The sequence below is a fragment of the Brevundimonas sp. 2YAF1 genome (assembly GCF_052114745.1).
Classification (GTDB): domain Bacteria; phylum Pseudomonadota; class Alphaproteobacteria; order Caulobacterales; family Caulobacteraceae; genus Brevundimonas.
The window spans coordinates 165,752-222,614 of the sequence record NZ_JBFRFI010000004.1 but is presented as its reverse complement, the minus strand read 5'-3'; the positions used below and the strand labels follow the sequence as shown (position 1 = coordinate 222,614).

At 67.6% G+C, this 56,863-nt stretch carries 47 protein-coding genes (2 of these 47 cut by a window edge); 22 read left to right on the top strand and 25 right to left on the bottom strand.

The genetic code is table 11. The features are described from left to right. The 3 genes from AB4Y68_RS07920 to AB4Y68_RS07910 all read left to right on the top strand — a co-directional run. Window positions 1–1,567 carry the 3' portion of an ABC transporter permease/M1 family aminopeptidase gene (locus AB4Y68_RS07920; RefSeq protein WP_441454967.1) on the top strand. 2,009 nt of this gene lie to the left of the window's left edge, so only the last 1,567 of its 3,576 coding nucleotides appear in the window; its start codon lies beyond the left edge, outside the window; it ends in the stop codon at window positions 1,565–1,567. 139 nt (window positions 1,568–1,706) lie between these two features. Next, complete coding sequence (locus AB4Y68_RS07915; RefSeq protein ID WP_441454966.1) at window positions 1,707–2,081, top strand: BlaI/MecI/CopY family transcriptional regulator; 375 nt, start codon at window positions 1,707–1,709, stop codon at window positions 2,079–2,081. After that, complete coding sequence (locus tag AB4Y68_RS07910; RefSeq protein ID WP_441454965.1) at window positions 2,078–3,856, top strand: M56 family metallopeptidase; 1,779 nt, start codon at window positions 2,078–2,080, stop codon at window positions 3,854–3,856. Before AB4Y68_RS07915 ends, AB4Y68_RS07910 begins: the two co-directional genes overlap by 4 nt. Here the strand turns inward: AB4Y68_RS07910 and AB4Y68_RS07905 are convergent. After that, window positions 3,853–4,737: a LysR family transcriptional regulator gene (locus AB4Y68_RS07905; protein ID WP_441454964.1), complete on the bottom strand. Its 885-nt coding sequence runs from the start codon at window positions 4,735–4,737 to the stop codon at window positions 3,853–3,855. The genes AB4Y68_RS07910 and AB4Y68_RS07905 overlap by 4 nt on opposite strands. A 102-nt stretch (window positions 4,738–4,839) precedes the next feature. Between AB4Y68_RS07905 and AB4Y68_RS07900 the strand changes: the two genes are divergently transcribed. After that, window positions 4,840–6,342, top strand: coding sequence for a CoA-acylating methylmalonate-semialdehyde dehydrogenase (locus tag AB4Y68_RS07900; protein WP_441454963.1), 1,503 nt, complete (start codon window positions 4,840–4,842; stop codon window positions 6,340–6,342). Window positions 6,343–6,532: 190 nt separating this feature from the next. Here AB4Y68_RS07900 and AB4Y68_RS07895 read toward each other — a convergent pair whose 3' ends face one another. Next, a complete protein-coding gene (locus AB4Y68_RS07895; RefSeq protein WP_441454962.1) occupies window positions 6,533–7,942 on the bottom strand; it encodes a short-chain fatty acyl-CoA regulator family protein in 1,410 nt (469 codons plus the stop codon). Window positions 7,943–8,073: 131 nt separating this feature from the next. On the opposite strand from AB4Y68_RS07895, the gene AB4Y68_RS07890 reads away from it, so the two are divergent. Further along, on the top strand, window positions 8,074–9,609 hold the full coding sequence (locus AB4Y68_RS07890; protein WP_441454961.1) for an acyl-CoA carboxylase subunit beta: 1,536 nt from the start codon (window positions 8,074–8,076) through the stop codon (window positions 9,607–9,609). 295 nt (window positions 9,610–9,904) lie between these two features. Here the strand turns inward: AB4Y68_RS07890 and AB4Y68_RS07885 are convergent, their stop codons facing one another. Continuing rightward, window positions 9,905–10,318 (bottom strand): GIY-YIG nuclease family protein, encoded by a 414-nt coding sequence (locus AB4Y68_RS07885; RefSeq protein ID WP_441454960.1) that lies wholly within the window; start codon window positions 10,316–10,318, stop codon window positions 9,905–9,907. 95 nt (window positions 10,319–10,413) lie between these two features. On the opposite strand from AB4Y68_RS07885, the gene AB4Y68_RS07880 reads away from it, so the two are divergent. From AB4Y68_RS07880 to mce, 4 genes are all read left to right on the top strand, one after another. Continuing rightward, on the top strand, window positions 10,414–12,405 hold the full coding sequence (locus AB4Y68_RS07880) for an acetyl-CoA carboxylase biotin carboxylase subunit (RefSeq protein WP_441454959.1): 1,992 nt from the start codon (window positions 10,414–10,416) through the stop codon (window positions 12,403–12,405). Window positions 12,406–12,586: 181 nt separating this feature from the next. Further along, window positions 12,587–13,966 carry a methylmalonyl-CoA mutase family protein gene (locus tag AB4Y68_RS07875; protein WP_441454958.1) on the top strand — a complete coding sequence of 460 codons (1,380 nt, stop codon included), beginning with the start codon at window positions 12,587–12,589 and terminating at the stop codon, window positions 13,964–13,966. Further along, window positions 13,963–16,122: a methylmalonyl-CoA mutase gene (scpA, locus tag AB4Y68_RS07870; protein WP_441454957.1), complete on the top strand. Its 2,160-nt coding sequence runs from the start codon at window positions 13,963–13,965 to the stop codon at window positions 16,120–16,122. Before AB4Y68_RS07875 ends, scpA begins: the two co-directional genes overlap by 4 nt. Further along, window positions 16,122–16,544: a methylmalonyl-CoA epimerase gene (mce, locus tag AB4Y68_RS07865; protein WP_441454956.1), complete on the top strand. Its 423-nt coding sequence runs from the start codon at window positions 16,122–16,124 to the stop codon at window positions 16,542–16,544. The genes scpA and mce overlap by 1 nt, the downstream gene beginning before the upstream one ends. Before the next feature lie 181 nt (window positions 16,545–16,725). Here the strand turns inward: mce and AB4Y68_RS07860 are convergent, their stop codons facing one another. Both AB4Y68_RS07860 and AB4Y68_RS07855 read right to left on the bottom strand, forming a co-directional pair. Beyond that, a complete protein-coding gene (locus AB4Y68_RS07860) occupies window positions 16,726–19,506 on the bottom strand; it encodes a TonB-dependent receptor (protein WP_441454955.1) in 2,781 nt (926 codons plus the stop codon). 220 nt (window positions 19,507–19,726) lie between these two features. Then, on the bottom strand, window positions 19,727–21,769 hold the full coding sequence (locus tag AB4Y68_RS07855; RefSeq protein WP_441454954.1) for a TonB-dependent receptor: 2,043 nt from the start codon (window positions 21,767–21,769) through the stop codon (window positions 19,727–19,729). 136 nt (window positions 21,770–21,905) lie between these two features. On the opposite strand from AB4Y68_RS07855, the gene AB4Y68_RS07850 reads away from it, so the two are divergent. Then, window positions 21,906–23,096 carry a glycine C-acetyltransferase gene (locus AB4Y68_RS07850; protein WP_441455012.1) on the top strand — a complete coding sequence of 397 codons (1,191 nt, stop codon included), beginning with the start codon at window positions 21,906–21,908 and terminating at the stop codon, window positions 23,094–23,096. Window positions 23,097–23,120: 24 nt separating this feature from the next. Here AB4Y68_RS07850 and AB4Y68_RS07845 read toward each other — a convergent pair whose 3' ends face one another. Both AB4Y68_RS07845 and xrtH read right to left on the bottom strand, forming a co-directional pair. Then, the gene (locus AB4Y68_RS07845) at window positions 23,121–23,771 is read right to left on the bottom strand and encodes an exosortase H-associated membrane protein (RefSeq protein WP_441454953.1); all 651 of its coding nucleotides are present in this window, start codon (window positions 23,769–23,771) and stop codon (window positions 23,121–23,123) included. Next, window positions 23,771–24,310 carry an exosortase H gene (gene xrtH, locus AB4Y68_RS07840; RefSeq protein WP_441454952.1) on the bottom strand — a complete coding sequence of 180 codons (540 nt, stop codon included), beginning with the start codon at window positions 24,308–24,310 and terminating at the stop codon, window positions 23,771–23,773. Before xrtH ends, AB4Y68_RS07845 begins: the two co-directional genes overlap by 1 nt. Before the next feature lie 214 nt (window positions 24,311–24,524). Between xrtH and tdh the strand changes: the two genes are divergently transcribed. Further along, window positions 24,525–25,574, top strand: coding sequence for an L-threonine 3-dehydrogenase (gene tdh / locus AB4Y68_RS07835; protein WP_441454951.1), 1,050 nt, complete (start codon window positions 24,525–24,527; stop codon window positions 25,572–25,574). A gap of 60 nt (window positions 25,575–25,634) precedes the next feature. Here tdh and AB4Y68_RS07830 read toward each other — a convergent pair whose 3' ends face one another. Further along, window positions 25,635–26,039: a hypothetical protein gene (locus tag AB4Y68_RS07830; protein ID WP_441454950.1), complete on the bottom strand. Its 405-nt coding sequence runs from the start codon at window positions 26,037–26,039 to the stop codon at window positions 25,635–25,637. 78 nt (window positions 26,040–26,117) lie between these two features. Continuing rightward, entirely contained in the window at window positions 26,118–27,149 is a 1,032-nt protein-coding gene (locus AB4Y68_RS07825; protein WP_441454949.1) for a DNA topoisomerase IB, read from the bottom strand. Between the two features lie 86 nt (window positions 27,150–27,235). Between AB4Y68_RS07825 and rlmJ the strand changes: the two genes are divergently transcribed. Continuing rightward, window positions 27,236–28,057 carry a 23S rRNA (adenine(2030)-N(6))-methyltransferase RlmJ gene (gene rlmJ / locus AB4Y68_RS07820; protein ID WP_441454948.1) on the top strand — a complete coding sequence of 274 codons (822 nt, stop codon included), beginning with the start codon at window positions 27,236–27,238 and terminating at the stop codon, window positions 28,055–28,057. Here the strand turns inward: rlmJ and AB4Y68_RS07815 are convergent. Continuing rightward, window positions 28,054–28,371: an antibiotic biosynthesis monooxygenase family protein gene (locus tag AB4Y68_RS07815; RefSeq protein WP_441454947.1), complete on the bottom strand. Its 318-nt coding sequence runs from the start codon at window positions 28,369–28,371 to the stop codon at window positions 28,054–28,056. The genes rlmJ and AB4Y68_RS07815 overlap by 4 nt on opposite strands. Window positions 28,372–28,455: 84 nt before the next feature. On the opposite strand from AB4Y68_RS07815, the gene AB4Y68_RS07810 reads away from it, so the two are divergent. Further along, the gene (locus AB4Y68_RS07810; RefSeq protein WP_441454946.1) at window positions 28,456–29,187 is read left to right on the top strand and encodes a type 1 glutamine amidotransferase; all 732 of its coding nucleotides are present in this window, start codon (window positions 28,456–28,458) and stop codon (window positions 29,185–29,187) included. 88 nt (window positions 29,188–29,275) lie between these two features. Continuing rightward, entirely contained in the window at window positions 29,276–31,774 is a 2,499-nt protein-coding gene (locus AB4Y68_RS07805) for an ATP-binding protein (protein WP_441454945.1), read from the top strand. Here the strand turns inward: AB4Y68_RS07805 and hemF are convergent, their stop codons facing one another. Then, a complete protein-coding gene (gene hemF, locus AB4Y68_RS07800) occupies window positions 31,775–32,629 on the bottom strand; it encodes an oxygen-dependent coproporphyrinogen oxidase (protein WP_441455011.1) in 855 nt (284 codons plus the stop codon). Window positions 32,630–32,807: 178 nt separating this feature from the next. Between hemF and AB4Y68_RS07795 the strand changes: the two genes are divergently transcribed. Next, on the top strand, window positions 32,808–34,085 hold the full coding sequence (locus tag AB4Y68_RS07795; RefSeq protein WP_441454944.1) for a dipeptidase: 1,278 nt from the start codon (window positions 32,808–32,810) through the stop codon (window positions 34,083–34,085). 128 nt (window positions 34,086–34,213) lie between these two features. Here AB4Y68_RS07795 and AB4Y68_RS07790 read toward each other — a convergent pair whose 3' ends face one another. Next, entirely contained in the window at window positions 34,214–34,672 is a 459-nt protein-coding gene (locus tag AB4Y68_RS07790; protein ID WP_441454943.1) for a tRNA (cytidine(34)-2'-O)-methyltransferase, read from the bottom strand. Window positions 34,673–34,867: 195 nt separating this feature from the next. Here AB4Y68_RS07790 and petA point away from each other — a divergent pair, with 195 nt between their 5' ends. The 5 genes from petA (at window position 34,868) to AB4Y68_RS07765 (ending at window position 41,154) form a co-directional block, all read left to right on the top strand. After that, window positions 34,868–35,428 carry a ubiquinol-cytochrome c reductase iron-sulfur subunit gene (gene petA / locus AB4Y68_RS07785; protein ID WP_441454942.1) on the top strand — a complete coding sequence of 187 codons (561 nt, stop codon included), beginning with the start codon at window positions 34,868–34,870 and terminating at the stop codon, window positions 35,426–35,428. Window positions 35,429–35,445: 17 nt separating this feature from the next. After that, the gene (locus AB4Y68_RS07780; protein ID WP_441454941.1) at window positions 35,446–36,744 is read left to right on the top strand and encodes a cytochrome b; all 1,299 of its coding nucleotides are present in this window, start codon (window positions 35,446–35,448) and stop codon (window positions 36,742–36,744) included. A 5-nt stretch (window positions 36,745–36,749) separates the two neighbouring features. Beyond that, window positions 36,750–37,625: a cytochrome c1 gene (locus AB4Y68_RS07775; protein WP_441454940.1), complete on the top strand. Its 876-nt coding sequence runs from the start codon at window positions 36,750–36,752 to the stop codon at window positions 37,623–37,625. Window positions 37,626–37,769: 144 nt separating this feature from the next. Beyond that, the gene (locus tag AB4Y68_RS07770) at window positions 37,770–39,431 is read left to right on the top strand and encodes a M28 family metallopeptidase (RefSeq protein WP_441454939.1); all 1,662 of its coding nucleotides are present in this window, start codon (window positions 37,770–37,772) and stop codon (window positions 39,429–39,431) included. A gap of 112 nt (window positions 39,432–39,543) precedes the next feature. Next, window positions 39,544–41,154 (top strand): M28 family peptidase, encoded by a 1,611-nt coding sequence (locus tag AB4Y68_RS07765; RefSeq protein WP_441454938.1) that lies wholly within the window; start codon window positions 39,544–39,546, stop codon window positions 41,152–41,154. A 66-nt stretch (window positions 41,155–41,220) separates the two neighbouring features. Here AB4Y68_RS07765 and ychF read toward each other — a convergent pair whose 3' ends face one another. The 9 genes from ychF to AB4Y68_RS07720 form a co-directional block, all read right to left on the bottom strand. Then, window positions 41,221–42,318 carry a redox-regulated ATPase YchF gene (gene ychF / locus AB4Y68_RS07760; protein ID WP_441454937.1) on the bottom strand — a complete coding sequence of 366 codons (1,098 nt, stop codon included), beginning with the start codon at window positions 42,316–42,318 and terminating at the stop codon, window positions 41,221–41,223. A 213-nt stretch (window positions 42,319–42,531) separates the two neighbouring features. Next, on the bottom strand, window positions 42,532–43,005 hold the full coding sequence (locus AB4Y68_RS07755; protein ID WP_441454936.1) for a copper chaperone PCu(A)C: 474 nt from the start codon (window positions 43,003–43,005) through the stop codon (window positions 42,532–42,534). A gap of 8 nt (window positions 43,006–43,013) precedes the next feature. Further along, window positions 43,014–43,526 carry a YcnI family copper-binding membrane protein gene (locus AB4Y68_RS07750; RefSeq protein ID WP_441454935.1) on the bottom strand — a complete coding sequence of 171 codons (513 nt, stop codon included), beginning with the start codon at window positions 43,524–43,526 and terminating at the stop codon, window positions 43,014–43,016. Window positions 43,527–43,536: 10 nt separating this feature from the next. Further along, entirely contained in the window at window positions 43,537–45,606 is a 2,070-nt protein-coding gene (locus AB4Y68_RS07745; protein WP_441454934.1) for a TonB-dependent receptor family protein, read from the bottom strand. Window positions 45,607–45,684: 78 nt separating this feature from the next. After that, window positions 45,685–46,041, bottom strand: coding sequence for a hypothetical protein (locus AB4Y68_RS07740; protein WP_441454933.1), 357 nt, complete (start codon window positions 46,039–46,041; stop codon window positions 45,685–45,687). A 281-nt stretch (window positions 46,042–46,322) separates the two neighbouring features. Further along, window positions 46,323–46,940: an aminoacyl-tRNA hydrolase gene (pth, locus tag AB4Y68_RS07735; protein WP_441454932.1), complete on the bottom strand. Its 618-nt coding sequence runs from the start codon at window positions 46,938–46,940 to the stop codon at window positions 46,323–46,325. A 129-nt stretch (window positions 46,941–47,069) separates the two neighbouring features. Beyond that, window positions 47,070–47,669 carry a 50S ribosomal protein L25/general stress protein Ctc gene (locus AB4Y68_RS07730; RefSeq protein ID WP_441454931.1) on the bottom strand — a complete coding sequence of 200 codons (600 nt, stop codon included), beginning with the start codon at window positions 47,667–47,669 and terminating at the stop codon, window positions 47,070–47,072. 145 nt (window positions 47,670–47,814) lie between these two features. Beyond that, window positions 47,815–48,828 carry a hypothetical protein gene (locus tag AB4Y68_RS07725; protein ID WP_441454930.1) on the bottom strand — a complete coding sequence of 338 codons (1,014 nt, stop codon included), beginning with the start codon at window positions 48,826–48,828 and terminating at the stop codon, window positions 47,815–47,817. A gap of 93 nt (window positions 48,829–48,921) precedes the next feature. Beyond that, on the bottom strand, window positions 48,922–49,857 hold the full coding sequence (locus tag AB4Y68_RS07720) for a ribose-phosphate pyrophosphokinase (protein WP_441454929.1): 936 nt from the start codon (window positions 49,855–49,857) through the stop codon (window positions 48,922–48,924). Between the two features lie 241 nt (window positions 49,858–50,098). Between AB4Y68_RS07720 and AB4Y68_RS07715 the strand changes: the two genes are divergently transcribed. Both AB4Y68_RS07715 and recN read left to right on the top strand, forming a co-directional pair. Next, a complete protein-coding gene (locus AB4Y68_RS07715) occupies window positions 50,099–50,914 on the top strand; it encodes an outer membrane protein assembly factor BamD (RefSeq protein WP_441455010.1) in 816 nt (271 codons plus the stop codon). 99 nt (window positions 50,915–51,013) lie between these two features. Continuing rightward, complete coding sequence (recN, locus tag AB4Y68_RS07710) at window positions 51,014–52,711, top strand: DNA repair protein RecN (protein ID WP_441454928.1); 1,698 nt, start codon at window positions 51,014–51,016, stop codon at window positions 52,709–52,711. A gap of 991 nt (window positions 52,712–53,702) precedes the next feature. Here recN and AB4Y68_RS07705 read toward each other — a convergent pair. The 4 genes from AB4Y68_RS07705 to AB4Y68_RS07690 form a co-directional block, all read right to left on the bottom strand. Further along, window positions 53,703–54,623, bottom strand: a complete 921-nt coding sequence (locus tag AB4Y68_RS07705) for a cobalamin biosynthesis protein CbiG (RefSeq protein ID WP_441454927.1) — start codon at window positions 54,621–54,623, stop codon at window positions 53,703–53,705. Between the two features lie 73 nt (window positions 54,624–54,696). Next, on the bottom strand, window positions 54,697–55,212 hold the full coding sequence (locus tag AB4Y68_RS07700; protein ID WP_441454926.1) for a hypothetical protein: 516 nt from the start codon (window positions 55,210–55,212) through the stop codon (window positions 54,697–54,699). Between the two features lie 3 nt (window positions 55,213–55,215). Continuing rightward, window positions 55,216–56,001, bottom strand: a complete 786-nt coding sequence (xth, locus tag AB4Y68_RS07695) for an exodeoxyribonuclease III (protein ID WP_441454925.1) — start codon at window positions 55,999–56,001, stop codon at window positions 55,216–55,218. A gap of 104 nt (window positions 56,002–56,105) precedes the next feature. Further along, window positions 56,106–56,863, bottom strand: the 3' portion of a protein-coding gene (locus tag AB4Y68_RS07690) for a hypothetical protein (RefSeq protein WP_441454924.1). The gene runs 214 nt beyond the window's last position; only the last 758 of its 972 coding nucleotides appear in the window; its start codon lies beyond the right edge, outside the window; its stop codon occupies window positions 56,106–56,108.

The window sequence follows — 56,863 nt, the reverse complement described above, 5'->3', positions numbered from 1 at the left end:
GCTGGATGTTCAGGGCGCGACGCTGGCCAAGGAGTGGCCCGAGTTCGAGTACCGTATCTATCGTTTCGCCACGCCGATGCAGCCGGGCGAGAAGCGCACCATCGCCTTTGAAACGGTGCTGGAGCAGCGCGGCTTCAAGAACAGCGGCGACACCACGCGGGTCGTGGACAACGGCACCTTCGTCAACAACGGCGAGTTCGGCCTGACCATCGGCATGGGGCGCGACGGCCTGCTGTCCGACCGGGCCAAGCGTCGCAAGCACGGCCTGGCGCCTGAACTGCGCATGGCCAAGCTGGAGGATGAAAGCGCGCGCGGTCACAACTACATCGGCGCCGACTGGGTGAACGCCGACATCACCGTGACCACGGTCGCTGATCAGACCCCGATCGCGCCGGGCTACAAGGTGTCGGACGTGACGAAGGACGGCCGCCGCACGGCCCGCTTCGTCACCGATGCCCCGGTGCTGAACTTCTTCTCGGTGCAGTCGGCCGACTATCAGGTGGCCAAGGCGCAGCACGGACCAATCGAACTGGCCGTCTACTATCAGAAAGGCCACGAGCGGAACGTGGAGCGGATGTTGACCGGGATGAAGTCGGCGCTGGACTACTATGGCACGGCCTTCAGCCCGTATCAGTTCCGCCAGGCCCGGATCATCGAGTTCCCGGCCTATGGCAGCTTCGCCCAGGCCTTCGCCAACACCATGCCCTACTCGGAAGGCCTCGGCTTCATCGCCGACCTCTCGAACGAGGAGAAGATCGACTACGTCACCTATGTCACGGCCCACGAGGTCGGCCACCAGTGGTGGGCGCATCAGGTGGTCGGTTCGAACCAGCAGGGCTCGACCCTGCTGTCGGAATCCCTGGCGCAATACTCGGCGCTGATGGTGATGGAGAAGCTGTACGGACCCGACAAGATCCGTCGCTTCCTCAAGTACGAACTGGACCGCTACCTCCGTTCGCGCGGTATGGAGCGGCTGGAGGAGATGCCGCTGATGCGGGTCGAGAACCAGCAGTACATCCACTATCAGAAAGGCGGCCTGGTCCTGTACCTGCTGCGCGATCAGATCGGCGAAGAGGCGGTCAACCGCGCCCTGCGTCGGGTGCTGGCGCAGTACGCCTTCAAGTCCGCGCCCTATCCGCGCTCGCTGGATCTGGTCAACGCCATCCGCGCCGAGGCGCCGGCGGACAAGCAGGCCCTGATCACCGACCTGTTCGAAAAGATCACCCTGTATGACTTGAAGGCCAAGTCGGTTACGGCGACCAAGCGCGCCGACGGCAAGTGGGACGTCGCCCTCACGGTCGAGGCCCGCAAGCTCTACGCCGACGGCAAGGGCGAGGAGACCGAGGCCCCGCTGAACGAGACCTTCGACGTGGGTCTGTTTTCGGCCGAGCCGGGCAAGGGCGCGTTCGACCAGAAGTCGGTCATGCTGATGGAGCGTCGCCCCCTGCGCAGCGGAACCCAGGTCTTCCGTTTCGTCACGGACAAGAAGCCGGCGTTTGCGGGGATCGACCCCTACAACCGCTGGATCGACCGCAACTCGGACGACAACGTCAAGCCGGTCGGCTGACGCATGGACCCTCTCTTCTCGCCGTGCGGCGGGAGGAGAGGGACCCCTACGCCGAGTTAATCCGGCTGCCTCATTTTAGACTCGATCCGCTACGCTTGTAGCGCTACAAATGTAGCGTCAACCGATGCGGAGATTGGTCGTGATCGAGTCCTTGCCCCGTCGCGAACGCGAAGTGTTCGAGACCCTTTGTCGACTGGAATCCGGGACCGCAGCCGGGGTGCGCAACGCCCTGACGGACGCGCTCAGCGATTCCGCCATCCGCACCCTGTTGACCCGACTGGAGACCAAGGGGCTGGTCGAGCGGCAAGCAGGCGCCGACGGCTTCGTCTATCGCCCCGTTCCGCGCACCGAGGCCGTCGCGGCCGGCGCCCTGCAGCGGATGATCGACACCTTCTTCGCCGGCTCCGCCGCCAACGCCGCCACCGCCCTGCTGGGGCTGGGCCAACGCCTGACCGCCGATGAGGCCGCGGCGCTGGAACGCGCCATCGATGAAGCGGTGGAGCGTCAGCCATGAGCCTGGCGCTGTTTCTCTCCCTGCTGGTTAAGTCCAGCCTGATCGCCGCCAGCGGTCTGATCGTGGCGCGCTTCGTGGCGCGCCGCGCCTCCGATCGCGTGGACATTTTGCGCGCCACCGTCTGTCTCTTGCTGGCGCTGCCGGTGCTGGTCGCGGTCCTGCCCGCCCTGGAGCTGGCGCTGCTGCCCGCTGCGCCCGCCGTTGCGGCGACGCCGATGACGCCGCTCTGGGCGGGCGAGGTCGGGCCCGTCGCGGGCGTCGCCGTCTCGGCCAGCCTGCTGTGGCCGACGCTGGCGACGATCGCCGCCGGTTTCTGGCTGCTGGGCGCAGCGGCGGTCGTGGGCCGCTTGCTGCTCGGGTTGCGCACCCTGAGCCGCTGGACGGAGCAGGGACGGACCGTCAAATGCCCCGCATGGCGCGCGCCGCTGGACGCCCTGGCGCCTGCCGCGCGGCCCCGGCTTGTCAGCAGCGCCCGCGTGTCCGGTCCGCTGAGCTGGGGCGTCGCGCCGGGCGTCATCGTTCTGGACCCGGCCAGTATGGCGGAACCCCGGACCGCCTCCGCCGTGCTGGCGCACGAACTGGCCCACCTGCGGCGCAGAGACTGGGTCTTCCTGATCCTGTCGCGGCTGGCGCTGGCGCTGTTCTGGTTCAACCCTCTGGTCTGGCGGCTGTCCGCCGTCTTGGCCGAGGCCTCGGAAGAGGCCGCCGACGCCGAAGCCGTACGGACCGTGGATCGTCGGGACTACGCCCGGGTCCTGGTCCGACTGGCCGCGCATCCCGCCTCCCATCCCGCCTCTTGGCCCGCGACGGCCATGGCCGCCGACACCCACACGCTTGAAAAAAGGATCGCCTGCATCATGACGAACACGTCTGCTCGCCGCCGCCCGCTGGCGGTCGCCCTGACCGTCGCCGCGCTCGCCGTCGTCGCCACGCCTCTGGCGGCCCTGGAGATCAGCGAGAAGGGCGAGGTCGTCTATCTGGCGTCGCCGCCCGCGCCGCCCGCGCCGCCCGCACCTCCGGCTCCGCCTGCGCCACCGCCTGCACCGCCTGCGCCTCCGGCCCCGCCCGCGGCCCCGTCGGCGTTGCAGGTTCTGCCGCCGCCGCCGCCGCCCGCGCCCCCGGCTCCGCCCGCTCCGCCCGCGCCTCCGGCCAATGGCGTCGGCTATTTTTACCACTCCTCGAATGGCGTCTATATCGAGAATGGCACGCCCGAGCAGCGCGCGGCGGGGCAGGCCGCCCGGGAGAGCGCGCGGGCGGCTCGAGCACAGGGCGTGGAGGCGCGTCGTCAGGCCATGATCGCGCGCACCCGGGCCAGCCGGCACGCCGCTGACGCCGTTCAGGTCCGAGCGGAGGCCGAAGCCGCCCGCCGCCAGGGCGTCGAGGCTCGACAACAGGCCGAACAGGCGCGCGCTCAGGCTGTCATCGCCCGCCGACAGGGCGAGCAGGCCCGTGAACTGGCCCTCGTCGCGCGTCGCCAGGGTGAGCGCGCTCGCGAACAGGCCGAACGCACCCGCGTCGAGGCGCAGACCCAGGCTCACGTCCAGATGGGCCGCGGCGCCGAGCAGATGCATCGCGGCGCGGAAAACATGCGCCAGGAAGCCGTTCGCCTGCGCGATCCGGCCTATCGCGCCGAACAGATCGCCCGCAACCGCGAGCGCGGCAACGCTGTCACCGACGCAGAACTGGTCGCGTTGAGCCCGAAGCTGGTGGAACGGGCCGCTGAAATGGATCGCCGCGCAGATGAAATGGCGGCTCGCGCCAAGCGCTCGATCTAAACCGCGTAGGGCGACAGCCGGTCGGCGGCGTCGCGGCACAGGGTCTTGATCCAGCGCCGCGCCGCCTTCAGCCGCGCCGTGTCGTGGACGTCGCGGTGGGTGCTGAGCCAGAAGCGGCGTTCGATCAGGACATGGTCGGACAGGACCCGTGTCAGCCCCTCGGCCAGGAAGCAGGGCAGGACGCCGATCCCGCCGCCCGCGGCAATCATGTCCCGCTGGGCCCGGATCGAGGACGAGGCCAGGCGCGGGCGCAGATTGGGACGAATCTCGTCCAGATAATGCAACTCCGGCGCATAGATCAGGTCGTCGACATAGCCGACGATGTCGAAGCGCGGCAGGTCGTCGATGGTGTCGGGCCAGCCGCGTCGCGCCAGAAAATCGGGCGTGGCGTAGAGCGCCAGCTGGTAAGGCGTCAGCGGCTCGACGATCAGGCGCGGGCTGGCGGGCGCGCTGAGGGTGATGGCCATGTCCACCTCGCGCCGGCTGGGCGACAGGAAGCCGAAAGTGGCGGCCAGTTCGACGTTCAGGCCGGGATGCGCCGCCAGCAGGCCGGGCAGGGCGGGCGACAGGACCGCGCCGCCAAAGCCCTCCGAGACGCTGATCCGCACTGTGCCGGCGATCAGGTCGGGCCGCGTCACCCGCTCGGCCGCCTCCATGGCGCTTTCGGCGTCCAGCGCCGTCTCCAGCAGTTGCGCCCCCGCCGCCGTCAGCAGCAGGCCCGAGGCGGAGCGCGCCACCAGGGTCGACTTCAGCGCCGTCTCCAGCCGCGCCACGCGCCGCCCGACCGTGGCCGCGTCGATGCCCAGCCGCCGGGCCGCCACAGCCAGCGAGCCTGCGCGGGCGGCGGCGATGAAGATGCGAACGTCGTCCCAGTCGAACATTGCAGGAATGCACAGCATAGGAGGCAAGATTGCAATGGGTGGTGCGCCATCCGTCTGCTAGGCCATGCTGGAACGAACAATGACATCACAGGGAAACGCCCAATGCGCGACATTCGCCACTTCATCGACGGTGCGGCTTTCGAGGGCGCGTCCGGGCGCTTCGGCGACGTGTTCAACCCCAACACCGGCGAAGTTCAGGCCCGCGTCCAACTGGCGACCGTCAGCGAGATGGACCGCGCGGTGCAGGCCGCCCAGGCCGCCTTCGAAGGCTGGTCCAGCACCAACCCGCAGCGCCGCGCCCGCGTCATGTTCGAGTTCAAGCGCCTGGTCGAGGCGAACATGAACGAGCTGGCAGAGCTGCTGTCCTCGGAACACGGCAAGGTCATCGCCGACTCCAAGGGCGACATCCAGCGCGGTCTGGAAGTCATCGAGTTCGCCTGCGGCATCCCGCACGCGCTGAAGGGCGAATACACGCAAGGCGCCGGCCCCGGCATCGACGTCTATTCAATGCGTCAGCCGCTGGGCGTGGTGGCGGGCATCACCCCGTTCAACTTCCCCGGCATGATCCCGATGTGGATGTTCGGCATGGCGATCGCCGCCGGCAACACCTTCATCCTGAAGCCGTCGGAGCGTGATCCGTCCCTGCCGGTGCGTCTGGGTGAACTGATGATGGAGGCGGGCGCGCCCAAGGGCGTGCTGAACGTCGTCCACGGCGACAAGGTGGCGGTCGACGCCATCCTGGCCCACCCCGACGTCCACGCCGTCAGCTTCGTCGGCTCGTCCGACATCGCCCACTACGTCTATCAGATGGGCGCCCAGCACGGGAAACGCGTCCAGGCCATGGGCGGCGCCAAGAACCACGGCATCGTCCTGCCCGACGCCGACATGGATCAGGTGATCAAGGACCTGACCGGCGCGGCCTATGGCTCGGCGGGCGAGCGCTGCATGGCCCTGCCGGTCGTGGTGCCGGTTGGTCAGCGCACCGCCGACGAACTGCGCGAGCGTCTGGTGTCGGAAATCCCCAACCTGCGCGTCGGCGTCTCGACCGACGCCGAGGCCCACTATGGCCCGGTCGTCACCCAGACCCACAAGGACAAGGTCCTGGGCTGGATCAACAAGGGCGTCGAGGAAGGCGCCGAACTGGTCGTCGACGGCCGCGAGTTCAGCCTGCAGGGTCACGAGAAGGGCTTCTTCATCGGCCCGTCGCTGTTCGACCACGTCAAGCCCGAGATGGAATCCTACAAGGAAGAGATCTTCGGCCCGGTGCTGCAGATCATGCGCGCCGCCAGCTTCGAGGAGGCGCTGAGCCTGCCCAGCAAGCACCAGTACGGCAACGGCGTCGCCATCTTCACCCAGAACGGCCGCGCGGCCCGCGACTTCGCCGCCCGCGTCAACGTCGGCATGGTCGGCATCAACGTGCCGATCCCGGTGCCGGTGGCCTATCACTCGTTCGGCGGCTGGAAGCGTTCGGCCTTTGGCGACATTAACCAGCACGGCATGGAAGGTCTGCGCTTCTGGACCAAGACCAAGACCGTCACCGCCCGCTGGCCCGACAGCGCGCTGGAACACGCGGACTCGAGCTTCGTCATCCCGACGATGGGGTAAACCAAGACCCTCTCCCGGTGGGAGAGGGCTTGAGCCTCGGAGAGCCAAAGGCGATCCGCTAAGGCGAAAGGGTGAGGGTTCGACCTGTCCGTCGGCGTCAGCCGTGTCGCGACGGCTTACGCCGATGGCGGCCAGCGACCCTCATCCGGCCCTTCGGGCCACCTTCTCCCATCGGGAGAAGGAAGCTTAGTTAGCTCAGCGTATACGGGATCACCCCCCGCTCATGCTCCGGCACGTGCAGTGTCCGGTCGATGGGCGGGAAGGCGCGCTGGGCGCAGTCGGTGCGCTCGCAGATGCGGCAACTGACGCCCATCCGCGTTGGGGGGCCGTTCAGGTCCAGCCCCGCCGCATAGACCAGCTGGTCCGCGTGTTCGATCTCGCAGCCGAGGCCCAGGGCGTAGCGGCGGTCGGGTTCCAGGTAGGAGCCGCCGGGCTTGGACACGCTCTTGGCGATGCAGATGTAGCGCGAGCCATCGGGCATCTCCGACAGGTTGACCAGGATGCGGTCCGGGGCGCCGAAGGCCTCGTGCACGTTCCACAGGGGGCAGGCGCCGCCGAAGCGGGCGAACTGGAACCGGGTGGCGCTGTGCCGCTTGGTGATGTTCCCGGCCATGTCCACCCGCGCGAAATAGAAGGGCACGCCGCGCCAGCCGGGCCTCTGCAACGTCGAAAGCCGGTGGCAGACCTGCTCGAAGCTGACGTGGAAACGGTTCCGCAGTCGGTCCACGTCGTGACGCAGTTCGCGCGCCGCCTCGAGGAAGCGGCGGTAGGGCAGCAGCAGGGCGCCCGCCGCATAGTTGGCCAAACCGACCCGGCAGACGTCGCGCGCGGCGGGGATGTCGAAGGCCGCCCGGTCCAGTTCGTGCTCGATGAGGTCGTGGAAGCGCAGAAGCACCAACTGGTGCGCCATCAGGAAGCACCGCGTCGCGCCGGGCAGGCTGGCGTCGACATAGAGGATGCGCGCCGCCGGATCGAAGCGCCGCATCGCCCCGCGCCCTTCGCCGGTCGCCAGCCGCACGCCGCACAGGTCGTTCAGCGCCGCCTCCAGATCGCGCTCGGGATGGCCGCCGGAACCCAGCCCCAACTGCTCCGCCAGGGCCTCCGCCGCCTGATCCAGCACGTCGATGTAGTTGTCGCGATAGTGGAAGAAGTCGCGCACCGCCTCATAGGGCAGGGCGGGCGATCCTTGCGCCCGCTCGTCGCGGCCCAGGGTCTCGTTCAGGGTCTTCAGCCGCTCGTCGAGACGGCGATAGTCCTGATGCAGGGCCAGGAACTGTCGCGCCAGCCGGGGGGTGTTGGTCACGGCCTGCTTCAGTTCGATGGGCGAGGGGGCCTCGGCGTGACCGGCCACGTCGGTGACCGCCTCGCGCAGGTCGGCGATCAGGCGGGCGTCGCCGTCCAGGTCGAACAGGCTGGCGTCCACGTCGAAGGCGCGCGTCAGGGCGATCAGAACTCGCGCCGTCGCCGGGCGTTGGTTGGTCTCGATCTGCGAAAGATAGGAGGGCGACAGGGCCAGCCGCCCGGCGCAGGCTTCCAGCGTCCAGCCGCGCGCCTCGCGCAGCTTGCGCACCTTGGCCCCGAGATAGAGTTTTTCCGCCATCGCAACTTTGCAAAACGACCCATCGACCTTGGCAGGCTTACGCACTTACGCCCCTTTTGCAAAGTTGCGATTGCCTTTTTGCAACGGAGCGTCTTGGTGATCACGAACGATTGCAGGGAGTCGCCCAAGTTATGAGTCAGGCCATCCTCGAGGAGCTTGAGCGCCGCCGCGCCGCCGCCAAACTGGGCGGCGGTGAGAAGCGCATCGCCTCCCAACACGCCAAGGGCAAGCTGACCGCGCGCGAACGGATCGAAGTCCTGTTGGACGAAGGCAGCTTCGAAGAGACCGACATGTTCGTGGAGCACCGCAGCCACGACTTCGGCATGGCCGAGCAGCGCATCCCCGGCGACGGCGTGGTCACCGGACGCGGCACCATCGGCGGTCGTCTGGTCTATGTCTTCTCCAAGGATTTCACGGTCTTCGGCGGCTCTCTTAGCGGCGCGCATGCGGCTAAGATCGTCAAGATCCAGAAGATGGCCCTGACGGCGGGCGCACCCATCATCGGCCTGTTCGATGCGGGCGGCGCGCGCATTCAGGAGGGCGTGGAATCGCTCGCCGGCTATGCCGACATCTTCCTGCAGAACACGCTCGCCTCGGGCGTCATCCCGCAGATCTCGGTCATCATGGGTCCGTGCGCGGGCGGCGACGTCTATTCGCCCGCCATCACCGACTTCATCTTCATGGTGAAGGACACGTCCTATATGTACGTGACCGGCCCGGACGTGGTGAAGACCGTCACCAACGAGGTCGTCAGCCATGAGGACCTGGGCGGCGCCCGCGTTCACGCTGGCAAGTCGGGGGTCGCCGACGGCGCCTTCGAGAATGATCTGGAGGCCCTCAGCGAGGTTCGCCGCCTGATCGGCTTCCTGCCCCTGTCGAACCGCGAAAAGCCGCCGGTCCGCGACAGCTATGACGAGCCGGATCGCGACGAGGCCAGCCTCGACACCCTGGTTCCGACCAATCCGAACCAGCCCTACGACATGAAGGAGCTGATCCTGAAGATGGTCGACGAGGCCGACTTCTTTGAGATCGGCGCCGACTTCGCCAAGAACATCATCTGCGGCTTCGGCCGTCTGGACGGCCAGAGCGTCGGCATCGTCGCCAACCAGCCGCAGGTTCTGGCGGGCGTGCTGGATATCGACTCCAGCCGCAAGGCCGCCCGCTTCGTCCGCTTCTGCGACGCCTTCCACATCCCGCTGGTGACCCTGGTGGACGTGCCGGGCTTCATGCCGGGCACCAAGCAGGAATACGGCGCCCTGATCAAGCACGGCGCCAAGCTGCTGTTCGCCTATGCCGAGGCCACCGTGCCCAAGCTGACGGTCATCACGCGCAAGGCCTATGGCGGCGCCTATGACGTCATGAGCTCCAAACACCTGCGCGGCGACGTCAACTACGCCTGGCCCACCGCCGAGATCGCGGTCATGGGCGCCAAGGGCGCGGTCGAGATCATTTTCCGCAAGGAGGCCGGCGACCCCGAGGCCCTGGCGGCGCGCGAGGCCGAGTACAAGGCACGCTTCGCCAACCCCTTCGTGGCGGCCGGTCTGGGCTATATCGACGACGTCATCATGCCCCACGGCACGCGCCGCCGCCTGATCAAGGCCCTGCGCACGCTGAAGAACAAGACCCAGGAAAATCCCTGGAAGAAGCACGACAACATTCCGCTGTAGGTTGACCGTGCCTCTGCCCGTCCCTCCCCAACCGCCGTCATCCTCGGGCTTGTCCCGAGGATCCAGAGACTCCGTCGTTGGCGTTTCATGGGCGAGGTCGCGTGTCTGGATCCTAGGCACAAGGCCTAGGATGACGGAAGCAAGGGATGGGCGCTCAGTTTCCCTCACACACCCCGCGTCATCCTCGGGCTTGTCCCGAGGATCCAGAGACTCCGTCGTTGGCGGGTCACGAGCGACGTCGCGTGTCTGGATCCTCGCCACAAGGGCGAGGATGCCGGAAGTAAGGGATGGGCGTTCAGCCTTCGTCCGTTCGCCAGTTCTTCGGCAGCAGCCGCGGCTTGGGTGCGGCAGGTTCGGCAGGCGTCCAGTCGCGATAGCCCTCGATGTCCGGCGCCGTCTCGGCTCCCCCGGACATCAGGGCAGGAAACAGGTCGGACCAGTCGGGGTTCATCCGCTCGATCAGATTGGTCTTCCAGTCGCGGGGATAGCGTTTCAGCGACTTCTCCCGCTGGATAGCGTCGACGATGGTTCCATGGCGCTCGTACCAGACCAGACGCTTCAGCCCATATCGTCGGGTGAAGCCTTCGACGACGCCTCGCCGATGCTGATCCGTCCGCATGATCAGGTCGCTGGTTACGCCGATGTAGATCACCCCGTGCATACGGTTCGCCATCATATAGACGCCGATCAGGCCGTCTCGACTGACCATCCCGTTCCCCTCTCAACTTCGCCAGCAGGCACGGCCGCGTCGTGTTTCTGGATCCTAGGCACAAGGCCTAGGATGACGGCAGAGAAAGCATAATCATGTTCTCCAAAATCCTCATCGCCAACCGGGGCGAGATCGCGGTTCGCATCATCAAGACCTGCCGCAAGATGGGCATCAAGACGGTGCTGGTTTACTCGGACGCCGACGCCGGGTCGCTGGCCTGCGAGATGGCCGACGAGACCATCCACATCGGGCCGTCGCCCGCCGCCCAGTCCTATCTGATCCAGGACAAGATCGTCGATGCAGTGCGCCAGTCGGGCGCCGAAGCGGTCCACCCCGGCTTTGGCTTCCTGTCGGAAAACCCGGTCTTCGCGCGTCGTCTGGAAGCCGAGGGCATCACCTTCATCGGCCCGAACCCGCACGCCATCGAGGCCATGGGCGACAAGATCACGTCCAAGAAGTTCGCGGCTGAAGCGGGCGTCTCGACCGTGCCGGGCCACATGGGCCTGATTGAATCGACCGAAGAGGCGGTGAAGATCGCCAATGAGATCGGCTATCCGGTCATGATCAAGGCCAGCGCCGGCGGCGGCGGCAAGGGCATCCGCGTCGCCCATTCCGACGCCGACATGGCCGAGGGCTTCGCCGCCGTGAAGGCCGAGGCCCTGACCGCCTTCGGCGACGACCGGGTCTTCCTCGAGAAGTTCATCGTCAATCCGCGCCACATCGAGATTCAGGTGCTGGGCGACAAGCACGGCAACATCGTCTCGCTGTTCGACCGCGAATGCTCGATCCAGCGCCGCAACCAGAAGGTCATCGAAGAGGCGCCGTCGCCCCTGCTGGACGACGCCACCCGCAAGGCCATGGGCGATCAGGCCGTGGCTCTGGCCCGCGCCGTCAACTACGATTCCGCCGGCACCGTCGAGTTCGTGGCCGGGCAGGACCGCAGCTTCTACTTCCTTGAAATGAACACCCGCCTGCAGGTCGAGCATCCGGTGACGGAGCTGATCACCGGCGTCGATCTGGTCGAACAGATGATCCGTTCGGCGGCCGGCGAGACCATGGGCTTCAAACAGGAAGACCTGTCGATCAACGGCTGGGCCATCGAAAGTCGCATCTACGCCGAGGACCCCTATCGCGGCTTCCTGCCGTCGATCGGCCGTCTGGTGCGCTATGAGCAGCCCGAGGAAGGCGATCAGGGGGACTATACGGTCCGCAACGATTCCGGCGTCCGCGAGGGCGACGAGATCAGCATGTTCTACGACCCCATGATCGCCAAGATGTGCGCCTGGGGCGAGACGCGCGAGGCCGCCGTCACCGGGATGGCCCGCGCGCTGGAAGACACCCACCTGTCGGGCGTCGGCCACAACGTCCCCTTCCTGTCGGCGGTGATGGACCAGGAGCGCTTCAAGTCCGGCGAGCTGTCGACCAGCTACATCAAGGACGAGTTCCCCGACGGCTTCCGCGGGCTGGAACCCAGCGAGGCGCAGAAGGACATCTTCATCACCGTGGCCGCGGCGATGAACGAGGTCCTGGCCGAGCAGGCGGGCGATCCCTCGGAACGCACCGACTGGACCGTGCTGATCGGGCGCGAGGGCCACGAGGTGTCGCTGTCGTACGACGAGGCCGAGGACCTGGTCATCTCGCTGGACGAGCGCGACCTGACCCTGTCGGAAATCGACTGGCGTCCGGGCATGGCCCAGTTCCGCGCCGTGCTGGCCAATGCTGGAGAAGAGGGCGAGCCCTTCACCGCCGAGGTCAAGCGCGCGCCCGACGGCTTCGATATCCGCCACCGCGCAGCGAAAGCGCGCGTTCGCGTCCTGACGCCGCGCGCCGCGGAGATGTATCAGCGCCTGCCTGAAAAGGTCGCCGCCGACACCTCCAAGCTGGTGCTGTCGCCCATGCCGGGTCTGGTCGTCGACATCCCCGTGACCGTCGGTCAGGAGGTCAAGTCGGGCGAGACCGTCGCCATCATCGAAGCCATGAAAATGCAGAACATCCTCAAGGCCGAGCGCGACGGCGTGGTGAAGGCGGTCGGCGCCAAGGCCGGCGATCCGGTCGCCGCCGACGACGTGCTGGTGGAGTTTGCGTGATGGCTTTCATGCCTGATCGGTCATTCTCGCCTACTCACGATCCGTCATCCTCGCCCTTGTGGCGAGGATCCAGAAACACGTCGTCTGCCCGTGGCCCGCATCCGGCGTCGCGGGTCTGGATCCTGGGCACGGGGCCCAGGATGACGTTGAATGGGACGACGACGAAAGGGACAGCGCGGTCATGAGTTTTGTAACGCCGACGCCGCTGGAATGGCGCGAACAGGCCGAGAAGGCGCTGAAGGGGCGGGCGATCGAAAGCCTGCTCCACCTCGACGCCGACGGCCTGGTCATCCGGCCGCTCTATGCCGACGCGACCGGGGTGCAGGCGCTGCGCGCGCCGCGCACGACGGACGCCGAGGGGCGGGCGTGGGACCTGCGCACCCTGGTCGAGGGCGACGAGGCGGCGGCGGTCAACGCCGCCGTCCTGACCGACCTTGAAAACGGCGCCGCCTCGGTGGTGCTGAAGGGGGCGTTCACGACGGATGAGGCGACGCTGGCCGCCGCGCTGGACGGCGTGGCTCTGGAACTGGCGCCGGTGGCGTTGGACGCGGGCTTTGACGGCGTGAAGGCCGCCGAGGCTCTGGCGGCCGTGGCCAAGGGTTCGCCCCGCGCCCAGCTGCAATTCCACCTCGACCCCATCTCGGCCTATGCCGAGGCGGGTGAAGGCGAGATCGACGCCGCCGTGACCGAGGCCGCTGAGGCCGCCGCACGTCTGGCCGGGACCTATCCTGACGCGAAGTTGTTCCTGGCCTCGGGCCGCGTGGTGCACGAGGCTGGCGGTTCGGCAGGGCAGGAACTGGCCTTCGCCGCCGCCAGCGCCGTGGCCTATGTGAAGGCCGCCGTGCTTGCCGGCCTGACCATCGAGCAGGCGCTGAAGGGCGTGGTGCTGGGCGTCTCCGTCGACGCCGAGTATTTCGACGCCCTGGCCAAGGTGCGGGCGATGCGCCTGATCTGGGCCAGCGTGTCCAAGGCCTTCGGGCATGAGACCCCGGCCATCATTGAGGCCCGCTCGTCGCGGCGGATGCTGTCGGCGCGCGATCCCTGGCCCAATCTGCTGCGTCTGACCGCCGCCGGTTTCGCCGGCGCTGTCGGCGGCGCCGACGTGGTGGTGCTGGACGCCTTCACCCGCGCCGAGGGCCGTCCCGACGCCTTCGCCCGCCGTCAGGCCCGCAACACCCAGCTGGTGCTGATGGAAGAAGCCAATCTGGGCCGGGTGGACGATCCCGCCGCCGGGTCCTGGTTCCTGGACAGCCGCACCCGAGATCTGGCCGAGGCCGGCTGGACCGAGTTCCAGTCGATCGAAGCCGAAGGCGGCGTGGTCGAGGCCCTGAAGCATCACCTGATCCAGCCCCGCGTCGAACGCGCGCGCGGCCAGCTGGAAGCGGCGCTGAAGGACGGCGCCCGCCACATGGTCGGCGTCACCAAATACGTCGATCCCGATCCGCGCCCGGCGCCGGTCGAGACGGCTGATCCCGCCTATGTTCCCGTGCACGCCGCCGCCCTGACCCCGGTGCGGTTCGCCGCGCCCTTTGAAATGGCGTCCGAGGAGGCGAGCCAATGAGCTTCCCCGACTTCTCCAAGGTCGATCTCGACCTGACCACGACTGGCTCAGGGCCAACGCGCGATCCCTGGCTGACGCCCGAGGGCCTGACGGTCGAGACCTCCTATGGCCCCGAAGCCTTGGACGGTCTGGACGCCATCCACGGCCTGCCGGGCTTCGCGCCCTATATGCGCGGACCGTACCCGACCATGTACGCGGGCAATCCGTGGACGATCCGCCAGTACGCGGGCTTCTCGACCGCCGAGGAGTCCAACGCCTTCTATCGCCGCAACCTGGCGGCGGGTCAGAAGGGGCTGTCGATCGCCTTCGATCTGGCCACTCACCGGGGTTATGACAGCGACCACCCGCGGGTGAAGGGCGACGTCGGCATGGCCGGCGTGGCCATCGACAGCATTCTGGACATGCGGACCCTGTTCGACGGCATTCCGCTGGATCAGATGTCGGTGTCCATGACCATGAACGGCGCCGTTCTGCCGATCCTGGCCCTCTATGTCGTGGCGGCGGAAGAGCAGGGCGTGCCGCACGCCGCCCTGACCGGAACCATTCAGAACGACATTCTGAAGGAGTTCATGGTCCGCAACACCTACATCTATCCGCCCGCACCCTCGATGCGGATCATCTCGGACATCTTCGCCTGGACCGCGCAGGAGACGCCGAAGTTCAACTCCATCTCCATCTCCGGCTATCACATGCAGGAGGCCGGGGCCTCGGCCGACATCGAGTTGGCCTACACGCTGTCGGACGGTCTGGAATACATCAAGGCGGGCGTCGACGCCGGGATGGACGTGGACCGGTTCGCGCCGCGCCTGTCCTTCTTCTGGGCCATCGGCATGAACTACTTCATGGAGGTGGCCAAGATGCGGGCCGGCCGCCTGCTGTGGGCTGAAAAGGTCGCCGAGAAGTTCGGACCCAAGGACCAGCGGTCGCTGTCGCTGCGGGCTCACTGCCAGACTTCGGGGTGGAGCCTCGCGGCGCAGGACGTGTTCAACAACGTGTCGCGCACCATGGTCGAGGCCATGGCGGCGGCGGGCGGTCAGACGCAGAGCCTGCACACCAACGCCCTGGATGAAGCCCTGGCCCTGCCGACCGACTTCTCGGCCCGGATCGCGCGCAACACCCAGATCCTGCTGCAGATGGAGACGGGCCTTACCCGCACCGTCGACCCCTGGGGCGGCAGCTTCTACGTCGAGCGGCTGACCCATGAACTGGCCGAGCGCGCCCGTGCCCACATGGCCGAGGTCGAGGCCCTGGGCGGCATGGCCGCGGCCATCGAGGCCGGCATCCCCAAGCTGCGGATCGAGGAATCCGCCGCCCGGACCCAGGCCTGGATCGACACCGGCAAGCAGACTGTGGTCGGTGTGAACCGCTATCTGAACGCTGCGCCCGACAGCATTCCGATGCTGAAGGTCGACAACGCCGCCGTCCTGACCGCCCAGATCGACAAGCTGAAGCGCCTGCGCGCCGAGCGCGATCAGGCCGCCACCGACGCGGCGCTGGAGGCCCTGACCAATGGGGCGCGCGGCAAGGCCAACCTGCTGGAACTGGCGGTTCAGGCCGCCCGCGCCAAGGCCACCGTGGGCGAGATTTCCGACGCGCTGGAGGCCGCGTTTGGCCGCCACGTCGCCTCGGTGAAGACCGTCTCGGGCGTTTACGGCAAGGAAGCCGGGAATGATCCCAAGGTGGCCCGCGCCCGCGACATGGTCGCGACCTTTGTGGAAAATGACGGCGGCCCGCCGCGCATCCTGATCGCCAAACTGGGTCAGGACGGCCACGACCGGGGCCAGAAGGTCGTCGCCACCGGCTACGGCGACATCGGCTTCGATGTGACGGCGGGGGCTCTGTTCCAGACGCCCGCCGAGGCCGCGCGCGACGCGGTGCAGAAGAACGTCCATGCGGTCGGCGCCTCGTCGCTGGCGGCGGGGCACCTGACCCTGGTTCCCGAACTGCGCGCCGAACTGGCCAAGTTGGGCCGCGAGGATATCATGATCGTGGTCGGCGGCGTCATTCCGCCCGCCGACGTCCAGCCCCTGCTCGATATGGGCGCTGCGGCGGTCTATCCGCCTGGCTCGGTGATCGCCGAGACGGCGGCGGACCTGATTGAAAAGCTGAACCTGCGTCTGGGCTATGCCCAGCCTGCGCCGGCGGAGAAGAAGTAATGATCGGCAATCTAAACCACGTCGGCGTCGCCACGCCCTCGATCGCGGACTCGATCAAGCTGTATCGCGACATCCTGGGCGCGACCAAGATAGGCGAGCCGTTCGACCTGCCGACGCAGGGGGTGAGGGTCTGCTTCATCGACACGCCGACGGCCCAGATCGAACTGATCGAGCCCTATGACGCGACCAGCCCCATCACCGGCTTCCTGGCCAAGAACCCCAAGGGCGGCCAGCACCACGTCTGCTTCGAGGTGGCCGACATCCACGCTGCCGTCGTCGAGATGCGCGCCAAGGGCGTGACCATCCTGGGCACGGGCGAACCGCGCATCGGCGCCCACGGCACCCCGGTCGTCTTCCTGCATCCCAAGGAGATGGGCGGGGTCCTGATCGAACTGATGGAGGCGCCGAAAGGCGACCACTGACTTCTCATCAACCGCTCATCCCGGCGGACGCCGGGATCCAGTCATTTGGCTAAAGGCTGGCGGTCTCGAAACCGCGATACTCAAGGTCGCGCGTGAAGCTCTCACTGGGTCCCGGCGTCCGCCGGGATGAGCGGGGCAGGATAGCAAAAGGCCCGGTCGATGACCGGGCCTTTATTCTTGATCAGAACAGGATTTTCCGCAGGCTGATGCGGAAGGTCCGGCCCAGCGGGTCCAGATAGTCGCTCTGATAGCTCAGCGGCGTATTCCCTTGAGCGTCGCGGACCTCGAGGCGTGAATCGAACAGGTTTTCGACCCCGATGTTGACCCGCGCGCCCTTCAACCACGGATACTTGGCCACCCAGGTCGGCCGCGACGACAGGTCGGCGAAGACGTTCAGTCCGACCGTCGTCTGGTCCGAGAAGGTCAGGTCCTGCGCGCCCGCGCCGCCGCCGTCGATACGGGTGGAATCCCGCCAGTTGGCGTTCATGAAGGCGCCCATGCCGCTCTTGAACACGCCGGTCTGCATCTGGATTTCATTGCGCGGTTGGCCGCCGCGCGAGCCGGTGGCAGCGCCGTCCAGCAGGTCGAGGACCGGCAGGCCGTCGCGGATCGTGATCTCATCCTGCAGGCGATAGGTGTGATAGAGCGAGAAGTTGAAACGGCCCTGGCCCGCCTGCATGCCGCCGCCGCGCGGGCCGCCGCCGCCCATACGGAACGTGGTTGCGCCGCCGCCGCCGCCGCCGCCGCTGCTGCTTGTGATCATGATCGGAGCGCCGCCGCCCGGGCGCGGGCCGCCGCCGGGACCGCCGGGACCGCCGGAACGCGGGCCGCCTGCGCCGCCCATGCCCATGCCCATGCGCGCGGCCGCGGCCGGATCCGGCTTGCCGAAGGGGGTGGAGTAGTTGAAGCCCCAGCGGATTTCCTGACGCTCGGCGCCCTGGAAGTTCAGCGGGCGCGCGTCGATCGACAGCAGTTCGCCTACGGGGCACAGCAACTCGCCTGTGGGGCACTGGCCTCGGGGGGCACGCACGAACCGCTCGGGCAGGGCGGCTTCCAGTTCCGGCGTGATCGTCGGGAAGGAGGCGATGGAGCCGTCGACCTGGGTCCGCGTGTAGTTGGCGGTGATCCGCAGGTCCTTGTCCTTGATCGGCGTCAGGTTGACGCCGAACCGCAGGGTCTTCTTGGTCTCTTCCGACAGCCCGAGGTTGCCGCCCTCGATCCGGGTGATGTTCACCGACTGGCCGGTGGCGAAATCATAGACCGGCACGTTCGGCGTCGAGATGGTCGGGTCGTTCAACTGCGACATCGACGGCGCGTTCTGCTCGTTGGCGTAGCTGGCGGTGAAGCTGACCGGCTCCCACGGGGTCCAGTTCAGCCCCAGGGTGTAGGAGGTCAGGCCGCCGAAGTCCGACAGGTCCTCATAACCCAGGTTCAGATTGGCCGAGAGGTCGCCGAGAGCGCCCAGCACCTCGCGGCTGCGGCTGGCGATGGGCAGGTTGAAGTTGCCCGAAGCGCTGGCGCGGTTCCGCGACAGGGAGCGCTCGGAGAAGACGCCCGACCGCACGCTTTCGGAATCCAGCGACTGGGTGTTGAAGCCGACCTTGAGGGTCGAGTTCAGCCTGCCGGCCGGGCCGTCCCAGGCGTTGCCGTTGAACACGACCTCGGCGTTGGCCAGGCTGGAGACCGAGCGGGCGGTGTCGACGCCGCCCGTTGGCAGGGCCGGAAGATCGGCGAAGGGGTTGATGGTCCCGGCGCTGACGCCGGCCTGCAGCGTGGTCGCGTCCAGGCCGCGGCCGGTGCTGGTCTTGACCTCGGTGCGGTCGTAGCCGCCGGTCAGGGTCCACCGCCAGTCGCCCAGGAAGCCGTCGGCGACGAAGCCCGCCTTGCCGGCCAGGGTGTCGGTCGTGCGCGACAGGGCGTCGGGTGCGTTGACGTAGCGGTTCAGGATCACATCGTTCCCGAACGGCGAATAGGGGCTGGTCGTCGGCAAGGTCAGTCTGACCCCCGGCAGGCCGAGGAAGCTGAAGCTGGTGGTGTCCTCCAGGCTGCCGCTGACCGTCAGGGCCGTCGTGCCGTTGAGGTCGTGCATCACCGAGCCGCGCACCGTGCCCTGCTCGCGCTTGGGCAGGAGGGTGCGGTAGGCGTTCAGATCGCCGGTGCGGGCGCCGTTGGTGAAGTCGGCCAGGCTGGCCGAGCCGTCCGCCGCAGCGGGCGTCACCCCGGCGATCTTGACGGGCGCGCCGAAACGCGCCGACAAGGCGGGATCGATCTCGCCGCCGCCGGGCGCGGTGACATTGCCCAGCAGGTCATAGGGCGCGCCGTCGGTGGAGCGGATGATGTCGCGTTCGGTCTCGAACAGCGGCGTTTCGTTTCGGTATTCCAGATCCATCGTCCAGCGCTGCTTGCCGGCGATGCGCAGGAAGTTGTTCTCCAGTTGGCTGACCGTGCGGCCGCCCTGATCGGGGCGCCGGGTGCTGGCCTGGCTGGTGACCGAACGGAACTGGGCCTTGAGGACGAAATTCACCACCCGCTGGTCGGCGGTGTAGCCGTAGGCGAGGGCGGCGTCCTCGGGCAGAACCTCGGTGCGCTCGATGGCTTCGGGCGGGAGGCCCTGGATTTCCTGGAAGCCCGAGATGCGGCGGCCGTTGACCAGCAGCACGGGCATGCCGCTGCCGCCGCGCGAACTGCGCGTCTGGGGCGCCAGCGCCTGCAGCAGTTCGGCGATGCTGCTCGCGCCGTAGGCCTTGATCTGTTCTTCGTCGAGAACCAGCTCGGGCTCGAAATCGCCGATGGCCGCGCCGCGCTTGGCGCTGGTGGCGGTGATTTCGCCGAGGTCGTAGACGTCTCGCTCGTTCGCCGATTTGGAACGCGTTTGCGCCTGTTGGCTCGGGGCGGCCTCAACCAGCGCGGCGACGGCGGGGTCCATGGAGGCGAGGGCGAGCAACATCACGACGGGCGACATGCGGAATCCTGACAGAATCGGGGGCGTGACGCCGCCCCCCGTTGGCGTCTGTCGGCTCGCTTAGAGACTCATGTGCGCCGAACAATGGCCGTTCGCGGCCTTCAAGATTAAAGGCCTGTAATGACGCGGAAAAGTCACAGCAGAGCTGACAGGCCTGTTCAAACGCACGAAGGGGCGGAGTCCGTCGGACCCCGCCCCTCTATTTTCGATCGGCGTGTCTCTAGAAGCGGGTGCGGACGCCCAGCTCCAGGTTACGGCCCCGCTGGGGCGCGACTTCGGCCAGGAAGGAGGCGTGGTTGAACGCCAGTTCGTCCAGAAGATTGGTCCCGCGCAAGAAGACCTGCGACTTCATTCCGCCCAGTTCGACGTCATAGGCCACGGTGGCGTTGACCATGTTGAAGCCGGGCGTCTCGTGCTCAAAGGCGGCGATGTCGTTCTGCTTGAAGGTGCGGCTGTATTCCACGTCGCCCGACCACGGGCCCGAGAAGGCTTCGGCCCGCACGCCCAGACGCGCCGCCGGGATGCGGGGCAGGTTGCCGCCGTCGCCCTTCAACTGGCCGCGCACATAGTCGCCGAAGACGGTGGCCGACAGCCACGGCGTCAGTTGCTGACGGACCTCGCCCTCCAGACCGGTGAAGGTCGCGTCGGACTGGCTGTAGCGGATCAGGCGGAAGTCCTCGACCTGGTCCAGCGTGCGGGCGAAGATGTAGTCGTCATAGATGTAGTGATAGGCGCTGACCGAGCCGGTGGTGGCGCCGGCGCTCTTGCGAAGCGTCAGCTCCAGCGCATTGGCCGTCTCGACCTTCAGGTCCGATGAGCCGATCTCGAAGGTGTTGGTCGCCAGGTGGACGCCGTCGGCATAAAGCTCCTGCGCCGAGGGGGCGCGCTGAGAGCGCGACAGCGACACGGCGCCGGTCCAGCCGGGCGTGAAGTGCCAGACCGCCGAACCCGAGATCGAGAAGGGCGAGTGGTCCGCGTCGGGCAGGGCCAGGGCCGAGGCCTTCTGCCATTCCTGACGCGCGGCGCCCTCGAAATGCCAGTCGCCCAGTTCGTATTCCTCCATCACGAACAGGCCGGTGTTCTTCGTCGTGCTGGGGGCCAGGAAGCTTTCCTCGCCGACGGCGGCGAAGTCGCTCTTGCTCAGTTGCAGACCGACCACGCCCTTGAGCCCGGCGACCGGCTTGTGCTGGACCTCGACTCGGCCGTCGTAGCCCTGATTGGTGAAGGTGGTCGAGACGACGCCCTGATCGCGTTCGTCGTGCCGATAGTCGGTGTAGCCGGCGCGCAGACGCACGTTCTCGACGCCGGGCAGGGGATCGCTCAGTTCGCCGCGCACATCGACGCGGCGGCTTTTCAGCCGGACCTCGGGGACGTCGTGGCCGGCGTCGCCGCCGCCATGGTCGTGACCATCGTCGGCGTCGCAGTGCAGTTCGTCGCCGTGCGGGTGGCAGCCTTCGAACTGGTGCTCATGCCCGGCCAGGCCGTAGCGGCTGGTCTGTTCGGTGTAGGCCGCGCCCAGATAGCCGCGCGACCCGATGTACGAGGCGCCGAGCGTCGCCGTGGAGGTCTCGTTGTAGGAGCCGTCCAGGCGCGGTTCGGCCTGGTCGGGAACCTTGTAGTCGTCGGTCTTGCGGGCGGCGGCCTCGACGCGGACGGCGAAATGTCCGGCGCCGACGGTCAGGCCGACCACGCCGGCTTCTTCATTGTCCACCGACCCCAGCCGGAATTCGGCGACGCCCTCGCCGCCGTCGGCCGGAACGCGGGTGGGGATCTTCTTGTCCAGCAGATTGACCGCGCCGCCGATGGCGCCGCCGCCATAGAGAAGCGCCGAGGGGCCGCGCAGGATTTCGATGCCTTCCAGCAGCAGGGGTTCGCCGGAGATGGCGTGGTCGGGCGAGACTTCCGAGGCGTCCATCAGGCCGGCGCCTTCGCTCAGCACCTTGACGCGCGGGGCGGCCTGACCGCGCACCACCGGGCGGCTGGCGCCGCCGCCGAAGGTGTCGGAGTTGACGCCGGGGATGCCGCTCAGCGTGTCGCCCAGGGTCGACTGGCGACGGTGGACCAGTTCGTCGCCGCTCAGCAGGGCGACGTGCGAGCCGACGTCGTCGCCGGCGCGGCCCAGCGGCAGGGCGTGGACCACGACTTCAGGCACCACGGTGACGGCTTCCTGCGGATCGGCGGGGGCGCCCGGATCGGCGGCCCAGGCGGCGTTCGACAGCGCGGCGGCGCCTGCGGCGGTGAGCAGGAGAGTCTGAAGTCGCATGGTACGCATCCCCGTTACAGCGAAGATGACGTGATATGTTATAGTATATCATTGCGCAAGCGTCCGGGTGCTGGGGCGAACCTGGGGCTTCAAAACAGCGCGGATTCGGCGTAGCGGAGCGCACATGACCCAGAATATGAATTCGGTCTTCTATGACCGCGTCTCCGCCGAACTGGCCGACATCGACGCCCAGGGCCTGACCAAGCCCGAGCGCGTCATCGCCTCGCGTCAGGGGCCGGTGATCTCGGTCAACGGCCGCGACGTCCTGAACTTCTGCGCCAACAACTACCTCGGCCTCGCCGGCGACGAGCGCGTGACGCAGGCCGGGATCAAGGCGATGGAGAAGTGGGGCGCCGGAACGGCCTCGGTCCGCTTCATCTGCGGCACGCTGGAGATCCATAAAGAGCTGGAACGCGCCATCGCCGACTATCTCGGCTTTGAGGACACGATCCTGTTCGCCGCCGCCTTCGACGCCAACGGCGGCATCTTTGAACCCCTGTTCGGGGCCGAGGACGCCATCGTCTCCGACAGCCTGAACCACGCCTCGATCATCGACGGCGTGCGCTTGTGCAAGGCCAAGCGCTATCGCTTCAATACCTCCGACATGGCCGACCTGGAGGCCCAGCTGAAGCAGGCCCGGGCCGACGGCGCGCGCGAGATCATCATCGCCACCGACGGCGCCTTCTCGATGGACGGCTACATCGCCAAGCTGAAGGACATCCGGGCCCTGGCCGACCAGTACGGCGCCCTGATCATGGTCGACGACTGCCACGCCACGGGCTTCCTCGGCGACAAGGGGCGCGGCTCCTACGCCCATCACGGCGTCGAGGTCGACTTCGTCACCGGCACCTTCGGCAAGGCTCTGGGCGGCGCCATGGGCGGCTTCATCTGCGCCAAGGCTAACGTCGTGGCCCTGCTGAAGCAGCGGGCGCGCCCCTACCTCTTCTCCAACGCCCTGGCCCCCGCCGTCTGCGGCTCGTCGCTGGAGGCCATCCGCATCGCCGCGGGCGAGGAGGGCGACGCCCTGCGTACGCAGCTGTTCGCCAACGCCGCGCGCTTCCGCTCGGCCATGACCGAGGCGGGCTTCACCCTGCAGCCGGGCGAGCACCCGATCATCCCCGTCATGCTGGGCGACGCCAAGCTGGCGCAGGATATGGCGGCGCGGATGCTGGAGCTGGGCGTCTATGTCATCGGCTTCAGCTTCCCCGTGGTGCCGCGCGGTCAGGCCCGCATCCGCACCCAGATGTCGGCGGCGCACACCTTTGAACAGATCGACGCCGCCGTGGCGGCCTTCACGCAGGCGGGCAAGGAGTTGGGGGTCATCTGACCCCCGGTCTGCTTTCGGGCAGCCTCACGACTTTAGGCTGTCGTCGGCCATGACGACGGATCGGCCCGCCGGATTGAGCGCGGCCCACAGCAGCACCGTGGCGATCAGCGGCGCCACCGACATGCCGATGTAGCGGCCGATGATGGCGATCTGGGCCACGATGGCGGGCAAGGGCGGCTGATCCAACGGCGGCGCCCCCCCGGCGCTCGGCGGGGCCAGGGCGGGGTTCAACTGCGCCGCCAGATCGCCCCAGATCAGAGCCGTCAGCGATAGGGTGAACAGCAGCGTCAGAACCAGGGTCGTGACGACTGCCGCCTTGAGCGGGTGCGGCGTGCGCGGCGGCGCGGTCAGGAAGGCGACCGCCAGCGGGAAGCCGAGCAGCAACCGCCGGATCGCCGTCTGCGCCACGTCATAGTTTACGGGAACGCCGCCGCTGGTCAGGCGGGTGCCGACGGTCCAGCCGCCATCGGCGGCCAGGCTGATCTCGCCGGTCAGTCCCAGCAGGCGGAACACCAGACCCGCCACCGGTCGCAGTCCCGCCGCCGCCAGATCGGCGCCCCACAGCCACCACGGCGGCAGCAGCAGGATGAACATCCCCAGCGACCACAAGCCGAAGCGACGCCGCGCGGCCTCTTCCGGCGTGGGGGCGCCCAGGGTTTCGAACCAGGCGGCCATCAGGCGGCTTCCTTGGCGGTCTTGGGAGCCTTGCCGGGCTGACGGCTCTGCCAACGGGTCCAGAAGAAGAAGACCAGCAGGCCCTCCAACCCAATCATCGCGTCCCAGACATAGTGGTGGAAGAACTCGAACAGGGATTCCGACCCGCGCGACAGATAAAGCAGACTGAGAATCCGCAGCAGGTTGACCAACTGAAGCGCAGCCACCCCGGCGGCGGCCCCGATCAGTCCGTCGCGCAGGCGGCCTGGAAAGGCCAGGATGGCGGCGATCAACAGGGCGCAGACTTCGACCGCATTACAGCCGGCCAGCACCTGCACCGCGCCATGCCCGTCGGAAAAGCGCAGGATGTCGCCCTGCGCCAGCACCCGGCTGTCGAACGGCTGCAGCACCAGGGCGCAGGCATTGACCAACAACTGGGTGAAGGGCTGGACGAACAGCCGCTCGGCCCATGGCGTGGCCAGGACGCTGAACAGGGTCACGGCCAGCAGGGCGAACAGGCCCAGATACTGGACGGCAGGGGATTTGAAAAAGCGCGGCATGACTTGGCGAAGCGTCCACTAGGGGTTCGGCGGGCGTGCGGGCCAGCATCCGGATCACCGTCGCTAGCCGATTCACGGTCGCGCGCACAGGTCTGATCGTTACGGCGTTATGGGGCGGGTTGGCCGCTCCGCAGGGCGAAGTTTTCGCCTGGGCCGCTTGCGGTCCTCGTCAAGGCGGCCTAGCGGCTGCGTCTGACCAACAGGAGCACGATCCATGACCGCAACCATGAAGGCCCTGGCCAAGATGAAACCGGCCGAGGGGCTGGAACTGATCGACGCGCCCATCCCCGTCGCGGGCGACGAGGACGTGCTGATCAAGGTGCACCGCACCGCCGTCTGCGGCACCGACATCCATATCTGGAACTGGGACGAGTGGTCCCAGAAGAACGTCCCGGTCCCCATGATCACCGGCCACGAGTTCGCCGGCGAGATTGTCGCCATCGGCAAGGATGTGGATCGTCGCCTCAAGATCGGTCAGCGCGTCTCGGCCGAGGGCCACGTCATCGACCTGAACTCTGAAGCGGCCCGCGCCGGTCACTTCCATCTCGACCCCGCCACGCGCGGCATTGGCGTGAACCGTCAGGGCGCCTTTGCCGAATACGTCGTGGCCCCGGCCTTCAACGTCATCGAGCTGCCCGACGACGTGCCCTATGAGATCGGCTCGATCCTCGATCCGTTCGGCAACGCCGTGCACACGGCGCAGCAGTTCGACCTGCTGGGCGAGGACGTCCTGGTCACCGGCGCCGGTCCCATCGGCATCATGGCCGCCGCCGTGGCGCGCCACGCGGGGGCCCGCACCGTGGTCCTGACCGACATCAACGACTACCGACTGGAACTGGCGCAGAAGGTCGCGCCGGGCGTGCGGACGGTGAACACCACCCGCGAAGACCTGCACGACGTCATGAAGGAACTGGGCCTCAAGGTCGGCTTCGACGTGGCGCTGGAGATGTCGGGTTCGCCCATCGCCTTCAAGCAGTGCGTCGACACCCTGATCATGGGCGGCGGGCTGGCCCTGTTGGGCATTCCGGCCAGACCGACCGAGACGGACTGGGGCACGATCATCCTGAAGGCCCTGACCATCAAGGGGGTCTATGGCCGCGAGATGTTCACCACCTGGCGCAAGATGCTGGGCCTGCTGAAGGCCGGTCTGGACCTGACGCCGCTGATCACCCACCAGATGCCGTTCGAGAACTACCGCGAAGGCTTCGAGGCCATGAAATCCGGCAAGTCCGGCAAGGTGGTGCTGAACTGGGACAAGGCGTAACCGCCTGACGCCCGATGATATCGGCCCCCTGTTCGACGAGGACAGGGGGCCTTTTTCGTATCAGGCCGCAGCCGTTCGGTCGCCGGTGGCGCGGAAGACGATCACGGCGAACAGGAACATCGACGCCAACGTCAGGGTGGTGCCGACCATCAGGCCGATATTGGCGGCGGCCTGCATCCCGGCTGATCCCAGCAGCTTGGCGGCCAGGGCGGGCATGAAGACCAGCAAGCCGATCACGGCCACCCAGAAATGGACCGTCGGCAGCCGCCCCAGCGCCGCCCCCGGCTGAACCCGGTAGAACAGGCCGTAGAGGGCCATCGACACCCAGCCGAGCAGGTTGATGTGAGCGTGAACCGGCGCGGCGACGAACTGTTCCGTCACGCCCATATAATAGCCCAGACACATGCCGATCAGGGCGAAGACGACGGCCAGCCGTAGGAAGCGGTTGGAAAGGCGATAGTCCATCGGCGTCCTCCTCGTTCTTCTTATGGTCTGGGTTTCGGCGTTAGGCGAATAACGACGGTTCTTCAATCGAAACAACCGCTATTTTTCGCTCGCCGTCTGCAGCAGGCTGATCAAGGCGGCGTCAAAGTCTGCGGCGTCGGGATCGGGCAGGACATCGGCCAGATCGCCTCTCCGAAACCGCTCAAACACCAGGGGGTGCACATAGGCGCTGCGGCACACGGTCGGCGTATTGCCCAGCAGACCCGAGACCGTCTTCACGCAGATGGTGATCTTCTTCTTCGCGTCCCCGGGCGAGGACGGGGGCTGAATCTCGCGCAGGGTCCGCGCGGCCGACGCCGTGCCGGCCCAGGTGCGAAAATCCTTGGCCGAGAATTCCGCGCCCATGGCTGCGCGGATATAGGCGTTCACGTCGTCCGAGGTGACGGGGTAGAGGCGGCCCTGATCGTCGCGGTATTTGAACAGATGCTGGCCCGGAAGATCGCGCAGCGCTCGAACCACGCTGGACAGCCGCCGGTCGCGGACGCTGACGTGGTGCTCGACGCCGCTCTTGCCCCTGAAGGCGAAGATCAGGGCCGCGCCGTCCACTTCCAGATGACGCTTGTGCAGGGTGGTCAGGCCGTAGTGGCGGTTGGCGCGCGCATACCGTGCGTTGCCGACCCGGATCAGGGTTATCTCCAGCAGGCGCACGGCGGTCGCCAGCACCTTGGCCTTGCAGGGCCCCTCAAGGGATAGGTCCGCTTCGATCTGACGCCGCAACCCGGGCAGGGCGAGGGCGAAGGTCGGCAGGCGATCGAACTTGTCGCTGGCGGCGTGGGCCGTCCATTCGGCGTGATAACGGTATTGTTTGCGCCCCCGGGCGTCGCGTCCCGTCGCCTGGACGTGGCCGTTGGCGCGCGGACAGATCCAGACGTCTTCCCAGGCCGGTGGAATGGCGAGGGCGCGGATGCGATCCAGCACCTTCGGATCCTGGATCGTCACCCCGTGCGGGTCGCGATAGGTGAAACCCTGACCGGCGCGGCGGCGCTCGATCCCAGGACTGTCGTCGGCGCACCAGCTCAGACCCTCAGGAATATCCGTGGCGCTGGGGCCGTTGGCGGAGCCGTCGGGCATGGTGGATTCCTCACCGCTGCCAGCCAACGGGCTGGATGCCAGAGCGTTCCTCTTGACCTCGCGCCTTTGGCGGAGGACGAGCAGGCATGAATTATCGCCACAGCTTTCACGCCGGAAACTTCGCCGACCTGGTCAAACACGCCCTGGTCCTGTGGCTGCTGAAGGAACGCCAGCAGAGGGGACCCGTCACGGTCATCGACACCCACGCGGGCGCGGGCCTCTATGACCTGTCCGGCGACGGCGCGCGGTCCAGGGAGGCCGAGGCGGGCGTGGCGCGGCTGATGACCGCCGAGGACCGGCCGCCGTTGATCGAGGCGCTGGCGGCCGAAGTCGCCGCCTTGAACCCCGACGGCGGGGCGCGCTTCTATCCGGGGTCGCCGCTGCTGATGGCCCGCGCGCTGCGCGACGGCGACCGTTATGTCGGCTTCGAGTTCCATCCGCCGGTTCAGGAAATGCTGGCCGAGGCCCTGGCCGACTGGCCCGCCGCCGAGGGGCATGAAGGCGACGGCTATGCGGAGGCGCTGAAGGCGGCGCGGAGCGCCAAGGGGCCGCTGGTCCTGATCGACCCCCCGTTTGAACGACCCGACGACTATCTGCGCTCGGCCGAGACCGCTGCCGCCATCCTGCGCCATGACCGCACGGCGACCGTGGCTATCTGGACCCCGCTGAAGGATATGGAGACCTTCGACGGCTTCATTCGTCGCCTGGAAGAGGCCAAGGTCGGCCGGGTGCTGGTCGCCGAGGCGCGTCTGCGGCCGCTGAACAACCCGATGAAGATGAACGGCTGCACCATGACGGTGGTCAACCCGCCCTCGGGGGCCGAGGCGGCGGCTGCGGAAATCTGCGGCTGGGCGGCTCAGGCTCTGGGCGATGCGGGCGCGCGGGCCGAGGTCTGGACCGCCGGCTAGGCCCCGACGACCTCGCCCGGCTCATAGAGGTGGGGCTCGAAGGTGGCGATGGCCAGGATCGGCCCCATGGCGGCCATCACGTCGGGATGACGGGTCATCGCCTTCCAGTGGCCGGGGCTGGCCCAGACGGCGTGGTTGGCAATCACGCGGCCGTTCAGCCCCCGATGCAGGGTGGCGGTGACGAAGCCCGGCAGGGCGCGCTGCACCTGCGCCAAGGCCGTCAGGTGCGCCATCAGGTCTTCCTGACGGCGGGCGTCGCATTTGAAGATATTGATCAGGACGACCGGAGAATCGTCGTTTGCGTCGGCGGACATGAGGGGCGGCCTCGTTGCAATCGCCCGACTTCTACCTCAATCCAGAGGGAGACGCTTTCTTCTCCTCGCTGGAAAACGCCGAACATGACCCGTATCGCCATTCTCGAGACCGGCCATCCGCCCGAGCATCTGCGCGACACCTTCGACGACTATCCCGCGCGCTTTCGGGCCCTGCTGGGCGAGAACGTGCCGACGGAGCGGTTCGACGTGCAGGCGGGGCATCTGCCGGACGATCCTTCGGCCTTCACCGGCGCCATCGTCACGGGTTCGGCGGCGGGGGTTTATGACGACCTGCCGTGGATCTCGCCCCTGGTGGACTGGCTGAGGGCGGCGCGGGGGCGGACGCGGCTGCTGGGCATCTGCTTCGGCCATCAGGTCCTGGCCCACGCCTTCGGCGGCAAGGTCGAGAAGTCGCACAAGGGCTGGGGCGTCGGCCTGCACCGCTATGACGTGGTCAGCCGCGAGCCCTGGATGCACCCCCGCGTGGCGTCCATCGCCATCCCGGTGTCGCATCAGGATCAGGTGGTCGAGACGCCGAGCGACGCCCGCGTGATCGCCTCCAGCCCCTTCACGCCCTATGCGGGTCTGGCCTGGGGCGAGGACGCCGTCAGCTTCCAGTGCCACCCGGAGTTCCAGCCCGCCTACGCCGCCGCCCTGGTCGAGGGTCGCCGGGGGCATCGCATCCCGCACGATCTGGCGGATGAAGCGCTCTTGAGCCTCGAAGGGCCGAACGACCGGGCGGTGCTGACGGCCTGGATCCGCGCCTATCTGCTGCTGACGCCGCCGCCGCTGGAGGGCGAGGGCAGCGGCATCTGATCAAGGCCAACGTCCGATTTCATCGGACGGCGCTAAACCTTGTTCAACCTATGACGTGCAAGGCTGGGGCGGTCAGTCTGGAAACGTCATGTCTTCACTCAAAGTCGCGTGCACCGCGGCCGTCGCATTGTTGTTCAGCGGAACGGCGACGGTCGACGCCGCGCCGCAGGTGCGCTCGGTCGTGGATCTGGCGCAGGCGCTGGAACAGCGCGCGGCCAGGACGAATTTCGCCGAGTTGGAAGCGTTCGGCCAGGATGCGCTCAAACGCCATGACCGCGAGGGGCTGAACCGTCTCTATCATGTGACTTGGACCCTCCTGAATCAGGGCGAATTCGAGCGCGCGGCGGTCTGGAACCGACGGCTCGAGCAGAAGGCGAAGGCGCAGCGCGATGACCGCTATGTCCAGATCGCCCACCTGAACACGCTGACGGCGCGCTATGATCAGGGTGATCTGACGGTCGACGTCGAACTGCATCGTATCGCCGAGACGACCGATGACTGGTTCGTGAAGGCCCACGCGGCTCGCCTCGCCGCCCTGACCTTGGTGGATCAAGACCGCGTCGGGGAGGGGCTCAGGCTGCTGACCCTGGCGGAAGCCGATATCCCCGACAACGACCCCTTCTCCCAAACGGCGCACGCGGGCCTGTGGGAAGTGACCGGCATGGGGCTGATGAAGCTGAACGACGTGGTCGGCGCGGCCATGGCCTTCCGGCGCTTCGAGATCGACTATTCCAATCCCGACTATCCAAGGCCGGATTTCGACAGCCTCTACAACCTGACCAAGATGGCGGTGCAGGTGGGTGATCTGAAGAGCGCGCAACGCTATTACGCCGCTCACCATCGCCTGGCGCAGCGGGCCGGGCTGGAAAGCCTGTCGGTCTATGACGCCAGCCTTTGCGCCGCCGTGGCCGACGCTCGTCAGGAACCGCGCGAGGTTCTGGCCTGCCTTGAGCCCTATGGCGAACGACTGGGCGTCGCCGCCTTTCTGGCGCGGGACGTGCTGCCGCTGCGGGCGGTCGCCCGGGCGCGCACAGGCCAACTGGATGCCGCCCGTCGGGATCTCGAAACGCTGCGGCGGTTGGATATCGAGAGCGGGGTCGATTCCCAGGTCGCCCTGGTTCAGGCCGAACTGCTGTTCGCCAGCGGGCGAGCGTCCGAGGCCTACGAGATGCTGCGTACCTATGAGCGCGACCGCGAGGTCCAGGCCGCGCAGCGCTTCAGTTCGGGCATCCGCCAGGTCACGGGCGACATGCAGGAACAACTCGCTGAGCGCCGACGTCAGCTAGAGACCGCCCGCGCCAACACCGAACTGCAGCAGACGGTGATCCACTGGCAGAACTGGATCGTCGGCATCGGCGTCCTCTTCATGCTGTCGGCGCTGGCCACTCTGACCTGGCAATGGCGGCAGGCGAAACAGCTTCGCAGCGCCCGTCGCCGCGCCGAGGACGCCAACCGCGCCAAGGGCGAGTTCCTGGCCAACATGAGCCACGAGATTCGCACCCCGCTGAACGGGGTGGTGGCGATGGCCGACGCCCTGGGCCAGCGCGATCTGGCGCCCGAAGAACGCGAGATGGCCGACGTCATCCGCTCGTCCGGCGTGACGCTTGAGCGATTGCTGTCGGACATTCTGGACACCGCCCGGATCGAGTCCGGCCAGGTGACGATCGAGCAGGCCCCGTTCCATCTGGGGCGCACGGTCCATGATGTGATCGCTCTATGGCGCGTGCCGGCCGGGGAGAAGGGGGTGGCTCTGGTCGCCGATGTCCACCCTTCACTTCACGCCGAGGTCGTGGGCGACGCCGTGCGCGTCCGCCAGATTCTGACCAATCTGGTCAGCAACGCCCTGAAGTTCACGACCGAGGGCGAAGTGGCCCTGAAGGTCGAGCCCGGCGAAGAAGGCCGTGTCCGCTTCACGATCCGGGATAGCGGCGTGGGCTTCGACGCCGAGCAGAAGGCCCGCATCTTTGGCCGCTTCCAGCAGGCGGACGGCTCGATCACCCGCCGGTTCGGCGGCACGGGGCTGGGGCTGGCGATTTCGCGCGAACTGGCGACTCTGATGGGCGGCGCGCTGGAATGCGAGAGCACGCCGGGGCAGGGCGCCGCCTTCTGGTTCGAAATCCCCCTGCCGCCGGCCGTCGGCGCGGAGGGCGCTGCAAAAGAAGCCGCGCCCGCAGCCGATGTCAGGGCCCGCCCGCTGCGCGTGCTTCTGGCCGACGATCATCCCGCCAACCGCAAGGTGATCGAGGTCATGCTGTCGGCGACGGCGATGGATCTGGTGGCGGTCGAGGACGGCCGTGCGGCGCTGGATGTTTTCACCCGCGGCGATTTCGACCTGGTGCTGATGGACATGCAGATGCCGGTGATGGACGGTCTGACCGCCACTGCCGCTATCCGCGCCTTCGAGGCGCAGAACGCCCGTACGCCGACGCCGATCCTGATGCTGACCGCCAACGCCATGGCCGAACATGTCGAGGCGGGGCGGGCGGCGGGCGCGGACGGCCATCTGACCAAGCCGCTGACCCTGGCCGCCCTGTTCGACGGGATCGCCCGCGTGATGGCGCTCAGCGAGCGCGCAAAGGTCGCCTGATCAGGGCCACTTCACCACGGGCGGCATGGAGCTGAGGATCGACTCGACGTTGCCGCCGGTCTTCAGCCCGAACATGGTGCCGCGGTCGTAGAGCAGGTTGAACTCGACGTAGCGGCCGCGGCGGATCAGTTGTTCCTCGCGCTCCTCGGGCGTCCAGGCCTCGGTCATGCGGCCCGCGACGATCTTCGAATAGATGTCGAGGAAGGCCTTGCCGACGTCCTGGGTGAAGGCGAAGTCGCGGTCCCAGTCGCCGCTGTCGTGGTGGTCGTAGAAGATGCCGCCCGTGCCGCGCGGCTCGTTGCGGTGCGGCAGGAAGAAGTACTCGTCGCACCACTGCTTGTACTTGGCGTGCCAGGCCGGGTCGTAGGAGTCGCAGACCCCCTGCATGGCGGCGTGGAAGGCCTCTGTGTCCGGGTGGTCCTGACGCCGATCCGCGTCCAGCACGGGGGTCAGGTCGCCGCCGCCGCCGAACCAGGTCTTGGTGGTCGAGATCAGGCGCGTGTTCATGTGCACGGCCGGGACGCGCGGGCTGACCGGGTGGCAGATCAGGCTGATGCCGGTGGCGAAGAAGCGCGGGTCTTCCTCGGCGCCGGGCACGTTCTTCGCATAGTCGGCGGGGAAGGTCCCGTGGACGGTCGAGCAGTGGACGCCGACCTTTTCGAACAGGCGGCCGTGCATCATGCCCATGACGCCGCCGCCGCCTTCCTTGCGGTCCCACGGCGTGCGCACGAAGCGGCCCGGTTCGCCGGGGAAGAGATCGGCGGGGGCGGCGTCTTCCAGGGCCTCGAAACCGGCGTGAATCTGATCGCGCAGGGTCTCGAACCAGACGCGGGCGCGCTCGCGATGTTCGACCATCAGGGTGGGGGTCTCTTGGATCATCAGGGCTTCAACCATGACGGGCGGCCTTTGTGAACAGTCCGGGGTGAGCGCTTCATGCCCGCCGGGACGAAAGACGGCCTTGATCCAGATCAGACCCGGTTCCCATGCCGCGTCGCCTGTGCCAGCGTGGCCGCAACAGTTTTGAGGGGACCCCATGATCCGCACCGCCTTGCTCGCCGCCGTTTCGCTCGCCGTCCTGGCCGGACCCGCCCTGGCCCAGTCGCAAGGCAGCAATGATGCCGCAGGGCAGGAGCGGGTGCTTCAGATCCTGCGCCGCACGCCGCTGATCGACGGCCACAACGACCTGCCCTGGGCCCTGCGTCAGGGGTTTGGGAACGACCCCTATCGCGTTGATCTGACGACCAATCTGGAGGCGACGACCCGTCTGCACACCGACATTCCGCGTCTGCGCGCCGGCGGCGTGGGGGCTCAGTTCTGGTCCGTCTATGTCCCCGCCAGCCTGGAACCGGTCGAGGCGGCCAAGGCCACGTTCGAACAGATCGACACGGTCAAGCGCATCGCCGCCGCCTATCCCTCGGTGTTCGAGATCGCGACCACCGCCGACGACATCGCCCGCATCCACAAGGCCGGAAAGATCGCCAGCCTGATCGGCATGGAGGGCGGCTATTCGATCGACGATTCGCTGGGCCTGCTGCGCGAGTTCTACGATTCGGGGGCGCGCTACATGACGCTGACCCATTCCAAGACCACGACCTGGGCCGACAGCGCCACGGACGCGCCGAAGTGGGGCGGGCTGTCGCCCTTCGGCGAGCAGGTGGTCAAGGAGATGAACCGTCTGGGCATGATGGTGGACCTGAGCCACGTGTCCGAGGAGACGATGCTGGACGCCATTCGCGTGTCGACGGCCCCGGTGATCTTCTCGCACTCGTCGGCGCGGGCCGTGACGGCCCATCCGCGCAACGTGCCTGACGCGGTCCTGCGTATGATGCCGGCCAACGGCGGCATCGTCATGGTGACCTTCGTGCCGGGCTTCATCAGCGAGGCGGTGCGCGCTTCCGGCGCCGCGCGTTCGGCCGAGATGTCGCGGCTCACCGCCCTGAACCCCGGGGATCCCGATGCGGTGAAGGCGGGCATGGACGCCTGGACCGCCGCCAACCCGGCGCCCCAGGCCTCGATCGACGACGTCGTGGCCCACATCCAGCACGTCCGCGATGTGGCGGGGATCGATCATGTCGGCCTGGGCGGCGATTTCGACGGCGTCGACAGCCTGCCGGTCGGGGTCGAGGGGGTGGACGCCTATCCGCGTATCCTGGCCGAACTGATGCGTCGCGGCTGGTCGGAGGCCGACATCCGCAAGATCGCGGGCGAAAACCTGCTGCGCACGATGCACGGGGTCGAACGGGCGGCGACAGCTCAACGCGGCGAGCGGCCCAACCTGGCGCAACTGCCGAACGACGGCGCTCCGGAGTAAAAGACTACAGTTCCGCCTTCTTCCGTTCACCCCGGCGGACGCCGGGGCCCAGTGAGAGCTTCGCGCGCTGCGTTTGTGGCCAAAGTACTGGACCCCGGCGTCCGCCGGGATGAGCGGAGTGGGGGGCGTTACGCCCGAACGGGCAACCCGCCCGTCTGACGCAGCCCTTCCCATAGGGCGATCCCCGCGCTGACCGACAGGTTCAGCGAGCGGGTTTCCGCACGGATGGGGATGAAGACTCGAGCGTCGGCGGCTTCGTGGACATAGTCGGGGGCGCCGGCGCTTTCCTTGCCGAAAAGAAGGATGTCGTCGGGCCGGAATTCGAAGTCGGTCAGGGGCGTGGCCCCCCTGGTCGTGAACAGGACCAGCCGACCGGGGCCGCGATCACGCAGGAAGGCGTCCCAGTCATCGTGGCGGGTCATATGGCTGAGCGGACCATAGTCCAGCGCCGCGCGCTTCATGGCGCGGTCGTCGAAACGGAAGCCGACGGGCTCGATCACGTGCAATTCCACGCCGAAACAAGCGCTCTGACGGATACAGGCGCCCACATTCTGCGGGATGTCAGGTTGAAAAAGGGCGAGACGCATTCTAAGGCCCTCATACGCGCGGGGCGGGGTCTTGTCGCGGTCTTTGTTGCGATTGTTTCGCAAGTTGCGTCAGCACCTTGCGCGGATGGACCGCAAGTCGAGGACCGCAGGGCATAACGACCGTTCCGCAGGACGATCATGCCGACGGCCATCCCACTCCCGGGACGGGCGATCGGGACTGCAGAGGTGAGACGCGTGGCCGAATCGGTCGTGACTGCTGAAGGGCCTGATGGCCAACACGGGGGCGGTGACGCCACCCGCCGCGACTTCATCCACATCGCCGCCGGCGCCGCCGCGGTCGGTGCGGGCGTGATGGTGGCCTGGCCGCTGATCAACCAGATGAACCCCGCCGCCGATACCCTGGCCCTGGCGTCGATCGAATTCGATCTGACCAAGGTTCAGGAAGGCCAGCAGGTCGTCATCAAGTGGCAGGGCAAGCCGGTCTTCGTGCGCTACCGCACGCCGGCCGAGCTGAAGCGCGTCATCGCCGACGATCATTCTCCGGATCTGAAGGATCCGCAGACGGACGCCGAGCGGACCAAGCCGGGCCACGAGCAATATCTCGTCGTCATCGGCTCGTGCACCCACCTGGGCTGCGTTCCGACGTTCGGTTCGGGCGATTACGGCGGCTGGTTCTGCCCCTGCCACGGCTCGCACTACGACGCCTCGGGCCGTATCCGTAAGGGACCGGCGCCGAAGAACCTGGTGGTGCCGGCCTACGACTATATGTCCGACACCCGCGTCAAAATCGGCTGAGGACGGACCGAGGACCCATGAGCGATCACGAATCCACATACGTCCCCAAGACCGCGATTGAGCGGTGGATGGACACCCGCCTGCCGATCATCCGCTTCGGCATGGACTACGCAAACCTGCCGACCCCCCGGAACCTGAACTACTGGTGGACCTTCGGCGGCATTCTGGCCCTGTGCCTGATGACTCAGATCATCACCGGCATCGTGCTGGCCATGCACTACACGCCGAACACGGCCCTGGCCTTCGAGTCGGTCGAGCGCATCATGCGCGACGTCAACGGCGGTTGGCTGATCCGCTATGTGCACGCCAACGGCGCGTCGATGTTCTTCATCGCCGTCTATCTGCACATGCTGCGGGGCCTCTACTACGGCTCCTACAAGGCGCCGCGCGAGATGATCTGGATCATCGGCTGCGTGATCTTCTTCCTGATGATCGCCACCGCCTTCCTGGGCTACGTCCTGCCCTGGGGCCAGATGTCCTTCTGGGGCGCTGAGGTCATCACCAACCTGATCGGCGCCATTCCGGTCATCGGCGAGCCGATCCTGATCTGGCTGCGCGGCGGTCCGGCGATCGACAACGCCACGCTGAACCGCTTCTTCTCGCTGCACTACCTGCTGCCGTTCGTCATCGCCGGCTGCGTGGTGCTGCACCTCTGGGCCCTGCACGCCGCCGGTCAGAACAACCCGGTCGGCATCCTGATCCCGAAGGACCGCGAGAAGAAGGACATGCTGCCCTTCCACCCGTACTTCACGGTCAAGGACGGCTTCGCGATCATCCTGTTCCTGATCATGTTCGCGGTCTTCGTCTTCTATCAGCCGGACGCCCTGGGCCACGCCGACAACTATATCCCGGCTAACCCGCTGCAGACCCCGGCCCACATCGTTCCCGAATGGTACATGCTGCCGTTCTACGCGATCCTGCGCGCCATCCCCGACAAGTTCGGCGGCGTGGTGGCCATGTTCGGCGCCATCGGCGTGCTGTTCGTCCTGCCCTGGCTGGACACGTCCAAGGTGCGCTCGATGCGCTACCGTCCGACGATGCGCACCTGCTTCATCATCTTCCTGTTCGTGTGCTTCGGCCTCGGCTGGTGCGGTGGTCAGCTGCCGGACGCGCAAGTGATCCCGGGCATGCCCAGCTTCACTCTGTTTGACGGCCAGCTGAACTCGTACCTGTGGCTGACGCGTCTGCTGACGGCCTACTACTTCATCTTCTTCCTGGTGCTGATGCCGGTCCTCGGCCTGCGCGAGAAGCCGTTGCCGGTTCCGGCGACGATCTCGGAGCCGGTTCTGGCCGCGAACGCCGAGCAGAAGGGCTGAGCGCGATGATTTCCAACGAGAAGAAAACCGTGTCCTTCCGCAAGATCCTGGTTTCCCTGACGGCCGCTGTCGGTCTGGTCGCCATCGCCGCTCCGGCGATGGCCTCGGGCGGGGCCAAGCATCCGCGCGACGGCGGCTTCAGCTTCGAAGGGCCGTTCGGCACCTACGATCAGGGCCAGCTGCAGCGCGGCTACAAGGTCTATCGCGAGGTCTGCTCGTCCTGCCACAGCATGAACCTGATGCATTTCCGCAATCTGGGTGACAAGCACGGACCGTTCTGGAACCCGGAATATCCGAACCCGAACGACAACCCGGTCGTGAAGGCCCTGGCCAAGGAACTGCAGGTCGCGGACATCGACAGCGAAACGGGCGAGGCGCTGATGCGCAACGCCACCACCGCTGACAAATTCCCGGCGCCCTATCCGAACGCCACGGCGGCTGCGGCGGCCAACGGCGGGGCGGCTCCGCCCGACCTGTCGGTCATGGCCAAGGCCCGTCACGACGGCGCCAACTACATCTACTCGCTGCTGTCGGGCTATGGGACCCCGCCGGCCGGCCTGGAGATGGCGTCGAACCAGCACTACAACCCCTATATGGCGGGCGACCTGACCCCGTTCTGGAAAGGCAAGGGACACGTTCCCCCGGGCGGCTTCATCGCCATGCCCGCGCCGCTCCAGAACGGCCAGGTCACCTATGACGACGGCACCAAGGCCACCGTCGACCAGATGGCCAAGGACGTCGCCGCCTTCATCGCCTGGACGTCCGAGCCCAAGGCGACCGAGCGCAAGCAGATGGGCTTTGGCGTGATCATCTTCCTGCTGCTGTTCGCAGGGATCACCTACGCCAGCTACCGCCGCATCTGGAAGGGCGTCGCCCACTAAGGGTAATGCCCCATCGAGACGAGATGACCCGCCGGAGCGATCCGGCGGGTTTTTTCGTGCCTGGACGCGGGGGCGCCCGCATCGACACTGGCGATTTCGGCCTCTACGGTCCCGGCCTCTGTATCGTCGAGGGGTTTTGCCGCCATGCGTTTGATGTCGTCCGCCGCCGTCCTGATTTTCGCCGCTTCGCTTGCGGCCTGCGCCACCCCCGGTGAGAACGCGAATGCGCCGTTCGCTCCCCGGTTCGAGGCGGCGCGCATCTCGAACGACATCAAGGTCCTGGCCGACGACAGCTTCGAGGGCCGCGGAATCGCCACCCCGGCTGAAACCAAGGTCATCGATTACCTGAGCCGTCAGTATGCGGCGGCGGGCTTCGCACCGGGCGGCGAGAACGGCGGCTGGACCCAGTCGGTGGCGCTGAACCGTTTCACCGTCTCCAACGTCAGCGGCCAGATCAAGGTCGGCGGCTGGTCGCAAAGCCTGACCCAGGGCCAGCAGGCCACGATCACTACGCGGCTGCCCGGCAACGGCGTCGACCTGCGCGGCAAGCCGCTGGTCTTCGTCGGCTACGGCATCAACGCGCCCGAGCGCCAGTGGAACGACTTCAAGACCGACGTGCGCGGCAAGGTCATCGTCGTCCTGGTCAACGACGCCGATTTCGAGGACCCGTCGCTGAACACCTTCGGCGGCCAGGCCATGACCTACTACGGGCGCTGGACCTACAAGTACGAGGAAGCCGCCCGCCAAGGCGCGGCGGGCGTGCTGATCGTCCACGAAACCAAGCCCGCCTCCTATGGCTGGACCACGGTGGCCAACTCCTGGGCCGTGCCGCAGTTCGACATCGTGCGTCAGAACCCCTCGGCCGAGCGCGTGCCGATGGAGGCCTGGATCCAGCGCGACGTGGCCGTCGACCTGTTCCGCCATGCCGGGCTCGATTTCGAGCAGGAGAAGATCAAGGCCCGCAGCCGCGACTTCCAGCCGGTCGAGCTGGCCGGCGCCACTATCGACGCCAAGTTCGACGTCAAGACCGATCGCATCACGACCCACAACGTCGTGGCCAAGCTGGAAGGCACGACCTACCCGGACGAGACCATCCTCTACACCGGCCACTGGGACCACATCGGCATGGGCGAGCCGGACGCCAACGGCGACCGCATCTTCAACGGCGCCGTGGACAACGCCTCGGGCACGGCGGGCCTGCTGGAACTGGCGCGTCAGTGGGCGGCCGGACCGCCCCCCGAGCGCACCATCGTGATGATCAGCTTCACCGGCGAGGAAAGCGGCCTGCTGGGGTCGGAATACTACGCCGCCAATCCGCTGTATCCGCTGGAGACGACGGTGGCTGGCTTCAATCTGGACGCCACCAACGTCCTGGGGCGGATGAGCAAGCTGGGCGTCACGGGTTACGGCCAGTCCGATCTGGACGAGCGGGTCATCGCCCTGGCGGCGGCGCAGGGCCGAGGCTTCCAGGGCGACGCCAACGCCGGCGCGGGCATCTATTTCCGCTCGGACCACTTCCCGCTGGCCAAGCGCGGCGTGCCGATGGGCTATCTGTCCTCGACGGGCGACTATGTCGATGAGCCGATCGCGCCGCGTCTGGCTGCGGCCGCCGAATATCGCGCCAATCGCTATCATCAGGCCGCCGACGCGTGGGAGCCAAACTGGGACTATCGCGGCATGATCCAGGATCTGGAGGTCGTCTTCCAGGCCGGTGAGGCCCTGGCCAACAGCCGCGACTGGCCGCAGTGGAAGCCCGGTTCGGAGTTTGGCCCGGCCCGCACGGTCAGCGACGCGCGTCGCAAATAGGCGGGGTCTGTTCGGCCTTCGCGGAACATGACAAAAATGTAAGGGGCGGTCTCGCGAGAGGCCGCCCTATTACTTTGCGCGAAACGCCCCGGGGGAGGGCGAGGGAGTCACCATGCATTGTCGGTTCATCAGCGGCGTCGCCGCCACAGCCCTTCTGCTTGCCGCCGGCGCGGCGGCGGCCCAGGACTTTTCGGCCCAGCGCCTGTCGGACGAAATCCGCACCATCAGCGCCGACGACTTCCAGGGCCGCTATCCCGGCACGGACGGCGAGAAGAAGACGCTGGACTGGCTGCAAGCCCAATACGAAGCCATGGGCATGGCGCCCGGCGGCCCCAACGGCCAGTGGCTGCAGGACATCGACCTGAAGCGCTACACCCCCGTCCCTGACGCCGCCAAGGCCAGTTGGACCGGCGCGGACGGTCAGGTCCATGCCCTGACGCCGGGAACCGACATCACCCTGCGGGCGGTCAGCAATGACGGCAAGGCGGCCATCGCCAACGCGGGTCTGGTCTTCGCCGGCTTCGGCATCCATGCGCCCGAGCGCGGCTGGGACGACTACGGCGGCCTCGACGTGGCGGGCAAGGTGGTCATCGTCATGGGCGGAGAGCCCGACGGCGACCTGTTCAACGGCCCCTATGCGACCAACTACCAGTCCGCCGCCTACAAGGCGGATGAGGCCAAGCGCCGGGGCGCGCTGGGCGTCATCACCGTGTCAAAGGCGACCGCGAACGACGCTGCGTGGACCCGTATGGCGCAGGCCAACGGCCGCACCCGCACCCTGACGCCGGGCGCCGCGGACCTGGAGTTTTCGGGCGCGATCAACGCCGACACGGCCAAGGCCCTGGGTCTGGACATGGCTGAACTGGCGGCGCGGCTCGGCACGGGCGATTTTCGCGCCTTCGCTTTGCCGGGTCTGACCTTGTCGGTCGAGACGGCCGAGACCATCGACACCCTGCGCACCCACAATCTGCTGGCCAAGATCCCGGGCGCCAAGCGTCCGAACGAGACCATCGTCTATTCGGCCCACTGGGACCACGTCGGCGTCAACGAGCACGCGGCGGGCGACGACAAGATCTTCAACGGCGCCTGGGACAACGCCTCGGGCACCATCGGCGTGCTGGAGATGGCGCGTCAGCTGAAGGCGGCGCCCGCGCCCGACCGCACCATCGTCTTCGCCCACATGGCGGCCGAGGAAATGGGTCTGATGGGCGCCTACGCCTATGCCGCCGATCCGGTCTATCCGCTGGAAACGACGGTGGCCGACATCAACATCGACATGCTGCCGCTGTCGGGACCGACCCGCGACGTGCCGATCTTCGGCAGGGGTCAGAACAGTCTTGAGGACGACCTGCAGGCCCTGGCCGCGAAGGAAGGCCGCTATGTCTCCGACGACGGCCAGCCGGAGCAGGGCTTCTACTACCGCTCCGACCACTTCCCCTTCGCCCGTTCGGGCGTGCCGGCCCTGATGCCGTGGCACGGCGTGGACTGGGTCGACGGCGGCAAGGAGGCCGGTCTGGCGGCGTGGAAGGCCAAGTTCGCCGCCGACTACCACAAGCCCAGCGACGAATGGTCCGCCGACTGGGATCTGCGCTCGGCGGTCGAGAACCTGACCCTGCTGTACCGACTGGGTCTGCAACTGGCCAACAGCCACGAATGGCCGACGTGGAAGCCGACCTCCGAGTTCGGCCAGGTGCGGGCGACCAGCGACGCCGCGCGCAAGTAGCCCAAACGCAAGCAAGGCCGCCCGAGGGGCGGCCTTGCAGCAGTTCGCAGCTGAGGCGGTGAAGCCCTAGTTGTTGAACAGGAAGTGCATCACGTCGCCGTCCTTGACGACGTAGGCCTTGCCTTCGGCGCGCATCTTGCCGGCTTCCTTGGCGCCCGTTTCGCCCTTCAGAGTGACGAAGTCGTCGAAGGCGATGGTTTCGGCGCGGATGTAGCCCTTTTCGAAGTCGGTGTGGATCACGCCGGCGGCTTGCGGGCCGGTGGCGCCGACAGGGATGGTCCAGGCGCGGGCTTCCTTGGGGCCGACTGTGAAGTAGGTCTGCAGGCCCAGCAGTTTGTAGGCCTCGCGGATCAGGCGGTTCAGGCCGGGCTCTTCCAGACCCAGGGTCTCGAGGAACTCCTTTTGCTCCTCGTCGTCCAGGACGGCGATTTCCGACTCGATCTGGGCCGAGATGACCACCGAGTTGGCGTTGTCCTCGGCGGCGCGCTTGGCCACCAGGTCGGACAGGTCGTTGCCCTTGTCGGCCGAGGTCTCGTCCACGTTCGAAACGTAGAGGGCGGGCAGGGAGGTCAGAAGCTGCAGCATGTGCCACGCCTTCTCGTCTTCCTTGTCCACCTGCGCCACGCGGGCCGGCTTGCCGGCGCGCAGGGGCGTCAGGGCCAGATTGATCAGCTTCAGCGTCTGCTGGGCGTCCTTGTCGCCGCCCTTGGCCTTCTTCTCGACGTTGACGACCCGCTTCTCGAGGCTTTCGAGGTCGGCCAGCATCAGTTCGGTCTCGATGATCTCGAGGTCCGAAATGGGGTCGATGCGGTTCTCGACGTGGGTGATGTCGTCATCGACGAAGCAGCGGGCGACGAAGGCCACGGCGTCGCAGTCGCGGATATTGGCCAGGAACTGGTTGCCCAGGCCCTCGCCCTTGGACGCGCCGCGCACCAGGCCGGCGATGTCCACGAAGGTGATCCGCGAGGGGATGATCTCCTTGGACCCGGCGATGCTGGCCAGCACCTCCAGGCGCGGCTCCGGGACCGCCACGTCGCCGGTGTTCGGCTCGATGGTGCAGAACGGATAGTTGGCGGCCTGAGCCGCCGCCGTCTTGGTCAGGGCGTTGAACAGGGTGGACTTGCCGACATTGGGCAGGCCGACGATCGCGACTTTAAGAGCCATGGTGTTCCTCGTGAGCGCGAGCCTTTAGCGGGTTCGGGGGTGTTTGTCAGGTGCGGGCGCATATCGAGCTTTCCTCCCCATTTCATGGGGAGGTGGCGCGGCGGCGAAGCCGACGTGACGGAGGGGGCGACTCGACGGCTGACGTCAGCGCCGCCCCCTCCACCACTTCGTGGTCCCCCTCCCCACGCGTGGGGAGGAAAGTCGCTTGGCGTCTTACTCCTCGGAATCGACCACCGGCGGCTGCTTCACCGCCGCGTGCACCCCAATGGGCGGCGCCTTCTCGAACGTCAGGGTGAAGGAGGCGATGCCGCCGTCGACCAGCGGATCGCGCAGGCCCATCAGCATGATGTGGGTTCCGCCCGGTTTCAGCTCGACCTTCTGACCGGCGGGCAGGGGCAGGCCGTCGGGCAGGTGGCCCATGCTCATGACGCCGTTTTCGGTCTTCATCTCGTGGACCTGGGCCGACTGGGCCATAGCCGTCGAGACGCTGACCAGCCGGTCGTCGGAGCCCGCTGTCAGGGTGACGTAGCAGCCGCCGACCTTGGCCCCGTTCGGCGTCGGCCGGCACCAGGCGTCGGCGACCGTGACGGTTCCGGGCGCGGCGACGGAGGTCTCAGCTGGCTTTTCCGCAGGCTGGCCGCAGGCGGTCAGGGCGAGCAGGGGAAGGGCGGCGAGAAGATGTTTCATGCTTGGTCTCAGTGCTGATGGGCGCCGGACGTCGCCGGCAGGAGAGTGAGGACAGGGGCGGGATGGGCGGCGTCGGCGCCGTCCCAGGCGACCGACTGGTCGCCGCAGGTCTGGGTCACGGCAAACGCCAGATCGCCCGGCGTCGACGGCAGGGCCATCAGCAGGGCGAAGTCATCGAACTGGTCCGGCGGCAGGACGCCGGTCCAGGTCACGGTGCGGATGCGCTCCGTCAGCGGCTTGCCGTGATCGGACAGCGGCGGATCGACGGGTTCGCGCCCGAAGCTGATGCTCCAGCTCGGCTTGGGCTGGGGACGCGCCGTGGGCACGGCGTCGGGCAGGCGCACGGTGACGGCCGTGGTCGCCGCCTCGCCGCAGCCGTGGCCGATGCGGAAGCTCGCGGCGTGATAGGCGCCGGCTGCGGCCTGACGCTCGGTCAGGACCACGTGGGCCGAGGCCGTCATTGGCGGCAGGACTGCGACCAGTGTCGCCGTCAGGGCGGAAAGGCGTTTGATCGGGTTCATCGCTTTCTCCTCAATAGGCCAGTCGCAGGCCGACGAAAACGGACCGGCCTTCGCCGGGGAAGAAGACGCTGGTGGAGGCCGTGCGGGCGTCGGTTACGGCCGAGAACTCGCCGACGTAACGCTCGTCGGTCAGGTTTCGGGCGTCGATGAAGACCGACAGGCCTTCCCGGACGTCAAAGCCCGCCGCCAGACCCAGCAGGGCGTAATCGGGCGCCTGCATGGTGTTGGCGTAGTCGACGAAGGGCTGGCTGATCCGCCATTCGACCGAGGGGGTGACGAAGAGGCCCGAGGGATGACGCCAGGTCAACTCGGCCCGGTACTGATGCTGAGGCACCACCGGAAGGCGGTTGTCGCCCCAACGCGCGTCGCCGTCGAAGCGGAAGTCGCTCCAAGTATAGGTTTGGCGCAGCAGCAGGGAACCGTCCGCCAGTTCGACAGGCAAGCGCCAGTCCAGACCGGCTTCGATGCCCTGATGGATCGTTTTGTCGGCGTTGAAGGTGGCGGGCAGCTGATCCGCCGCGATGGTGAAGTTCAGAAGCTCGCCCTCGATCTGGCTGCGATAGGCGGTCAGGTCCCAGGCGAAGGGGCCGCGTCTTCCGCGCGTGCCGATCTCGGCGGTCCAGGCGTCCTGAACCTCGACCGGGGTGAAACCGGTCTGCGCCTGCACCAGGGCGCCATAGGCCGGGGGCTCGACCGAGCGCGTGACATTGGCGAAGACCTGCGATCCGTCCGCCGCCTCCCACAACAGACCCAGACGGGGCGAGAACCAGTCGTAGTCGACGCTGTCGTCGTTGGTCGGGTTCAGCCGGTCGGCATAGTCGCGCGTGGCCCGGCCCCAGGAACCGCCCGCGACTAGCGCCAGCCGGTCGGTGACGAACAGCCGCCCCTCGGCGAAGACGTCCAGCCCCGTGGCCTGTTGCAGGCCGTTGGCGGTCAGCGCCCCGCGCTTGCCGCCGACATTGACGTAGCGCAGGGCGTCCAGATCGCCGTCCCGCCAGCTGAAGCCGTAGAAGGCGTCGGCGCGCAGGCCCGCGACCTGCCCCGTCCAGTCGATGCGGCCAAAGGCGCCCCTGGTCCGGCTCTCCTGATCCACGACCTGAAAGATCGGGTGATAGAGCGACTTCTCCCAGCCCCAGATGGCGCCTTCGAACAGGGTGGCGTCGGTCAGCCGCCAGCGGGTCTGCAGCGTCAGCCGCTTCAGCGTCTGGTCGCGGGCGTTGTCGTTGAGGATGTTGTTGGCCGGAGCCATGCGCGGGGTTTCCAGCGCCTGCTTCAGCGTCAGGGAACCGGGAACCGACTGCTGGATGTCGGCGGCCTGGGCGATCAGGCGCACCTCGCGGTCCTGACCGAAGGCGCGACCAACGTTGAGGGTCAGACGGCCCTGCGACTGGTCGCTCTGCTGGCGATAGCCGTCGGTCTTCATGCCCGAGACGGCGGCGAAGACGTCCCAGTCGCCGTGCTCGCGCGCCAGCTCGGCGTGCACCCGATACGTGTCGTAGCTGCCGTTCTCGAGTTGCAGGACGTTGTCGTGCAAGGCCGTGCGGCCGGTCGGCGTGACCAGGTTGATCGCCCCGCCCAGCTGCGCCCCGCCAAAGCGCAGGGTGTTCGCCCCCTTCCATACCTCGATGTAGCGGGCGCTCAGGGCGTCCACGCCCTGAAAGTCGGAGAAGCCGTCGGCGTCGGCGAAGGGCACGCCGTCCTGGGCGAACAGGACGCCGCGTTGGTGGAAGCCCTGGGCCACGCCCGAGCCGCGAATGGAGAGGCGACTTTCCTCGCCATAACGCTTCTGGGCCAGGACGCCGGGGACGTTGCGCAGGGTGTCGGCGAAGCCCTGGGCGAAGCGGTCGGCGTAGCTCTCGGCCGAGACGACGGCCACGGCGCCGGGGGTGCGGCTGAGGCGGTCGCGCGCCTCGGCCACGACGGCGGGGTCTTCGGCGTTGCGGCGGCCGGTGACGATGATGCTGTCGACGACGGTGACGGGACCGTCAGCTTCGGGCCGGTCAGCGGCGAAGGCCAGGCTCGGCGCCACGCAGGCGCCGATCAGCAGCGCGTACGGCGCCGCGGTGGTCTTGAAAGACATGGAAAGCAGTCCTGAAAACAGAGGTGCGATCGCGGGCGTCGTCATTGGACGCGCGCGAGGGGCAGAGGTTTCTGGTTTTCAGGCGTGGGGAGGGGCGGTCGACGGCGGGCGCGGCGGGGCGCGGGCCGGAGGCGGGGGGCTGACGCGGAAGGGCGCATAGGCGACGGGCTCGACCGTGCGGACGACCGGGGCGGGCGTCGGGGCGGGCGGTGCGGGCAGGGCGGCCAGCAGCGGCATGACGCAGGCCGCGCACTTGGCCCCGACGTGTTTGCTGACGGGGCCGTCGACGCCGCCGACCTGGATCGTCTGGGGCCCTTCGGCCGAGCAGATGACGATGGGCTGGCCCGGAACCGAGGCCGCCAGCGCCGCGAACGGCAGCAGGGTTCCGATCACGATGGCGAACGTCGCGGCCAGGAAGGCCAGCGAGCGCGTCATCGACCAGTTTTCACTCTGGGACCGGGTCACGGCCGGGGGCTTAACCCTTCCCACAGCGTGAAGCTAGAGCGACGGAGCGCCGCGCGCCCCCGACGCGACGGCTGATGTTTGCGTCTGCCCCCCATGTCATGGGGAGGAAAGCAGGAGGCGCGCGATTCTCCCTCCCCTTTATGGGGAGGGTGGCTGAGGCCGTCAGGCCGATGACGGGTGGGGCGCTTATCGAGTCAGGCGCGGCGTGTATCGCCACACCCTCCCCATGAAGGGGAGGGAGAATGGCCGTGCTACTCGCCTCTGGCCGCCTGGCGGGGGCTGAACTTGGGCGCGGGGGCCAGGCGCATGACCTCGCCCTGATAGCGTTCGTCGTCGCCGGCGGCGGCGAAGGGCAGGGCGTCGGCGCAGGCGGCCAGCAGGGCGTCCAGCCAGGGCTTCTCGGCCTTGTGGAAGTCGCCCAGGACGTGCGGCATGACCAGGTGGCTCTCGCCCGGATGGCCGATGCCCATGCGGCCGCGCCGGAAGTCGGCGCCCAGATGGCTGATCAGGCTGCGGATGCCGTTCTGGCCGGCTGCGCCGCCGCCGGTCTTCATGCGGAAGCGGCCGGGGGCCAGGTCGATCTCGTCATGGAAGACGATGATCTCGTTGGGCTTGATCTTGTAGAAGCGCGCCGCCTCGCCGACCGCGCGGCCGCTCTCGTTCATATAGGTCTGCGGTTTCATCAGCAGAACCTTGACCGGGCCGTCGGCGCTATCGACCTCGCCCTCGCTGACGATGGATTGGAACTTGGCCCGCTCGGGACCGAAGCGCCAGCGGCGCGCGATCTCGTCCACGGCCATGAAGCCGATGTTGTGGCGGTTCTTTTCGTATTTGGCGCCCGGATTGCCGAGCCCGGCGATGATGATCATGCGGACCTCTTGCCCTGTGCTCCGGGCAAAGAAAAGCCCCGCGCCGGCGAACCGGGCGGGGCTGAACTTTTGGCGTCTTCCCTAAAGCAGCTTCGCGCCGCGCGCGAAGCGATAGGGAAAGAATGCCTCTTAGGCTTCGACCGTCGTGTCGCCGGCTTCCGACTGAGCAGCCGACGAGGCCTTGATCGTGGCGATCATGAAGTCGCGGTCGATGACAGTCGTCGCGCCCTTGGGCAGGACGATGTCCGACATGCGGATGTTTTCGCCGGTTTCGCGGCCCTTCAGGTCGACGACCAGCTCGTTCGGGATCTGATCGGCGGCGACCAGGATTTCGACCGAGTGGCGGATGATTTCCAGCATGCCGCCGGCGCGGGTGAACGGCGCTTCGTCGGCGTTCTTGAAGTGAACGGCGATCTCGATCTTGACCGGAGCGCTCGCGTCGACGCGCATCAGGTCGAAGTGCAGCGGGCGGTCCGACACGGGGTCGAACTGGACCGTCTTGGCGATGACCGGCTGGGTCTCTTCGCCGTACTTCAGGGTCACCAGGTGGCCCAGCAGCTTGCCGGTGTAGAGGGACTTGCGGAAGTCCTTCTCGTTCACCGAGATCGAGACGGGGGCCTTGTCGCCACCGTACAGGATGCCGGGCACGGCGCCCGAGCGACGAACAGCGCGTGCGCCGCCGGTGCCTGCGCCTTCACGGACGTCAACGTTCAGAATGATCTCGGCCATGGGGCTCGCCTCAACAACAACAGATACGCCGCGCCAACCAGGGCCCGCGCGGCGGGGTCATGAACCCTCGAATTCAAGAGGGCGGGCTATTACACGGAACAGGGGGAGGACGCAACCGCCCCGGTCCGATCAGCCCGCCTTGGCGTCAGTTATTGGCGCTGCTCGGCGCCGAAGTCGACGCCGCGAGCGTCTGCGTCGGGCCCGTGTACTGGGCCGTGCAGGTCGCCAGGTCGCGCACGATGTGTCGGCCGGTGCAGAACATGTCCTCATAGCTGGGGCGCGACGCCGCCAGGCACTGGAACAGCATCAGCTTGGACATGTTCAGGCAGAACTCGTTGTTCGATTCGGTCGCCAGGGCGTCGGTGTTGGCCTTGGCGTCGTCGCCCGCCGCGCCCAGGGCGGCCAGGGCGGCGATGGCCAGGGAGTTGACCACGGCGGGGGTGAAGGGGGCTCCGCGCTGCGCCGGGGTCAGGCTCAGGCCCGAGCCGCTGTTGGCGGCGGCGAACAGGCGCGCGCTTTCCTCGGCCGAAGGGAGTTGGGCCACCGACAGGCTCTTGGCGCCTTCCAGTCGGACTTCGCGATGCGGGATGGGGGTGACGGCCCAGCGGCGGCGCGGGTCGCGGCGTTCCTGGATCGTATAGGCGTCGCCCTCGACGGCCTCGGCGATGGCGGTCAGGGCGGCGATGTCCTTGCCCATGGTCGAGGCGATCAGGCCGGCTGCGGCGTCGGCGCCGGGCAGGGTGGCGGCATAGGCGGGATCGGCGACGATTCGGGCGATCATCTGCTGACGCTGGGCCGGATCGGCCGCGAACTGGCGCACGCCGGCGACATACTCGGGCGACTGCAGCGCCAGGATCGAACCATAGGCGATCATGCCGCGCGACAACTGGCCCGGCTCATAGGCCGCGCCCTTGCGGATGGCGGCCTGAATCGATTCGGCGTCGGGGAATCCCGCCTTGATGCTGCCGACCTCGCGCACGAAGGCGACATAGACGGAGGCGGCCTGCGCCACGCCTTCATTGAGCGCGACGGGCGGCGTCGGCGTGACGACCGGGGGCGGAGGCGGAACCTCCGGCGCGGGCGTCGAGCAACTGGCCAGAACCACGGCGGCGGCGACAGCGGCGACGGACAGACCGCGGCTCAGAAAGGCCTGGGACATCGGCGAACTTCCCTACGTATTGGACGCGGGACACGGCGAGGCGCCCCAGGAACTGATGGCGCTTATATCGTGGAGCGAATGGTTATTCGAAGGTTAATCGAAGAGCTTGGATACGGACTCTTCGTTGGCGATCCGGCGAATGGCCTCGCCGATCAAGGGCGCGACGGAAACGGTGCGGATTTTCTGGCACTTCAAAACTTCGTCAGGCTGTTCGATGGAATCGGTGATCACCAGTTCCTTCAGCGGGCCGTCGGTCACGCGCTGGACCGCCGGACCCGACAGGACGCCGTGGCTGATATAGGCCGAGACCTCGGTCGCGCCGCGGTCGATCAGCGCCTTGGCGGCGTTCACCAGGGTGCCGCCCGAATCGACGATGTCGTCGAACAGGATGCAGCGGCGGCCTTCGACATCGCCGATGATGTTCATGACTTCGCTCTCGCCCGCCTTGGGGCGGCGCTTGTCGACAATGGCCAGGTCGGCGTCGAGCCGCTTGGCCAGCGAGCGGGCGCGCACCACGCCGCCGACGTCGGGCGAGACGATCATCAGGTCGTCGCCGCGCGGATAGTGTTCGCGAATGTCCTGGGCCAGCACGGGGGTGGCGACCAGATTGTCGGTCGGGATGTCGAAGAAGCCCTGAATCTGACCGGCGTGCAGGTCCATCGTCAGCACCCGGTCGGCGCCGGCGCGAGTGATCAGATTGGCCACCAGCTTGGCCGAAATCGGCGTGCGGCCGCCGGTTTTCCGGTCCTGACGCGCATAGCCGAAGTAGGGCATGACCGCCGTGATCCGCCGCGCCGACGCCCGCACCAGGGCGTCGGTCATGATCAGCAGCTCCATCAGGTTGTCGTTGGCCGGATAGGAGGTCGACTGGATGATGAAGACGTCCTCGCCGCGGACGTTCTCTTCGATGACGGCGAAAACCTCGTTATCGGCGAATCGTTTCACCTGGGCCTTGGTCAGCGGCATGTCGAGGTGGGTGGCGATGGCCTGGGACAGCGTCCGGTTCGAATTGCCAGAGAGCAGCTTCATTACCGGTCATCCTTTTGCCGTCATCGCTGCGCCAATGAGCGCATACGTTTCTGGACGCGCTCTTTAGCAGCGGATCTGTCTGCAGCAACCCGTCATGATGGATTTCGCTGCATTGGCTTGGTCGCCTCGGCTGGTATAGAGATCGCCCCAACGAAAGCGGCGCACCGGGGGTGCGCTGTGACCAAGGCATCTTGAGAGGTCGCCCTTGCCCGCTTCGAAGTCCCGTTCCGGCCTGATCCTCATGACGGTCGCCGTCGCTGCCCTGACGGTTTCCGCCTGCGCCGGGACCAAGCCGCGCCAGAAGCTGGCCTATGAAGAGCGCCCGGTCGAGCTGCTCTACAACACCGGCTATCAGCGCCTGCAGTCCAAGCGCTGGACCGACGCGGTCGACTATTTCCAGGAGGTCGAGCGTCAGCACCCCTATTCGGAATGGTCGCGCCGGGCGATCCTGATGCAGGTCTACGCCTACTATCAGAACAACAATTATCAGGACGCCATCGCGGCGGCTGATCGCTTCATCGCCCTGTTCCCCGGCAATCCGTCGGCGGCCTACGCCTTCTACATGCGCGCCATCTGCAATTTCGAGCAGATCGTCGATGTGGGTCGCGATCAGGCCTATGCCGAGGCGGCCCTGGCGGGTCTGCGCGACGTGGTGCGCCGCTATCCCAACACGCCCTACGCCACCGACGCCCGCGTCAAGATCGACATGGTCAACGACCAGTTGGCCGGCAAGGAAATGACCGTCGGCCGCTTCTACCAGCGCGCCAATCAGCCGCTGGCCGCGCTGAACCGCTACAAGACCGTGATCAACAACGAAGCCTTCCAGCGCAGTTCGCATGCGCCGGAAGCCCTGTACCGTCTGGTCGAGGTGAACCTCGCCCTGGGTCTGACGGAAGAGGCGACGCGCAACGCCGCCGTCCTGGGCTTCAACTATCCGGGCAGCCCCTGGTATGCCGAGGCCTACGCCCTGCTGACCGAGCGCGGACAGCGCCCGGACGTTCAGCCCGAGGCCAAGCGTGAAAGCTGGCTGCAGCGCCTCATTCCCGGCGGGGCCTGAGCCTCCCGGGACTGATCGGCTGGGCTTGATGCGGAAAGACGCTGCGTTCCCCTTCTGTTTCCGGCTAGAGTGGGACGTAAAGTCGAATCAAGCTGGCCCATGCTGACCACTCTCTCGATCCGTGACGTCGTCCTCGTCGACGCCCTCGACCTCGAGGTCGGCGAGGGGCTGACCGTGCTGACCGGCGAGACCGGGGCCGGCAAGTCCATCATTCTCGACGCCCTGGGCCTGGCCCTGGGCGCGCGCGGCGACGCGGGGCTGGTGCGCTCGGGCGCCAAGCAGGCCGTCGCCACCGCCGTCTTCACCGCGCCCGACGACGCCGCCGTGATCGACCTGTTGGCCGAGCGGGGCTTCGAAGTCGCGCCGGGCGAGGAACTGATCCTGCGCCGCGTCGTCTCGGCCGACGGCCGCAGCCGGGCCTACGTCAACGACCAACCGGCGGGCGTGACGGCGCTGCGCGAGATCGGCGCCCTGCTGGTGGAGGTGCACGGCCAGCACGAGACGGTCGGCCTGCTGGACTGGAAGACCCACCGCGCTTTGCTGGATAACTACGGCGGCCTGCAGCCCCAACTGTCGGGCGTTGCCGCCGCCGCTGAGCGCCTGAAGGCCGCGCAAGGCCGCCTGGACGAACTGGAAGCCTCCGCCGCCGAAGCCGCCGCCAAGGCCGAGGAGATCGCGCTCAATCTGTCCGATCTCGACGCCCTGGACCCCCAGCCCGACGAAGAAACCGAACTGGCCGGCGAACGCGCCATCCTGGGCGCCTCGGAAAAGGCCGTGGCTGATCTGGCCGACGCGCGAAACCTGTTGGGCGGGGACAAGCTGAGCCAGCGTCTGGCCTCGGCTCTGCGCGCCGTCGAGCACGCCCGCCAGCGGGCCGTTCAGGCGGGCGCCGAGGGCGACAACCTCATCATCATCAAACTGGGTCTGGCCGCAGAAGCCGTGGACCGCGCCCTGGTCGAGGCGACCGAGGCCGTCGCGGCCGTGGACGCCGCCGCCGACGCCTTCGACTTCGAGCCAGGCCGTCTGGACAAGGCCGAGGAGCGGCTGTTCAGCCTGCGCGCCGCGGCCCGCAAGCTGAACACCACGGTCGACGCCCTGCCGGCGCTGCGGGTGCGTCTGCGCGAACAACTGCGTCTGATCGAGGACGGGGCCGAGGCCCTGACCAACGCCCGCCGCGACGTGGCCGTGGCGATCGAGGCCTATGACGTGGCCGCCATGCTGCTGACTTCGGCGCGCGAGGCGGCGGGCGACCGCCTGACTGGTGCGGTCATGGGCGAGTTGGGCCCGCTGAAGCTGGACCGCGCCCGTTTCCGCGTGACCCTGGACCCCATCGAGGGCCGTCGCGGACCGCTGGGCGTCGAGACGATTCGCTTCGAGGTCGCCACCAACGCCGGCACGCCGTTCGGCCCGCTGGACACCGTCGCCTCGGGCGGCGAACTGGCCCGCTTTGCGCTCGCCATGAAGGCGGCCCTGGCCAGCCGCGAGGATCAGCGTCAGCCGGTGATGATCTTCGACGAGGTCGATCAGGGCGTCGGCGGCGCCGTGGCCGAGGCCGTCGGCTCGCGCCTGCAACGCCTGTCCAACGGCGCCCAGGTCCTGGTCGTGACCCACAGCCCCCAGGTCGCCTCACGCGGCCATGCCCACTGGAAGGTCCGCAAGGCTGATGTGGAGGGCCACACCCGCACCTCCATCGACGTCCTCGAAACCCATCCCCGTCAGGAAGAAATCGCCCGCATGCTCTCCGGCGCCGAAATCACCGATGAAGCGCGGGCGGCGGCGCGGGTGCTGATCGGCTAGGGCCTTTCCCTTCTCCCCTTGCGGGAGAAGGTGGCCGAGCGGAGCGAGGTCGGATGAGGGGTCTCGCAACAGCGGACGAAAGCCGACGATCAAAGCGCGGCGCAACCCCTCATCCGTCAGCCTTCGGCCGCCACCTTCTCCCGCAAGGGGAGAAGGAAAACGCGCCCGCCTTCGTAATGGCGCTCTCCAATCCCGCACCCCGCAAGGGATTGAACGCCGCCAGCCCCCATCACCTCGCCCCCCCCGCCAACCGCGCCATGCTCCACCTGTCCCGTCGCAAGGGAGGGCTCGCTCGGCCGGCGAACCGAAGCGGCGGCGGGAGCGGAGAGAACGGGGGTCTTGTCGGACCGTTCGCCCTCCATCGCGCGCGCCGGGCAAGGGAGCACCCAGCGGAAGGCGGCGATGGATCAGGCGGGCGGTTCAGGAGTGAGAGACGAAGCAGGCGCGAACGCGCTTCTTCCTATCGTGGTCTCAAGTAGCCCGAAGGGCGATAGACCACACTCCATTCATGACGCCGCTGGGGCCTAGCGACGGGGCGTTCGACCCGTCCATCGTAGAGGCTCCGGTCAGGGTCGAGGGGGTTACTCGGACCGTTCCAGGACCGCGTCGTCGCGCGGCCTGCCCGTCATGGGCGCCGGGAGTAGCCGCAAACAACGGCGCCTGCCCCGAGCTCATGTCCAACTCTTCGCGCGGGGCGTCGGCCTTCGTCGAAACGGTAAAACTCATCTGTCTCCGGGCGAAGGCCCGGCGCCCCGCCCAGCCCTCCACCGCCCGTGCCAGCACGAGGCGGGCGTCCGCGCTCAAGCAGCCCGAAGGGCGGTAGCGCACCCAAGATGTTTCCTTCTCCCCTTGCGGGAGAAGGTGGCAGGCGAAGCCTGACGGATGAGGGGTCTCGCCACCGCTGAAATGAAGGGGAAGTTCGATGGGGTAGTGCAACCCCTCATCCGACCTCGCTCGGCTCGGCCACCTTCTCCCGCAAGGGGAGAAGGGTTTACACCCCCAGGATCCAACCCTCTTCGCTCTCAACCTGGGCCACCAGGGCTTCATCCGCCGTCTTCGGCGGCGCGAACGCCTTCTGCAGCGTCCCCGCGTCATCCATCTGGGCGAAGGCTTCGGCGGCGGTGCGGACCTGGGCCTGGGTCTTGTATTCCTTGACGCCCTCGCCGTTGATCTTGCGCTTGGCCTCGAACAGGGCGGGCCAGACCTCGACGACCACGGCCGACAGCGGCTCGATGTCGGCCTCGGTCAGTTCGCGCCAGCCGGTGTTGAACGGCCAGACGGCGGCGGAGGCGCCCAGCTTGTCCAGCAGGCGGCGCAGCATGGGCACGCCCAGCAGGGTCAGGCCGCCGACGGCGCCCGCGCCGTGCATCTGCCAGACGCTCTTGGGCGGCAGCTTGTCCTTGCGCGCGGCGACTTCGGCGGCGCGGAATTCGGGAATGTCGGCGCCGGCGCCTTCGGGCGGCTTGGTCGTGGTCAGCCAGCGCTGAGCCTGGCTGGCGGGCGCGCCCCAGAAGGGCCAGGGCTGGTCGGTCATCAGCCGGTTCATCTTGGCCGCGACCTGATAGCGGTTGTTGGTGTTGTCGGCCTTGTCGACGACGTTGGCGGCCAGGAACTTGCCCATGGCCTCCCACGGACGACCGTCCAGCTTCAGCCGCGCGGCGGTGCCGGCGGGGAAGCCGAAGTCGAAGTCGAAACCGACCAGAACCCGGTCGCCGCGCTTCCTGTGTTCCGCCAGCAGGTCGGCGATCATGGCCTCGCCCTCGGCGCGCGTGGCGACGTTGTGGGTCTCGGTGTAGAGGCGGAAGCGCACGTCGCGCTTGGCCACGCCGATCCACAGGGTCTGCTCGCCCAGCTTCTTGCCCTCGGCGGCGGTCCAGTCGGCGATGATGTAGGCGTCGAAGAGACGGGCCACGGCGGGCTCCTGAAACACAGTAAACGGTAGAGGCCGGGGTTCTAGCCTTCCGCGGCGGGGGCGGGAAGGGCGATCAACGCTTCATCAGGGCTTCGACGTGCGACAACCAGCGGCGCCCCAGCCGCAGCGCCTCGGAGGGCGAGCCGGTGGAGGCCGGCAGGTCGGCGTTCCACAGCGCCATTTCAAACTCGGGGTGGCGGGCGTCGTTGAACATCAGCCGCAGCACCACCTGTTCGGCGTCGGGCGCGGCGACGTCCAGATCCTTGCGCAGGGCGCCGCGCCGGGCGCGGGCCACGACGTGGCCGTCGACGATGATCTCGCCGCCTTCGACCTCATCGAAGGCATAGACCAGGCCCTGGGAACCGCGCTTCCACAGCACCACCACCTGACCGCCGTCGAAATCCAGCGCCGCCGCCCGACCCTCGGCGGGCGACAGGGCCTCGGTGTCGGCCTTGTGGCCCAGGGATTTCAGCAAGGCGCGTTGCAGCCGCCGCTGCGGCTCCATCCACCACGACAGCATCAGGGCGCCGGTCGTCAGGAAGGCGGCGGTCAGGGCGATCAGCAGGATGACCCGGAACGCCTCGCTCATGGATCAGGCCTCCAGGTCCAGATCGACCACCACGGGGACGTGGTCGCTGGGCTTGTCCATGTCGCGGGCGTCGCGGTGGGTCTCGATGCCCCGGAAGCGGTCGGCGGCCTGGGGCGACAGCAGGGCGTAGTCGATGCGGATGCCGTTGTTTCGCTGCCAGGCCCCGGCCTGATAGTCCCAGAAGGTATAGGTGCCCTTGGGCTCCTGACCCAGGTCGTGGGCGTCCGACAGTCCCAGCCACTTCATGCCGTTCAGCGCCGCGCGCGTTTCCGGCTGGAACAGGGCGTCGTTGACCCAGTCCTCGGGCTTGGCCGCGTCGTCAGGGGTCAGGATGCAGTTGTAGTCGCCACAGAGCGCCATAGGCTCTTCATAGGCCAGCAGGGCCTTGGCGTGGTCGTGCAGACGCTGGAACCAGGCCAGCTTGTAAGGAAACTTCTCGGTGCCGAGCGGATTGCCGTTCGGCAGATAGATGGACGCGACGCGCACCGGAATCGGGGCCTCGATCACGGCCTCCAGATAACGGGCCTGTTCGTCGCTGTCGTCGCCGGGCAGACCGCGCCGGATGTCGGACAGCGGGAATTTCGAAAGAATGGCGACGCCGTTGTAGGTCTTCTGACCATGGGTCTCGACGTTGTAGCCCAGGCTCTCGAAGGCCTCGCGCGGGAATTTCTCGTCCACGCATTTGATTTCCTGGAAGCAGACGACGTCAGGATTGGCGGCTTCCAGCCAGGCCAGCACGGTGGGCAGGCGGGCGTTGACCGAGTTCACGTTCCAGGTGGCGATGCGCATGGCCCTAAGGCTAAGGCGCGTCGCGTTCGGCGAAAAGGGCTCGCCGAAAACAAAGACGCCGCCGGATCGCTCCGGCGGCGCTTCGTTTGACGATCAGGCGTCGCTTAGGCTTGCGGCGTCGCGGCCGGAGCCGTCGTGGTCAGCTTGCAGCCGCCGCCGATCTGTTGGGCCGTGGCGCAGGGATAGACCTGCTGCACGGCATGCTCGGCGTTGAAGCGGACGATTGCGCCGTCGCCGCCGGCGCAGGTCATTTCGACAAAGCGGCCGTTGGCGTTCTGGCCCATCAGGCGGACTTGCCCGACGTCGCAGCCGGCGGCTTCGGAGCCGGCCAGCCAGGACTTGACCGTCGCGGCCTGCTCGGCCGGCGTGGTGAACTGGCAGGTGGCGTTCTGGCTGACGATTTGCAGGCACTCGGTCTTCTCCCAGCCCGAGGCGCCCTTTTCGATCCAGTAGCCGTCCGCGCCGGCGCAACCGATTTCATAGACGACGGCGCCGTCGCTCGACTGTCCGCGCACCTTGGTTTCATCGACTGTGCAGGGCACGCCGGCCTGGGTCGCGTAGGCTTTCAGGAAGCCCTGAATGTCCTGGTTGCCGGGCATGGAGCAGGTCTGGCTTGGCGGGGCTTCCGGGTTGGCCGCCCGGGCGTTGTCGGCTTGGCTGGCCAGGACCACGCAATCGGCGAACTGGGGCGGCGTGGAGGCGACGACCATGTAGCCCGGCCCGCCAGCGCAGGTTGCCTCGTAAATTTTAACCTGTTCGGCGCTGACGCCGAGCAGTTTGGCGTCCGTCACCTGACAAGACGTCGTGCTGGCGGCGAAGAGGGCTTCCACGTCGGCTTTGACGACGGCGGGATCGACCGGAG

Bases quoted from the DNA above. Each gene is read 5' to 3' on its own strand.
- AB4Y68_RS07910 (WP_441454965.1), top strand. From the start codon at position 2,078: ATGAGCCTGGCGCTGTTTCTCTCCCTGCTGGTTAAGTCCAGCCTGATC.
- AB4Y68_RS07905 (WP_441454964.1), bottom strand. From the start codon at position 4,737: ATGTTCGACTGGGACGACGTTCGCATCTTCATCGCCGCCGCCCGCGCA.
- AB4Y68_RS07900 (WP_441454963.1), top strand. From the start codon at position 4,840: ATGCGCGACATTCGCCACTTCATCGACGGTGCGGCTTTCGAGGGCGCG.
- AB4Y68_RS07895 (WP_441454962.1), bottom strand. From the start codon at position 7,942: ATGGCGGAAAAACTCTATCTCGGGGCCAAGGTGCGCAAGCTGCGCGAG.
- AB4Y68_RS07890 (WP_441454961.1), top strand. From the start codon at position 8,074: ATGAGTCAGGCCATCCTCGAGGAGCTTGAGCGCCGCCGCGCCGCCGCC.
- AB4Y68_RS07885 (WP_441454960.1), bottom strand. From the start codon at position 10,318: ATGGTCAGTCGAGACGGCCTGATCGGCGTCTATATGATGGCGAACCGT.
- AB4Y68_RS07880 (WP_441454959.1), top strand. From the start codon at position 10,414: ATGTTCTCCAAAATCCTCATCGCCAACCGGGGCGAGATCGCGGTTCGC.
- AB4Y68_RS07875 (WP_441454958.1), top strand. From the start codon at position 12,587: ATGAGTTTTGTAACGCCGACGCCGCTGGAATGGCGCGAACAGGCCGAG.
- scpA (WP_441454957.1), top strand. From the start codon at position 13,963: ATGAGCTTCCCCGACTTCTCCAAGGTCGATCTCGACCTGACCACGACT.
- mce (WP_441454956.1), top strand. From the start codon at position 16,122: ATGATCGGCAATCTAAACCACGTCGGCGTCGCCACGCCCTCGATCGCG.
- AB4Y68_RS07860 (WP_441454955.1), bottom strand. From the start codon at position 19,506: ATGTCGCCCGTCGTGATGTTGCTCGCCCTCGCCTCCATGGACCCCGCC.
- AB4Y68_RS07855 (WP_441454954.1), bottom strand. From the start codon at position 21,769: ATGCGACTTCAGACTCTCCTGCTCACCGCCGCAGGCGCCGCCGCGCTG.
- AB4Y68_RS07850 (WP_441455012.1), top strand. From the start codon at position 21,906: ATGAATTCGGTCTTCTATGACCGCGTCTCCGCCGAACTGGCCGACATC.
- AB4Y68_RS07845 (WP_441454953.1), bottom strand. From the start codon at position 23,771: ATGGCCGCCTGGTTCGAAACCCTGGGCGCCCCCACGCCGGAAGAGGCC.
- xrtH (WP_441454952.1), bottom strand. From the start codon at position 24,310: ATGCCGCGCTTTTTCAAATCCCCTGCCGTCCAGTATCTGGGCCTGTTC.
- tdh (WP_441454951.1), top strand. From the start codon at position 24,525: ATGACCGCAACCATGAAGGCCCTGGCCAAGATGAAACCGGCCGAGGGG.
- AB4Y68_RS07830 (WP_441454950.1), bottom strand. From the start codon at position 26,039: ATGGACTATCGCCTTTCCAACCGCTTCCTACGGCTGGCCGTCGTCTTC.
- AB4Y68_RS07825 (WP_441454949.1), bottom strand. From the start codon at position 27,149: ATGCCCGACGGCTCCGCCAACGGCCCCAGCGCCACGGATATTCCTGAG.
- rlmJ (WP_441454948.1), top strand. From the start codon at position 27,236: ATGAATTATCGCCACAGCTTTCACGCCGGAAACTTCGCCGACCTGGTC.
- AB4Y68_RS07815 (WP_441454947.1), bottom strand. From the start codon at position 28,371: ATGTCCGCCGACGCAAACGACGATTCTCCGGTCGTCCTGATCAATATC.
- AB4Y68_RS07810 (WP_441454946.1), top strand. From the start codon at position 28,456: ATGACCCGTATCGCCATTCTCGAGACCGGCCATCCGCCCGAGCATCTG.
- AB4Y68_RS07805 (WP_441454945.1), top strand. From the start codon at position 29,276: ATGTCTTCACTCAAAGTCGCGTGCACCGCGGCCGTCGCATTGTTGTTC.
- hemF (WP_441455011.1), bottom strand. From the start codon at position 32,629: ATGGTCGAACATCGCGAGCGCGCCCGCGTCTGGTTCGAGACCCTGCGC.
- AB4Y68_RS07795 (WP_441454944.1), top strand. From the start codon at position 32,808: ATGATCCGCACCGCCTTGCTCGCCGCCGTTTCGCTCGCCGTCCTGGCC.
- AB4Y68_RS07790 (WP_441454943.1), bottom strand. From the start codon at position 34,672: ATGCGTCTCGCCCTTTTTCAACCTGACATCCCGCAGAATGTGGGCGCC.
- AB4Y68_RS07780 (WP_441454941.1), top strand. From the start codon at position 35,446: ATGAGCGATCACGAATCCACATACGTCCCCAAGACCGCGATTGAGCGG.
- AB4Y68_RS07775 (WP_441454940.1), top strand. From the start codon at position 36,750: ATGATTTCCAACGAGAAGAAAACCGTGTCCTTCCGCAAGATCCTGGTT.
- AB4Y68_RS07770 (WP_441454939.1), top strand. From the start codon at position 37,770: ATGCGTTTGATGTCGTCCGCCGCCGTCCTGATTTTCGCCGCTTCGCTT.
- AB4Y68_RS07765 (WP_441454938.1), top strand. From the start codon at position 39,544: ATGCATTGTCGGTTCATCAGCGGCGTCGCCGCCACAGCCCTTCTGCTT.
- ychF (WP_441454937.1), bottom strand. From the start codon at position 42,318: ATGGCTCTTAAAGTCGCGATCGTCGGCCTGCCCAATGTCGGCAAGTCC.
- AB4Y68_RS07755 (WP_441454936.1), bottom strand. From the start codon at position 43,005: ATGAAACATCTTCTCGCCGCCCTTCCCCTGCTCGCCCTGACCGCCTGC.
- AB4Y68_RS07750 (WP_441454935.1), bottom strand. From the start codon at position 43,526: ATGAACCCGATCAAACGCCTTTCCGCCCTGACGGCGACACTGGTCGCA.
- AB4Y68_RS07745 (WP_441454934.1), bottom strand. From the start codon at position 45,606: ATGTCTTTCAAGACCACCGCGGCGCCGTACGCGCTGCTGATCGGCGCC.
- AB4Y68_RS07740 (WP_441454933.1), bottom strand. From the start codon at position 46,041: ATGACGCGCTCGCTGGCCTTCCTGGCCGCGACGTTCGCCATCGTGATC.
- pth (WP_441454932.1), bottom strand. From the start codon at position 46,940: ATGATCATCATCGCCGGGCTCGGCAATCCGGGCGCCAAATACGAAAAG.
- AB4Y68_RS07730 (WP_441454931.1), bottom strand. From the start codon at position 47,669: ATGGCCGAGATCATTCTGAACGTTGACGTCCGTGAAGGCGCAGGCACC.
- AB4Y68_RS07725 (WP_441454930.1), bottom strand. From the start codon at position 48,828: ATGTCCCAGGCCTTTCTGAGCCGCGGTCTGTCCGTCGCCGCTGTCGCC.
- AB4Y68_RS07720 (WP_441454929.1), bottom strand. From the start codon at position 49,857: ATGAAGCTGCTCTCTGGCAATTCGAACCGGACGCTGTCCCAGGCCATC.
- AB4Y68_RS07715 (WP_441455010.1), top strand. From the start codon at position 50,099: ATGACGGTCGCCGTCGCTGCCCTGACGGTTTCCGCCTGCGCCGGGACC.
- recN (WP_441454928.1), top strand. From the start codon at position 51,014: ATGCTGACCACTCTCTCGATCCGTGACGTCGTCCTCGTCGACGCCCTC.
- AB4Y68_RS07700 (WP_441454926.1), bottom strand. From the start codon at position 55,212: ATGAGCGAGGCGTTCCGGGTCATCCTGCTGATCGCCCTGACCGCCGCC.
- xth (WP_441454925.1), bottom strand. From the start codon at position 56,001: ATGCGCATCGCCACCTGGAACGTGAACTCGGTCAACGCCCGCCTGCCC.